General features: G+C 64.8%; 49 protein-coding genes, 3 tRNA genes, 3 rRNA genes and 1 pseudogene (1 of these 56 cut by a window edge). 30 read left to right on the top strand and 26 right to left on the bottom strand.

The genetic code is table 11. The annotated features are described in order from the left end of the window. The 5 genes from ppk1 to pstB form a co-directional block, all read left to right on the top strand. Positions 1 to 1,881, top strand: the 3' portion of a protein-coding gene (ppk1, locus tag AruCF_RS19180; RefSeq protein WP_049075370.1) for a polyphosphate kinase 1. The gene continues 195 nt to the left of window position 1, outside the view; the window shows 1,881 of its 2,076 coding nt (coding positions 196–2,076); its start codon lies off the left edge, out of view; its stop codon occupies positions 1,879 to 1,881. 414 nt (positions 1,882 to 2,295) lie between these two features. Then, positions 2,296 to 3,336: a phosphate ABC transporter substrate-binding protein PstS gene (pstS, locus tag AruCF_RS19175; protein ID WP_049075367.1), complete on the top strand. Its 1,041-nt coding sequence runs from the start codon at positions 2,296 to 2,298 to the stop codon at positions 3,334 to 3,336. A 140-nt stretch (positions 3,337 to 3,476) separates the two neighbouring features. Beyond that, complete coding sequence (gene pstC / locus AruCF_RS19170; RefSeq protein WP_049075365.1) at positions 3,477 to 4,493, top strand: phosphate ABC transporter permease subunit PstC; 1,017 nt, start codon at positions 3,477 to 3,479, stop codon at positions 4,491 to 4,493. 23 nt (positions 4,494 to 4,516) lie between these two features. Continuing rightward, a complete protein-coding gene (pstA, locus tag AruCF_RS19165; RefSeq protein WP_080977466.1) occupies positions 4,517 to 5,371 on the top strand; it encodes a phosphate ABC transporter permease PstA in 855 nt (284 codons plus the stop codon). 47 nt (positions 5,372 to 5,418) lie between these two features. Beyond that, positions 5,419 to 6,195: a phosphate ABC transporter ATP-binding protein PstB gene (gene pstB, locus AruCF_RS19160; RefSeq protein WP_006385463.1), complete on the top strand. Its 777-nt coding sequence runs from the start codon at positions 5,419 to 5,421 to the stop codon at positions 6,193 to 6,195. Positions 6,196 to 6,349: 154 nt separating this feature from the next. Here pstB and AruCF_RS19155 read toward each other — a convergent pair whose 3' ends face one another. Further along, complete coding sequence (locus AruCF_RS19155) at positions 6,350 to 7,705, bottom strand: MFS transporter (protein ID WP_049075363.1); 1,356 nt, start codon at positions 7,703 to 7,705, stop codon at positions 6,350 to 6,352. A 156-nt stretch (positions 7,706 to 7,861) separates the two neighbouring features. Between AruCF_RS19155 and AruCF_RS19150 the strand changes: the two genes are divergently transcribed. The 3 genes from AruCF_RS19150 (at position 7,862) to AruCF_RS19140 (ending at position 10,319) form a co-directional block, all read left to right on the top strand. Continuing rightward, positions 7,862 to 7,938: transfer RNA gene (locus tag AruCF_RS19150), tRNA-Pro, on the top strand. A gap of 280 nt (positions 7,939 to 8,218) precedes the next feature. After that, a complete protein-coding gene (proP, locus tag AruCF_RS19145; RefSeq protein WP_049075362.1) occupies positions 8,219 to 9,757 on the top strand; it encodes a glycine betaine/L-proline transporter ProP in 1,539 nt (512 codons plus the stop codon). Positions 9,758 to 9,851: 94 nt separating this feature from the next. Further along, positions 9,852 to 10,319: a carboxymuconolactone decarboxylase family protein gene (locus AruCF_RS19140; protein ID WP_049075361.1), complete on the top strand. Its 468-nt coding sequence runs from the start codon at positions 9,852 to 9,854 to the stop codon at positions 10,317 to 10,319. Between the two features lie 21 nt (positions 10,320 to 10,340). On the opposite strand, the gene AruCF_RS19135 is transcribed toward AruCF_RS19140, so the two are convergent. The 3 genes from AruCF_RS19135 to AruCF_RS19125 form a co-directional block, all read right to left on the bottom strand. Continuing rightward, complete coding sequence (locus tag AruCF_RS19135; protein WP_049075360.1) at positions 10,341 to 10,943, bottom strand: LysE/ArgO family amino acid transporter; 603 nt, start codon at positions 10,941 to 10,943, stop codon at positions 10,341 to 10,343. Between the two features lie 120 nt (positions 10,944 to 11,063). Next, positions 11,064 to 11,315, bottom strand: a complete 252-nt coding sequence (locus tag AruCF_RS19130) for a hypothetical protein (protein ID WP_049075359.1) — start codon at positions 11,313 to 11,315, stop codon at positions 11,064 to 11,066. A 254-nt stretch (positions 11,316 to 11,569) separates the two neighbouring features. Beyond that, complete coding sequence (locus tag AruCF_RS19125) at positions 11,570 to 11,794, bottom strand: HP1242/YdcH family protein (RefSeq protein WP_049075356.1); 225 nt, start codon at positions 11,792 to 11,794, stop codon at positions 11,570 to 11,572. A gap of 273 nt (positions 11,795 to 12,067) precedes the next feature. Here AruCF_RS19125 and AruCF_RS19120 point away from each other — a divergent pair, with 273 nt between their 5' ends. Beyond that, positions 12,068 to 13,213, top strand: a complete 1,146-nt coding sequence (locus tag AruCF_RS19120; RefSeq protein ID WP_049075355.1) for a sterol desaturase family protein — start codon at positions 12,068 to 12,070, stop codon at positions 13,211 to 13,213. A gap of 11 nt (positions 13,214 to 13,224) precedes the next feature. On the opposite strand, the gene AruCF_RS19115 is transcribed toward AruCF_RS19120, so the two are convergent. The 4 genes from AruCF_RS19115 to AruCF_RS19100 form a co-directional block, all read right to left on the bottom strand. Next, entirely contained in the window at positions 13,225 to 13,953 is a 729-nt protein-coding gene (locus tag AruCF_RS19115) for an anti-sigma factor (RefSeq protein ID WP_372364288.1), read from the bottom strand. Continuing rightward, entirely contained in the window at positions 13,950 to 14,519 is a 570-nt protein-coding gene (locus AruCF_RS19110) for a sigma-70 family RNA polymerase sigma factor (protein WP_049075353.1), read from the bottom strand. Before AruCF_RS19110 ends, AruCF_RS19115 begins: the two co-directional genes overlap by 4 nt. A 97-nt stretch (positions 14,520 to 14,616) precedes the next feature. Continuing rightward, positions 14,617 to 15,180, bottom strand: coding sequence for a DUF3455 domain-containing protein (locus tag AruCF_RS19105; RefSeq protein ID WP_049075351.1), 564 nt, complete (start codon positions 15,178 to 15,180; stop codon positions 14,617 to 14,619). Between the two features lie 255 nt (positions 15,181 to 15,435). Next, on the bottom strand, positions 15,436 to 16,383 hold the full coding sequence (locus AruCF_RS19100) for an AraC family transcriptional regulator (protein ID WP_054418669.1): 948 nt from the start codon (positions 16,381 to 16,383) through the stop codon (positions 15,436 to 15,438). A gap of 318 nt (positions 16,384 to 16,701) precedes the next feature. Between AruCF_RS19100 and AruCF_RS19095 the strand changes: the two genes are divergently transcribed. The 3 genes from AruCF_RS19095 (at position 16,702) to AruCF_RS19090 (ending at position 18,788) form a co-directional block, all read left to right on the top strand. Further along, a complete protein-coding gene (locus tag AruCF_RS19095; RefSeq protein WP_049075342.1) occupies positions 16,702 to 17,748 on the top strand; it encodes an aldo/keto reductase in 1,047 nt (348 codons plus the stop codon). Positions 17,749 to 17,867: 119 nt separating this feature from the next. After that, positions 17,868 to 18,020, top strand: coding sequence for a hypothetical protein (locus AruCF_RS29265; protein ID WP_157130048.1), 153 nt, complete (start codon positions 17,868 to 17,870; stop codon positions 18,018 to 18,020). Between the two features lie 9 nt (positions 18,021 to 18,029). Further along, positions 18,030 to 18,788 carry a YoaK family protein gene (locus AruCF_RS19090; RefSeq protein ID WP_049075341.1) on the top strand — a complete coding sequence of 253 codons (759 nt, stop codon included), beginning with the start codon at positions 18,030 to 18,032 and terminating at the stop codon, positions 18,786 to 18,788. A gap of 22 nt (positions 18,789 to 18,810) precedes the next feature. On the opposite strand, the gene AruCF_RS19085 is transcribed toward AruCF_RS19090, so the two are convergent. From AruCF_RS19085 to AruCF_RS19075, 3 genes are all read right to left on the bottom strand, one after another. Further along, complete coding sequence (locus AruCF_RS19085) at positions 18,811 to 19,620, bottom strand: hypothetical protein (protein ID WP_053086019.1); 810 nt, start codon at positions 19,618 to 19,620, stop codon at positions 18,811 to 18,813. A gap of 74 nt (positions 19,621 to 19,694) precedes the next feature. Beyond that, positions 19,695 to 20,498, bottom strand: coding sequence for a tetratricopeptide repeat protein (locus AruCF_RS19080; protein ID WP_235432686.1), 804 nt, complete (start codon positions 20,496 to 20,498; stop codon positions 19,695 to 19,697). A gap of 148 nt (positions 20,499 to 20,646) precedes the next feature. Continuing rightward, positions 20,647 to 21,192 carry a fasciclin domain-containing protein gene (locus tag AruCF_RS19075; protein ID WP_049075338.1) on the bottom strand — a complete coding sequence of 182 codons (546 nt, stop codon included), beginning with the start codon at positions 21,190 to 21,192 and terminating at the stop codon, positions 20,647 to 20,649. A gap of 344 nt (positions 21,193 to 21,536) precedes the next feature. Here AruCF_RS19075 and AruCF_RS19070 point away from each other — a divergent pair, with 344 nt between their 5' ends. Next, the gene (locus AruCF_RS19070) at positions 21,537 to 22,196 is read left to right on the top strand and encodes a thiopurine S-methyltransferase (RefSeq protein ID WP_049075336.1); all 660 of its coding nucleotides are present in this window, start codon (positions 21,537 to 21,539) and stop codon (positions 22,194 to 22,196) included. Positions 22,197 to 22,266: 70 nt separating this feature from the next. On the opposite strand, the gene AruCF_RS19065 is transcribed toward AruCF_RS19070, so the two are convergent. The 4 genes from AruCF_RS19065 to AruCF_RS19050 form a co-directional block, all read right to left on the bottom strand. After that, on the bottom strand, positions 22,267 to 22,866 hold the full coding sequence (locus tag AruCF_RS19065) for a transglycosylase SLT domain-containing protein (RefSeq protein WP_083036826.1): 600 nt from the start codon (positions 22,864 to 22,866) through the stop codon (positions 22,267 to 22,269). A 229-nt stretch (positions 22,867 to 23,095) separates the two neighbouring features. Further along, positions 23,096 to 25,687, bottom strand: coding sequence for a bifunctional aconitate hydratase 2/2-methylisocitrate dehydratase (gene acnB, locus AruCF_RS19060; RefSeq protein WP_049075327.1), 2,592 nt, complete (start codon positions 25,685 to 25,687; stop codon positions 23,096 to 23,098). Between the two features lie 329 nt (positions 25,688 to 26,016). Next, the gene (locus tag AruCF_RS19055; RefSeq protein ID WP_235432685.1) at positions 26,017 to 26,859 is read right to left on the bottom strand and encodes an FxLYD domain-containing protein; all 843 of its coding nucleotides are present in this window, start codon (positions 26,857 to 26,859) and stop codon (positions 26,017 to 26,019) included. A gap of 46 nt (positions 26,860 to 26,905) precedes the next feature. After that, positions 26,906 to 27,790 carry an FxLYD domain-containing protein gene (locus AruCF_RS19050; RefSeq protein WP_049075323.1) on the bottom strand — a complete coding sequence of 295 codons (885 nt, stop codon included), beginning with the start codon at positions 27,788 to 27,790 and terminating at the stop codon, positions 26,906 to 26,908. A gap of 290 nt (positions 27,791 to 28,080) precedes the next feature. Here AruCF_RS19050 and AruCF_RS19045 point away from each other — a divergent pair, with 290 nt between their 5' ends. Next, positions 28,081 to 28,845 (top strand): TSUP family transporter, encoded by a 765-nt coding sequence (locus AruCF_RS19045; RefSeq protein ID WP_049075322.1) that lies wholly within the window; start codon positions 28,081 to 28,083, stop codon positions 28,843 to 28,845. Positions 28,846 to 28,878: 33 nt separating this feature from the next. On the opposite strand, the gene AruCF_RS19040 is transcribed toward AruCF_RS19045, so the two are convergent. From AruCF_RS19040 to AruCF_RS19010, 7 genes are all read right to left on the bottom strand, one after another. After that, the gene (locus AruCF_RS19040; RefSeq protein ID WP_049075321.1) at positions 28,879 to 29,319 is read right to left on the bottom strand and encodes a CBS domain-containing protein; all 441 of its coding nucleotides are present in this window, start codon (positions 29,317 to 29,319) and stop codon (positions 28,879 to 28,881) included. After that, on the bottom strand, positions 29,303 to 29,776 hold the full coding sequence (locus AruCF_RS19035; RefSeq protein ID WP_080977465.1) for a type II toxin-antitoxin system RelE/ParE family toxin: 474 nt from the start codon (positions 29,774 to 29,776) through the stop codon (positions 29,303 to 29,305). The genes AruCF_RS19040 and AruCF_RS19035 overlap by 17 nt, the downstream gene beginning before the upstream one ends. A gap of 392 nt (positions 29,777 to 30,168) precedes the next feature. Continuing rightward, positions 30,169 to 31,182, bottom strand: coding sequence for a proline racemase family protein (locus AruCF_RS19030; protein WP_049075320.1), 1,014 nt, complete (start codon positions 31,180 to 31,182; stop codon positions 30,169 to 30,171). A gap of 39 nt (positions 31,183 to 31,221) precedes the next feature. Next, positions 31,222 to 32,013, bottom strand: a complete 792-nt coding sequence (locus tag AruCF_RS19025; protein ID WP_049075317.1) for an ABC transporter permease — start codon at positions 32,011 to 32,013, stop codon at positions 31,222 to 31,224. Further along, complete coding sequence (locus AruCF_RS19020) at positions 32,010 to 32,858, bottom strand: ABC transporter permease (RefSeq protein ID WP_049075315.1); 849 nt, start codon at positions 32,856 to 32,858, stop codon at positions 32,010 to 32,012. Before AruCF_RS19020 ends, AruCF_RS19025 begins: the two co-directional genes overlap by 4 nt. Beyond that, entirely contained in the window at positions 32,855 to 33,904 is a 1,050-nt protein-coding gene (locus AruCF_RS19015; protein ID WP_049075313.1) for an ABC transporter ATP-binding protein, read from the bottom strand. The genes AruCF_RS19020 and AruCF_RS19015 overlap by 4 nt, the downstream gene beginning before the upstream one ends. Before the next feature lie 16 nt (positions 33,905 to 33,920). Next, entirely contained in the window at positions 33,921 to 34,976 is a 1,056-nt protein-coding gene (locus tag AruCF_RS19010; protein WP_049075310.1) for an ABC transporter substrate-binding protein, read from the bottom strand. Between AruCF_RS19010 and AruCF_RS19005 the strand changes: the two genes are divergently transcribed. The 6 genes and pseudogenes from AruCF_RS19005 to AruCF_RS18980 all read left to right on the top strand — a co-directional run bounded on the left by AruCF_RS19005 (position 34,975) and on the right by AruCF_RS18980 (position 40,208). Further along, positions 34,975 to 36,183, top strand: coding sequence for a GlxA family transcriptional regulator (locus AruCF_RS19005; protein WP_367644005.1), 1,209 nt, complete (start codon positions 34,975 to 34,977; stop codon positions 36,181 to 36,183). The genes AruCF_RS19010 and AruCF_RS19005 overlap by 2 nt on opposite strands. Before the next feature lie 24 nt (positions 36,184 to 36,207). Next, the gene (locus AruCF_RS19000; protein ID WP_049075308.1) at positions 36,208 to 36,918 is read left to right on the top strand and encodes a glutathione S-transferase; all 711 of its coding nucleotides are present in this window, start codon (positions 36,208 to 36,210) and stop codon (positions 36,916 to 36,918) included. Positions 36,919 to 37,400: 482 nt separating this feature from the next. Then, entirely contained in the window at positions 37,401 to 38,867 is a 1,467-nt protein-coding gene (locus AruCF_RS18995; RefSeq protein WP_049075306.1) for a methyl-accepting chemotaxis protein, read from the top strand. Positions 38,868 to 38,977: 110 nt separating this feature from the next. Beyond that, positions 38,978 to 39,202 carry a DUF1653 domain-containing protein gene (locus tag AruCF_RS18990; RefSeq protein WP_049075305.1) on the top strand — a complete coding sequence of 75 codons (225 nt, stop codon included), beginning with the start codon at positions 38,978 to 38,980 and terminating at the stop codon, positions 39,200 to 39,202. A gap of 3 nt (positions 39,203 to 39,205) precedes the next feature. After that, positions 39,206 to 39,820, top strand: a pseudogene (locus AruCF_RS18985) (3'-5' exonuclease). 28 nt (positions 39,821 to 39,848) lie between these two features. After that, positions 39,849 to 40,208: a nucleotide pyrophosphohydrolase gene (locus AruCF_RS18980; RefSeq protein ID WP_049075304.1), complete on the top strand. Its 360-nt coding sequence runs from the start codon at positions 39,849 to 39,851 to the stop codon at positions 40,206 to 40,208. A gap of 3 nt (positions 40,209 to 40,211) precedes the next feature. Here AruCF_RS18980 and AruCF_RS18975 read toward each other — a convergent pair whose 3' ends face one another. Further along, the gene (locus tag AruCF_RS18975; protein WP_049075303.1) at positions 40,212 to 40,502 is read right to left on the bottom strand and encodes an antibiotic biosynthesis monooxygenase family protein; all 291 of its coding nucleotides are present in this window, start codon (positions 40,500 to 40,502) and stop codon (positions 40,212 to 40,214) included. Positions 40,503 to 40,575: 73 nt separating this feature from the next. Here AruCF_RS18975 and AruCF_RS18970 point away from each other — a divergent pair, with 73 nt between their 5' ends. The 3 genes from AruCF_RS18970 (at position 40,576) to AruCF_RS18960 (ending at position 42,620) form a co-directional block, all read left to right on the top strand. Beyond that, a complete protein-coding gene (locus AruCF_RS18970) occupies positions 40,576 to 40,989 on the top strand; it encodes a hypothetical protein (protein ID WP_049077995.1) in 414 nt (137 codons plus the stop codon). Between the two features lie 417 nt (positions 40,990 to 41,406). After that, positions 41,407 to 41,877 (top strand): hypothetical protein, encoded by a 471-nt coding sequence (locus tag AruCF_RS18965; protein ID WP_049075302.1) that lies wholly within the window; start codon positions 41,407 to 41,409, stop codon positions 41,875 to 41,877. Between the two features lie 47 nt (positions 41,878 to 41,924). Continuing rightward, positions 41,925 to 42,620: a hypothetical protein gene (locus AruCF_RS18960; protein ID WP_049075301.1), complete on the top strand. Its 696-nt coding sequence runs from the start codon at positions 41,925 to 41,927 to the stop codon at positions 42,618 to 42,620. 32 nt (positions 42,621 to 42,652) lie between these two features. On the opposite strand, the gene AruCF_RS18955 is transcribed toward AruCF_RS18960, so the two are convergent. Both AruCF_RS18955 and AruCF_RS18950 read right to left on the bottom strand, forming a co-directional pair. Further along, positions 42,653 to 45,079, bottom strand: coding sequence for a DUF3772 domain-containing protein (locus AruCF_RS18955; protein ID WP_049075300.1), 2,427 nt, complete (start codon positions 45,077 to 45,079; stop codon positions 42,653 to 42,655). Positions 45,080 to 45,288: 209 nt separating this feature from the next. After that, positions 45,289 to 46,212: a LysR family transcriptional regulator gene (locus AruCF_RS18950; RefSeq protein WP_049075299.1), complete on the bottom strand. Its 924-nt coding sequence runs from the start codon at positions 46,210 to 46,212 to the stop codon at positions 45,289 to 45,291. Between the two features lie 241 nt (positions 46,213 to 46,453). Here AruCF_RS18950 and scpC point away from each other — a divergent pair, with 241 nt between their 5' ends. After that, complete coding sequence (gene scpC, locus AruCF_RS18945; protein ID WP_049075298.1) at positions 46,454 to 47,971, top strand: succinyl-CoA:acetate CoA-transferase ScpC; 1,518 nt, start codon at positions 46,454 to 46,456, stop codon at positions 47,969 to 47,971. A gap of 44 nt (positions 47,972 to 48,015) precedes the next feature. Here the strand turns inward: scpC and AruCF_RS18940 are convergent, their stop codons facing one another. Beyond that, the gene (locus AruCF_RS18940; protein ID WP_049075296.1) at positions 48,016 to 48,963 is read right to left on the bottom strand and encodes a LysR substrate-binding domain-containing protein; all 948 of its coding nucleotides are present in this window, start codon (positions 48,961 to 48,963) and stop codon (positions 48,016 to 48,018) included. A gap of 183 nt (positions 48,964 to 49,146) precedes the next feature. Here AruCF_RS18940 and AruCF_RS29980 point away from each other — a divergent pair, with 183 nt between their 5' ends. The 6 genes from AruCF_RS29980 (at position 49,147) to rrf (ending at position 56,314) form a co-directional block, all read left to right on the top strand. After that, complete coding sequence (locus tag AruCF_RS29980) at positions 49,147 to 49,512, top strand: DUF1127 domain-containing protein (protein WP_254431140.1); 366 nt, start codon at positions 49,147 to 49,149, stop codon at positions 49,510 to 49,512. Positions 49,513 to 50,979: 1,467 nt separating this feature from the next. Next, a 16S ribosomal RNA gene (locus tag AruCF_RS18930) occupies positions 50,980 to 52,510 on the top strand. Between the two features lie 130 nt (positions 52,511 to 52,640). Next, positions 52,641 to 52,717 (top strand) — tRNA-Ile (locus tag AruCF_RS18925). Between the two features lie 30 nt (positions 52,718 to 52,747). Further along, positions 52,748 to 52,823 (top strand) — tRNA-Ala (locus tag AruCF_RS18920). A 296-nt stretch (positions 52,824 to 53,119) separates the two neighbouring features. Then, positions 53,120 to 56,000: ribosomal RNA gene (locus tag AruCF_RS18915) — 23S ribosomal RNA — on the top strand. 201 nt (positions 56,001 to 56,201) lie between these two features. After that, positions 56,202 to 56,314, top strand: a 5S ribosomal RNA gene (gene rrf / locus AruCF_RS18910). Together the 16S, 23S and 5S rRNA genes with 2 tRNA genes alongside form the textbook arrangement of a ribosomal RNA operon. Positions 56,315 to 56,365 lie beyond the last annotated feature (51 nt).

Raw genomic sequence — 56,365 nt, 5'->3', positions numbered from 1 at the left:
CGCCAGTCGCCCAACCTGGTGGGGCCGGACGGCATGACGCCCGACCAGGCGTTCGAGAACGTCCAGCAAGCGGTGCATGAGCTGGTGGGACGCCAGTACGCGCTGCTCAACGACGCCATCCTGCCGGCGCTGCAGGCGGAGGGTATCGCGCTGCACCATGCGTCGGAATGGAACGCCGAGCAGCAGGAGTGGGCGCGCGAGGTCTTCAACCGCGACGTGATGCCGCTGCTGACGCCGATCGGGCTGGACCCGGCGCACCCGTTTCCGCGGGTCTACAACAAGAGCCTGAACTTCATCGTGTCGCTGTCGGGCGCCGACGCCTTCGGCCGCCAGGCCTCGATCGCCGTGGTGCAGGCGCCGCGCGCGCTGCCGCGCCTGATCAAGATGCCGCCGGAGCTGTCCGGCCATCCGGAAGGCTATATCCTGCTGACCTCGCTGCTGCGCGCCTTCGTCGGCGAGCTGTTTCCGGGCCTGGAGATGCTGGGCTGCTACCAGTGGCGGGTGACGCGCAACAGCGACCTGTTCGTGGACGAGGAAGAAGTCACCAACCTGCGCCACGCCCTGCAGGGCGAGCTGTCGCAGCGCAACTTCGGCGCCGCCGTGCGCCTGGAGATCGACAAGCTGACGCCGGTCGAGCTGGAAACCTTCCTGCAGCGCGAGTTCTCGCTCAAGGCAGAGGACACCTACCGCGTGCCGGGCCCGGTGAACCTGTCGCGCCTGATGCAGTTGTGCAATTCGCCCAACCGGCCCGACCTGCTGTTCCCCGATTACCGCGCGCCGGTGCCGGCGCCGTTCGACCGCGTCGGCGACAAGCCGTCCGAGCTGTTCGAGGCCGTGGCCGAGCAGGACCGCCTGCTGCACCATCCGTACCAGTCGTTCCAGCCCGTCATCGACTTCCTGACCGCCGCCGCGCTGGATCCGGACGTGATGGCCATCAAGCAGACCATCTACCGCACCGGCGAGGATTCCGAGCTGATGAAGATCCTGCTGGCCGCGGCGCGCGCCGGCAAGGAAGTGACGGTGGTGGTGGAGCTGATGGCGCGCTTTGACGAGCAGACCAACATCAACTGGGCCTCCAAGCTGGAAGAGGTGGGGGCGCACGTGGTCTATGGCGTCGTGGCGCACAAGACCCACGCCAAGATGGCGGTGGTGCTGCGGCGCGAAAAGGGCCGCCTGCGCCGCTATGCCCACCTGGGCACCGGCAACTACCACCCCCGCACCGCGCGGCTGTACACCGATTTCGGCCTGCTGACCGCCGATCCCAAGCTGTGCGAGGACATGGACAAGGTGTTCGCGCAGTTGACCGGCCTGGGCGCGCGGCGCGCGCTCAAGTCGCTGATGCAGTCGCCTTTCACGATGCATGAAGGGATGGTGGCGCTGATCCGCGCCGAGGCTCGCGCCGCCAAGGCCGGCAAGCGCGCGCGCATCATGGCCAAGATGAACTCGCTGCTGGAAGAGCAGATCATCGAGGAACTCTACAAGGCCAGCCAGGCCGGCGTGAAAATCGACCTGATCGTGCGCGGCGTCTGCGCGCTGCGCGCCGGCGTGCCGGGACTGTCCGAGAACATCCGGGTGCGCTCCATCGTGGGCCGCTTCCTGGAGCATTCGCGCGTGTTCTATTTCTACGCCGAAGGCGCCGAGACGGTGTACCTGTCCTCGGCCGACTGGATGGACCGCAATTTCTTCCGCCGCGTGGAAATCGCCTTCCCGATCTACGACAAGACCCTCAAGAAGCGCGTCATCGACGAAGCCTTCACCTTCGCCCTGCGCGACAACCAGCTGGCCTGGCAGCAACAGGCCGACGGCGACTACACCCGCGTGCGCAGCCGCCGCGAGCCCTTCAACCTGCACCAGTACCTGATGCAGAAGCTGGGCGTATAGCCTCGCCCGTCCTTCCCCCAGGCCCCGCCCAGCGGGGCCTTTTCTATCCGTCCCCGACCCCCAACACCGGCAAAAAACCACCCCCCAAGGCACCGCGCTCCCAATCCAGGCCGCGCGGATCCGGCTCCGCCGGTCCGCCACCGGCGCCCCCGGGAGCCGGACTCCGTCCCCACATCCCTCACCAGCAAGCCACTCCCCCATGCCAACCGGCCCCTCCCAATCCAGGCCGCGCGGATCCGGCTCCGCCGGTCCGCCACCGGCGCCCCCCTGGGGGGGAAGCGCGCAGCGCTCCGGGGGGGGGTTTATGACTGTCACTATCCTGTCACGTTGGACTTCTAACATGCGAGGGTCGCTGAAAGACGGGCAGTAGAAAGCCTGCCAAAGACTCCTCCAACGAGCACAGAAGGAACCAAGATGTTCAAACGTGTCTTCAAACAAGTTTCCCTGGGCGTCGCGCTGAGCGCCGCTGTTTTCGCCGTGCAGGCCGCCGACGTGACCGGCGCCGGCGCTTCGTTCCCGTACCCGATCTACGCCAAGTGGGCGTCGGACTACAAGGCTGCCACCAACAATGCCGTGAACTACCAGTCGATCGGCTCGGGCGGCGGTCAGCAACAGATCATCGCCAAGACCGTCGATTTCGGCGCTTCGGACGATCCCATGAAGGCCGCTGACCTGGAAAAGAACGGTCTGCTGCAGTTCCCGGCCGTCATCGGCGGTACCGTGGCCGTGGTGAACATCGACGGCATCGAGCCGGGCAAGCTGAAGCTGTCGGGCAAGGTCCTGGGCGACATCTTCCTGGGCAAGATCAAGAAGTGGGACGACGCCGCCATCAAGGCGCTGAACCCCGACCTGAAGCTGCCGTCGGCCGACATCATCGTCGTGCACCGTTCGGACGGCTCGGGCACCACCTTCGGCTGGACCAACTACCTGTCCAAGGTGTCGCCGGAGTGGAAGGAACAAGTCGGCGAAGGCAAGGCCGTCAAGTGGCCCGTGGGTCAGGGTGGCAAGGGTAACGAAGGCGTCGCCGCTTACGTCGGCCAGCTGAAGAACTCGATCGGCTACGTCGAATACGCCTACGCCAAGCAGAACAAGCTGGCGTGGACGCAGCTGCAGAACAAGGACGGCAAGTTCGTCCAGCCGGAACAGAAGGCCTTCGCCGCCGCCGCCGCCAACGCCGACTGGAAGAGCGCGCCTGGCATGGGCGTGGTGCTGACGGACGAGCCGGGCGCCGATTCGTGGCCCGTCACCGCCGCCACCTTCATCCTGGTCCACAAGTCGCAAGACAAGCCGGTGCAGGGCAAGGCCGTCCTGGACTTCTTCGACTGGGCCTTCAAGAACGGCGCCAAGTCGGCTGAAGCCATGGACTACGTGCCGCTGCCGGAAGCCGTGACCAAGGAAATCCGCGCCGCCTGGGGCGAAGTCAAGTCCGCCGACGGCAAGCCGGTCTGGAAGTAAAAGCGGGTGCCTGGCGCGGCGGCCCGGCCGCGCGCCAGCATCGGCCAACTGCCCTGCTGTCCGGCTTGCCGGATGGCGGGGCGGGTCCCCCCGGGGCCCAATCGTAGTTTCCCCCAAGGTTTCCTAAGGAAAGTCCATCCATGAGCGCGGTAATGGATAATAGTGTGCCGCTTTCGCCCAGCGTGGCGGACTCCGTGACTACCGGCACGCCTTCGCCTATGAAGCAAAATAAAAACGCGCTGATGGATGCGCTGTTCAAGAACCTGACCCGCCTGTTCGCCTTCCTGGTGTTCATCCTGCTGGCGGCGATCCTGGTATCCCTGATCTACGGCAGCCGCGAATCGCTGGCCAAGTACGGCCTGTCGTTCCTGTGGCTGAACGACTGGGATCCGGTCAAGCAGAACTACGGCGCGGTGGTGCCGATCATCGGCACGCTGCTGACTTCGGCCATCGCCCTGATCATCGCGGTGCCGGTGTCGTTCGGCATCGCCATCTTCCTGACCGAACTGTCGCCGACCTGGCTGCGCCGCCCGCTGGGCACCGCGGTCGAGATGCTGGCGGCGATTCCGTCGATCATCTACGGCATGTGGGGCCTGTTCGTCTTCGTGCCGGTGTTCCAGCAGTACGTGCAGCCGTTCTTGATCGCCACGCTGGGCAGCGTGCCCATCATCGGCGGCATGTTCGCCGGGCCGCCCTTCGGCATCGGTATCTTCACCGCCGGCCTGATCCTGTCGATCATGATCATCCCGTTCATCGCCGCGGTGATGCGCGACGTGTTCGAACTGGTGCCGGCGATGCTGAAGGAATCGGCCTACGGCCTGGGCAGCACGACCTGGGAAGTGATGTGGCGCGTGGTGCTGCCCTTCACCAAGTCCGGCGTCATCGGCGGCATCATGCTGGGCCTGGGGCGCGCGCTGGGCGAGACCATGGCGGTGACCTTCGTGATCGGCAACGCCTTCAAGTGGTCCGGTTCGCTGTTCTCGCCGGGCAACTCGATCGCCTCGGCGCTGGCCAACGAATTCAATGAAGCCGGCGGCATCCAGAAGTCGGCGCTGCTGGAACTGGGCCTGATCCTGTTCCTGATCACCACGATCGTGCTGGCCCTGGCGAAAATGCTGCTGGTCCGCCTGTCGGCCGGTGAAGGCAAGAAATCCTGACCCCGGCCCACAAGGAAAAGATCATGGCTGTCTCCGTACTCAATATGCAGAACGGCGTGTATCGCCGGCGCCGGGTGGTCAACCGCATCATGCTGACCATCTCGCTGGCCACGCTGGTGTTCGGGCTGTTCTGGCTGTTCTGGATCATCCAGACCCTGCTGTTCAAGGGCGCGCCGGCGCTGTCGTACACGCTCTTCACCGAAATCACGCCGCCGCCGGGGCAGTCCGGCGGCCTGGTCAACGCCATCTTCGGCAGCGTGATGATGGCGGGCGTGGGCACGCTGATCGGCACGCCGGTGGGCATCCTAGCCGGCACCTACCTGGCCGAATACGGCCAGCGCGGCTGGCTGGCGCCGGCCACGCGCTTCCTGAACGACGTGCTGCTGTCGGCGCCGTCCATCATCATCGGCCTGTTCATCTATGCCGTGTACGTGGCGCAGGTCGGGCACTACTCGGGCTGGGCCGGCGCCATCGCGCTGTCGATCCTGGTGATCCCGGTGGTGGTGCGCACCACCGACAACATGCTGCTGCTGGTGCCCAACAGCCTGCGCGAAGCCGCGGCCGCGCTGGGCTGCCCCAAGTGGCGCATGATCACCCTGGTGTGCTATCGCGCCGCCAAGACCGGCATCATCACCGGCGTGCTGCTGGCGATTGCCCGTATCTCGGGCGAAACCGCGCCGCTGCTGTTCACCGCGCTGTCGAACCAGTTCATGTCGACCAACATGAACGGCCCGATGGCCAACCTGCCGGTTGTGATCTACCAATACGCCGCCAGCCCCTTCAAGGACTGGAACGACCTGGCGTGGGCCGGCGCCACCCTGATTACGCTGCTGGTGCTGGGCATCAACATCATTGCCCGCAACATGTTCCGCAAATAAAGATCGCTTTGCCGGCGCGCTTGCCGCGCCGGACCTAGGGAAACCAAATGGAAAACACCGCTACCGCCGTCAAGAACAAGATCGAGGTCAAGAACCTGAACTTCTACTACGGCAAGTTCCATGCGATCCGCAATGTGAACATGTCGATCCAGGAGAAGAAGGTCACCGCCTTCATCGGCCCGTCGGGCTGCGGCAAGTCGACGCTGCTGCGCACCTTCAACCGCATGTTCGAGCTGTATCCGGGCCAGCGCGCCGAGGGCGAGATCATCCTGGACGGCGAAAACCTGCTGACCGCCAAGACGGACATCTCGCTGATCCGCGCCAAGGTCGGCATGGTGTTCCAGAAGCCCACGCCGTTCCCCATGAGCATCTACGACAACATCGCCTTCGGCGTGCGCCTGTTCGAGCGCCTGTCCAAGGGCGAGATGGACGAGCGCGTGGAATGGGCGCTGAGCAAGGCCGCGCTGTGGAACGAAGTGAAGGACAAGCTGCACCAGAGCGGCAACAGCCTGTCGGGGGGGCAGCAACAGCGCCTGTGCATCGCGCGCGGCGTGGCCATCAAGCCGGAAGTGCTGCTGCTGGACGAGCCGTGTTCGGCGCTGGATCCGATCTCGACCGCCAAGATCGAGGAACTGATCGCCGAGCTGAAGAACGACTACACCGTCGTCATCGTGACCCACAACATGCAGCAGGCTGCCCGCTGTTCGGATTTCACCGCCTACATGTACCTGGGCGAGCTGATGGAATTCGGCCAGACCGACCAGATCTTCGTGAAGCCGTCGCGCAAGGAAACCGAGGACTACATCACCGGCCGTTTCGGCTGAGCGTCCATCGAAACGGTTGCCTGTCGGGCGACCGGCAGACTGCGCGATCCGCCTTGGATCCCGCATGAAACAACGGCGCACCTTCGGGTGCGCCGTTGTCGTTTCCGCCAGTCCGATTCCGCGGCGCGCGCCGCGGCGCCGGACACTGTGCGTGTCAGGACTGCTGCTGCCCCACGGGCCGCGTGCCGGCGGCCGGCCGCGACGACGCGCCGCCCGCGTAGCGGCCCGGGATCAGGATCACGAACACCGCCGCCAGCACCGCCGCGCACGAGAACGCGATGAAGTTCCAGGCCAGCGGCAACTTCAATCCCGCCAGATAGCCGCCGACTATGGGGCCGCTCATGGCGCCGATGCGGGCGAATGACAACGCCCAGCCGGTGGCGGCGCCGCGCGCGTGCGCCGGGTAGTAGCCGGCCAGGTAACCGGTCAGGATCAGCGACGACGAAATGCTGCCGATGCCGGCCAGCGCCACCCACAGGTAATTGACCGCCAGCGGATTGTTGTAGGTCAGGCAATAGATGCCGATCGCGCCCACCAGGTAGAACAGCGCCACGATCTTGCGCGGTTCGCTCTTGTCGGCGAACTGGCCCAGCACCAGGCCGCCGATGGCCGAGGCCAGGCTGAAGACCAGCAGGAACGAGATGCTCGAGCCCAGGTCGTAGCCGTTCTTGCGCATGATCTGCGGCAGCCAGGTGTTCAGGCCATACACCAGCATCATGCCCAGGAGCAGCGCGCCCCAGAAGCACAGCGTGGCGCGCAGGTGGCGCGGCGCGAATACCGCGGCCATGACGTCGCGCCACGTGGCTTTTTCGCCCGTCACTTCGCGCGGGCGGAACGGTTCCAGCGAGGCAATGCCCAGGCGCTGCGCCATGGCGCGGGCGCCGGCCTCGTCGCCCTTGGCCAGCAGGTATTCGAGCGATTCAGGCAGCAGGCGCGCCAGCACCGGCACCAGCAGCAGCGGCGCCGCGCCCACCAGGATCACCGCGCGCCAGCCCCAGTGCTGCAGCACCGCCATGGCCACCGCGGCGGAGCACAGGATGCCGAGCGAATAGCCGGAATACATCACGCCGTAGTTGAAGCCCCGTTTGGCGGGCGGGGAATACTCGATCGTCAGCGCCGCCGCCACCGGAATGACCCCGCCCAGTCCCAGGCCGCCGATGAAGCGGAAGGTGGCGAACCAGATCGGCGTCGGCGCCCAGGCCGCGCCGATCATGGTCAGCGAGAACAGCGTCACGCAGGCCAGCAGCATGCGCCGGCGGCCCAGCAGGTCGGACAGCGTGCCGACGGCGAACGAACCGACGAACATGCCCGCCAGCGCGTAGCTGCCCAGCATGCCGAGTTCGATCGGCGTCAGGTTCCAGCTCTTGTCGTCCGCCAGGGCGGGCAGCACCGCGCCCATGACGCCGACGTCGTAGCCTTCGAACAGGATCGCCAGCCAGCAGACGAACAGCACGGTGTAGGTGGTCCGCGTGGGCGTGGCCCAGGCGGACGCAGAGGAGGCATTTGCCATTGGATTCCCGATGAATGTCGTTATTTGATATGTCGAATTAATTTATGCTTCAACTATATAGGTGTCAATCAGGGGATCGCCGGGCATGGCCTGGAAACGCCGGGCGGCATCGGCATCGAACGGTGGGGCGCCGGTATCTGGTATAGTTGCGACCCTCGGGGCGTAGCGCAGCCTGGTAGCGCATCTGCTTTGGGAGCAGAGGGTCGCGAGTTCGAATCCCGCCGCCCCGACCATATTCAAGTGAAGCCAGCGGTCTCCGCATTCCCACCCGCAATGGGCGGGCCTGTGGAGGATTCACGGCAAAAAAACCCTCTCACGCGCCGCGTGGGAGGTTTTTTTTCGCCATTTCATATCGGATCCGGCGCGGTATCGTGGCGCCGCGCGGTGAGCGGCCGTATCAGCATGATGCGCGCGGCCATCCTCAAACCTGGATGCATAAGTCACATTTTGATGGGTGGATAGCGGTCGGGCGTCGGTAGAATTTCGGGGTCACATTGAATCCGCGGTGCTGCCATGGCTGAATCTTCGAACGCTTCCACGCAGGAAACCGTGCGCCCCTGGCGCAGCGGCGATGTCACCGTCATCGACAACACCAAGCTCAAGAAGGCGGTGACGGCCGCCGCGCTGGGCAATGCGATGGAGTGGTTCGATTTCGGCGTCTACGGTTTCGTTGCCTTCGCGCTGGGCAAGGTGTTCTTCCCGGATGCGTCGCCGGCCGTGCAGACCATCGCGGCGCTGGGCACGTTTTCCGTGCCGTTCCTGGTGCGGCCGCTGGGCGGCGTGTTCTTCGGCGTGATGGGCGACAAGTTCGGCCGGCAGAAGGTGCTGTCGCTGACCATCATCATCATGGCCATCAGCACGTTTTGCATCGGGCTGATTCCGTCCTACGACTCCATCGGCCTGTGGGCCCCGCTGTTGCTGTTGCTCTGCAAGCTGGCACAGGGCTTTTCGGTGGGCGGCGAATACACCGGCGCCGCGATTTTCGTCGCCGAGTATGCCCCCGATCGTCAACGGGGTTTCCTCGGCAGCTGGCTCGACTTCGGGTCGATCGCGGGCTTCGTGCTGGGCGCGGGCATGGTGCTGATGCTGCAGGCGGCGATGTCGGAAGCGGCCTTCCTGGATTGGGGCTGGCGCGCGCCCTTCTTCATTGCCGGTCCGCTGGGCTTGCTGGGCCTTTACCTGCGCCACGCCGCGGAAGAAACGCCGGCCTTCACGCAACAGCTCGAGAAGATGGAGCAGGACGACCGTGATGCGGTGCAGGAACGGCCGAAGGTCTCGGTGCGCGAGATCTTCGCCAAATACCGCAAGGCACTCCTGGTCTGCATCGGCATGGTGCTGACGACCAACATCACCTATTACATGTTGCTGACCTACATGCCGACCTATCTGTCGGGCAGCCTGCACTACCCGGAACAGCACGGCGTGCTGATCGTGGTGGTGGTGATGGTGGGCATGCTGTTCGTGCAGCCCGGGGTGGGGTTCGTCAGCGACAAGATCGGCCGCAAGCCATTCTTCATCAGCGGCTGCCTGGGGTTGATGGTGGTGGCCATTCCGTCCTTCCTGCTGCTGGGCAGCGACAACATCGGACTCATCTTCCTGGGCTTGCTGCTGATCGCGATCGTGCTGAACTGCATGATCGGCGTGATGGCGGCGACCCTGCCGGCCCTGTTTCCCACGCGTATCCGCTACAGCGCCCTGGCGGCGTCCTTCAACGTGGCCATCATCATTGCCGGCCTGACGCCGACCGTTGCCGCCTGGATCGTCGAGGAGTCCGGCAACCTGATGATGCCGGCGTACTACCTGATGGCCGCCGCCGTCGTGGGCCTGATCACGGCCGTATTCATGCCCGAGACGGCCAACCGGCCGCTGCGCGGCGATACCCCGAACGCCGCGAACAAGGGCGAGGTGAAAGCGCTGTTGCAGCAGGCCTACGATCAGATCGAGCAAAGCGTGCAGGACGTGGACGCCGAGATCGCGGAACTGGAAGAGAAGCTGGAGACGCTGAAGCAGAAGCGACAGCGGTTGGCGGACCGGCATCCGGACATCGACTGACATGGCCCAAGCCGGAACCTGATTCTTGGATCTACCGGAAAGCGCCGCGAGGGCGCAGCATGAGGCCTTCGATAGACAGCAATCAGGATCCATCATGAGCCATCGTCTCGACTACGCCCAAGCCGCCCCCGAGGGCTACAAAGCCTTTGGCGCCGTCTATGCCTATCTGCGCCAATGCGGCCTGCCCGAAGCGCTGGTCAACCTGGTGTACCTGCGGGTCTCGCAGATCAACGGCTGCGCCTATTGCATCGACATGCACAGCCGCGACCTGCTCAGGCAGGGCGTGGCGGTGGACAAACTGGTGCTGGTGTCGGTGTGGCGCGAGGCCGGCCCCTTGTTCAGCGGCCGCGAGCAGGCCGCGCTGGCCTGGGCCGAATGCGTGACGCGGGTCGCCGACACCGGCGTGCCGGACGCGGACTACCAGGCCGCGGCGGCCGAATTCAATGACAAGGAGCTGGCGGACCTGACCTATGCGATCGGGCTGATGAATGCCTTCAATCGCTTGGGCGTCACGTTCCGCAATATCCCGGCCGCCGTCAAAAAGGCCGGGCAGGGCGGATAGGCGGACGGGCCGCGATCAGGGTCAAGGCCACAGCAGCTTGAGCGCGATCGCCAGCATGGCCAGGCCGACGAGGACGTCCAGCACCCGCCAGGCGGTCTGGCTGGCGAAGACCGGGCGCAGCAGGCGGGCACCGAATCCCAGGGTGAAGAAGAACGCGAACGAGGCGGTCATGGCGCCCAAGGCGAAGGCGAGCTTGCGGCCTTCGTATTGACTGGAGATCGAGCCCAGCAACACGACCGTGTCCAGATAGACGTGCGGGTTGAGCCAGGTGAAAGCCAGGCAGGTGAGCAGGGTGGCGCCCAGTCCGGTGGCCTGGCGTGACGACGGCGTCAGGCTGCCGTGGTTGCGCAGCGCGGAGCGCAGGCTGCGCGCCGCATAGGCCAGCAGGAACAGCGCGCCGCCATAGCGCAGCACTGGTTCCAGCCAGGGCATGGCATCTGAGGCCAGGCCGAAGCCGGCCACGCCGGCGGAGATCAGCACCGCGTCCGACAGCGCGCACACCAGGCACACCGCGAAGACGTGCTCCTGCCGCAAGCCCTGGCGCAGGACAAAGGCGTTTTGCGCGCCGATCGCGAGGATCAGGCTGAGGCCGAGTAAAAATCCAGGGAAGTATGCGCTGCTCATGTCGTGCCTTGAATCAAGGGCGACAGACTAGCGGCTACGGGATAATTAGAGAATCTAAAGATACTAATCTATCTTTAGAGTTTCTGAATTTTCGGGCGTGATCGCGGCACGCCGCCTCGATCAATGGCGCGGTCCGGCGGCTACCGGTTGCAGCTTGTCGAGCTGGGCCTGCAGCGAATTCAACAATAGTTGCAGCTGTTCCGAGGTAACGGCATAGACGCGGCCGCGCCCGTTGCGCGCGGCCGCGGCGGGCGACGGATCGGTCAGGAAATCCAGCCGCAGCAGCAGGGAATCGTGTTCCACCAGGGGCATCATGGCCCAGCCGATCACCGGCGATACCGCCTCGCCCGGTTTGAAATCTCTGTCTTGCACCTTGATCCATCCTCTATGCGCGCCCGGCAAGTGACCGGCCTGCCTGATTTTATTTATTCAGCTTATAGTCAGCAAGCGGGGCGGAGCGTTCTCTCGATGCAAGATGGGGGGACGGCGATTTTCAGACCCGATAACTGGCTCGGCGGGCGCCGGTAAGCGACCGCGCCGGGGATCCGTTCCAAACCCTCCCGCCGACGGCAACAAAAAGGCGCCGCGAACGCGACGCCTCATGTGGGGAAAGCGGGGAGAAAGGTTCAGCCGGCGTTCTGGTCCGCCGCCCGCAGCAGGCTGTACAGCTTGTCCTTGAGCAGGAGCTTTTCCTTTTTCAGGACTTCGACGCTGGTGTCAGAGGCCGGTACGATGCCCGCCTCCATGTTCTTGATCTCCTGGTCCAGGTCGTTGTGACGCTGGAACAGTGCCGAGAAATGACCATTCTCGGCTTTCAGGCGGGTAATCAGTTGGCGGTACTCAGGAAACATGACGGCCTCTTGCGTGATCCGGTTGAAGGGGGGGCTGCGCGGGGCCGGCGAACCGGCCCGTTAATGAGCTGTCGGTTCCATGACAGCCCAATGGCCCGCCAAAGTCAACCCGCCGGGCAGCCCGCCCCGGGGCCGATTTGATGCCACGCAAAGGCATGGCAAGAGGGGCGCCATTGGTGGGAGTTGCTTGGTCTTATCTTTTCACGTTTATTTACATGGGCCGTTTGGGGCCGGGGATACACTCGCTTCCCCGTGGTCTGCCATAAAAGTGACATGAATCAGCGCGCGCCCATTTATCGCCGAGTCCTGGCGTTGTTCCAGCAGGACGGCCGGATCCACCCGGGCACCGGGATGATCACCGGCGTGATTGCGCTATTCCTCGCGATCCTGTCGGTGCTGGGGGTGCTGGCGTTTCACTTTCCGGCGTATCTGACGACGCCCGAATTGCGCACCTTCTACACCGTCGACGCGATGCGCACGTTGCTGTTCGCCGCCTTGCTGGCGTCCGGCACCATCGCCCTGACCAACATCGTGTTCGGCCGCCAGCGCTGGCTCAACATCGCCGCGTTCGTGCTGGTGTGTGGCGCGGTCGCCGCCGGCGGCAGCCAGGTGGTGGTGACGACGTCCAACACCGGCCATCATCCCTACCTGGGGCTGGACTGGTTCATCCTCGACCTGCTGGCCTCCAGCACCGTGTTCATCATCTTCGAAAAGCTGTTTCCGCTGTATCCGGGCCAGCCGGTGTTCCGCGGCGAATGGCAGGTGGACATGAAGCACTTCCTCTTCAACCACCTGTCGGTGGGCGCGGTGCTGCTGTGCATCAACTTCTTCGTGCACCGCCTGTTCTCTTGGGCCGCGTACGAACCGCTGCAGCAGGCGATCCAGTCGCTGCCTTACCTGGTGGAGTTGTTCGTGGCGGTGCTGGTGGCGGACCTGGTGCAGTACGCCGCGCATCGGGCGTATCACGAGGTGCCGTTCCTGTGGCGCATCCACGCGGTGCACCACAGCACCCGCACGCTCGACTGGCTGGCCGGTTCGCGCCTGCACATCGTCGAACTGCTGATCACGCGGGTGGCGGTGCTGGGCGTGCTGTTCGCGCTGGGCTTTTCCAAGCCGGTGCTGGATGCCTACATCATCATCGTCGGTTTCCAGGCGGTGCTGATCCATTCCAACGTCAAGCTGCCGTGGGGCTGGCTGCGCTACATCATCGTGACGCCGGACTTCCACCACTGGCATCACTCGTCCGACACCGAGGCGATCGACAAGAACTATGCGGCGCACCTGTCGTTCATCGACTACCTGTTCGGCACGGCGGTGCGCGGCACGGGCAAGCGCCTGCCGGAGAACTACGGCATTCTCGATAACGACATGCCCGGCACGTTCCTGGCGCAGCAGGCCTACCCCTTCCGCAAGAAGTAGGCCGTCCGGCGCTACATCATCTTGACCGCGCGGCCGATGAACTGGATCGGTCCGGTGGGCCTGCCGATGGGAGACCCGGTGGCAGGCTCCAGCGTCAGTTCGAACAGCTGATTGGGCTCCAGCGGCGGCAAGGCATCCAGCGGGATTCGCACCGGTTCGCCGGGCTTGACCAGGCCCAGGGACACGGGCGCGGACCAACCGTCCGCCTTGGTCCAGAATTCCAGGGCGCGGTCCGGCGGCACCTGTACCGCGGCAATCGGGACGAGCTGCACGTCGTGCCTGCCGGCCTGGGCCTGTATCACCCAGCCCGGCGCCTGCGACTGCGGCGCCACCAGCACCACCATGTATTGCGTGGCCGCGGGCGTCGAGACCGGACGCAGCGACAGGGCGACCGCCAGGGTCAGCGCCGCGGCCAGGCCGCAGACGGCCGCGCCGCGCCAGAACGGCAGGCTATCCCAGAGCGCGGCGCGCTTTCGTCGGGGCTCGCGAGCGGGCACAGCCTGGCCCGCGTCCAGCGTGGCCGCGATGCGCGGCCAGAGACCGGGGGAGGGGTCGATCGGGGTGGCCAGGTCGGCCAGCGGCAGCAGCCGCGCTTCCCAGCGGTCGACCGCGGCGCGCAGCGCGGCGTCGTGCTCCAGGCGGGCCTCGACTTCGCGCCGGCGGGCGCTGGGCAAGGTGCCCAGCACGTATTCCCCCGCCAGTTCGTCCAGGCCTTCGGGTGTCGTGGGCAGGGCGCTCATGCCAGACATTCCTTCAGCGCTTTCAGGCTGCGCTTGATCCAGGCTTTGACGGTGCCCAGGGGGGCGCCGATACGTTGCGCGATCTCGCTTTGCGACAGGCCCTCGACGTAGGCGTGCAGCAGGCAGTTGCGACGCACCGGCTCCAATTGTTCGAGGCAGGGGCCGATGCGGCCGGCGCTGTCACGCCATTCGAAGGCGTCGTGGGTGTCATGCCACGCCTGCATCGAGTCACGGATATCCAGGGCCGCCGCGGTGTCGTCGTCCATGCCGGTTTCGTGGCGGCTGTCACGCACGGCGTTCAGGGCGAGGTTGCGGGCGATGCGGTAGAGCCAGCCGCGCGCCGAGCCCCGCGTGGCATCGAAGCCAGCGGCCTGCTTCCAGATATTGACGAAGGCGTCGTGCACGATGTCTTCGGCGCGGGCACGGTCGCGCAGGATGCGCTGGGCCACGCCCAGCAGGCGCGGCCCTTCTTGCCGATACAGGGCCTCGAGCGCCGCGCGGCGGCCCGCGGCGCACTCCTTGAGAGCCGCTTCGTAATCGAAATCCGGGGCGGGGCGTTGCGGCATGTGCGCGGGCCTGGCGACGGTGGGTACGGACCCGGGCCTGGCCCGGGCGGGTGACAGCATATTACCGGAGTCTGCCCGCCCGCCAAGCCCCGCCGTGTCAGTCCGCCTTCCAGAAAATGTAGTCGGCCTGGTAGGCGACCTGGCTGCGCTGGCCCAGGGTCGCGGTCGTGCACGGCGTCTGCGGCGCCACGCCGCCCTTGAGTGCCGTGCGCTGGATATAGGCCACGCCCGTCAAGGCGCCCGCGCCCATGGCGGGATTGGCCTTGACCAATTGATAGGGCAGGTTGCCCGCGCCGGCGGGCGCCACGGCGACCTGGGTGCCGGTCAGCTTGGAGCCGTCCGCCGCTTCCCAGGTGGCGGGAGGGCCGTAGTACGTGCCGACCTGCTTGCCCTGGCGGTCGTTCAGGACGGCCTTGGGACCGGCGAAGACCCATTCAGCCTGGTCTTTCGCGTCGGCCTTGGCGCGGCACTCGTAGGTGATTTCACCCTTGCCCACGGTTTCCCAGGCTACTTTGTGGCCATTGGGTACACGGACTTCGGCGGGCAGCGCGTCCTGCGAGTACGCCATGGCCTGGAAGGCGCCAAGCGTGCCGCACGCGGCCAGGATGGCGGTGGCGAACAGGCCGGCGCCAGGGCGGCGGAGGGGGAGGCGAGTATTCATGAGCGGTCTCCTGCGGGTAGAGGGGATCTGTCTGCAACGACACGCGGAATGCGCGCCGTTGCAGGTACTACACGCGAGAGACCGATTCGGATGCAGGCCGGTCGGATTTTTTTTGAGGGGCTGCCATCTGTGCTGTGCTGATGTTCGCATCGCGGACGGCGTGACGCGGCGGCCTTTGCGGAGGGGGCTCCAATTTATCGCCGATGGCGGCCCGCCCGGTCGTCGCCATGCGATGGCGGCGGCCCCGCCGAAGAATCAAGCGGCGGCCAGCGCTTCGTCCTTCCAGCGCTGTTTGTCGCGCAGGGGCGGGAAGCCGAACAGGCGGCTGTACTCGCGGCTGAATTGCGACGAGCTTTCATAGCCCACCGCGTGCGCGGCCAGCGCCACGCCCGCGTCATCGGTCAGCATCAGGCGGCGCGCTTCCTGCAGCCGCAGGTGCTTCTGGTACTGCAGCGGGCTCATGGCGGTAGCCTGCTTGAAATGATGATGCAGCGACGACACGCTCATGTGCACGTCGCGGGCGATCTCCTCGACCCGCAGCGGCAGCGCGTAGTTGTCGCGCAGGATGCGGATCGCCTTGGCCACGCGGTTTAGCTGGCTATCCTGCAGCACGGTCTGGCGCAGCACCATGCCCTGGCCGTTCATCAGCAGGCGATACAGCAGCTCGCGCTTGACCATGGGCGCCAGGATGGGGATGTCACGCGGCGTCTCGAGCAGCCGCAGCAGGCGCAGCATCACGTCCAGCAGCGTGCCGCCCAGTGGATTGACGCACATGGCGCGCGAGGCTTCGGCCGGCAGCAGCGGCGGCAGGTTTTCATCGCTGATAAGCGCGGTGATTTCCTCCGGGTTCAGATCCAGCCGCAAGCCCAGGTAAGGCAGGGAGGGGCTGGCGACCGAGACCTTGGCCACCACCGGCAGATCGACGGACGAGATCAGGTAGTGGAACGGATCGTACTCATAGGCTTCGTCGCCGATCAGCACGCGCTTGGATCCTTGCGCGATGACCGCCAGCGCCGCCTTCTGCAGGGCCGGCTTGGGGCCGGTCGGCTGGGAGATGCGGTGCAGGTACAGGCCCTCGATGGGGGTGTCGAGTGAACCCTCGAGCGAGCCGGTCATGCGTTCGAGCAGGCACAGCAATTCGTGCCGGGCGGGCTCGAAAGCGGCCGTTGACGGGGCGGAGATATGGGTGGGGGCGGAAGGCATGTGCGGGGCTCCGGGCAAGGCGCCTGCGCACGCGCGGGGCGGGCGGGACGCCGGAGGATCAGGCGATGTCGAGTGTAGACCCAACTAGTGGTATGCGTTCGGTCTCGAAGCCGGGCGCGGAGAAATGGGCAAAAAATATGGAGGATCGGGCGCATGTCCCGCCGGGCGCGGGCGGCCCGGAGAATCAGGCAAAAAAAGGGCAGGATCGAGCATCGCCCGCGGCCGCCCCGGCACCGCATACTGTTTCCACCCCGGACGTGCGCCGGTGCCGTCCCATCCCGGGCCGGCGGCGCGCCGTGCCCTGGAAGGAGTGCAATCATGCGGTACAAGAAATTCGGCAACACCGGCCTGTTCGTTTCAGAACTGTGCCTGGGCACGATGACCTTCGGCGGCGAAGGCGAGCTGTGGAGCAAGATCGGCGCCCTGCAGCAGGAGGACGCCAACCGGCTGGTGGGCCGCGCGCTGGAGGCCGGCGTCAACTTCATCGACACGGCCGACGTGTATTCAGAGGGTCGTTCCGAGATCATTACGGGGCAGGCGTTGCGCGACCTGAAGGTCGCGCGCGACGACGTGGTCATCGCCACCAAGGTGTTCGGCCAGACCGGCCCGGGCGTGAACGCACGCGGCAATTCGCGTTTCCATATTATGGAGAGCGTCAAGAAAAGCCTGGCCCGCCTGCAACTGGACCATATCGACCTCTACCAGATTCACGGTTTCGATCCGGCCACGCCCATCGAGGAGACCGTACGGGCGCTCGACAACCTGGTGCAGCATGGCCACGTGCGCTACGTCGGCGTGTCCAACTGGGCGGCCTGGCAGATCATGAAGGCGTTGGGCATTGCCGAGCGTCTGGGCCTGGCCCGCTTCGAATCCCTGCAGGCCTACTACACTGTCGCCGGCCGCGACCTGGAGCGCGAGATCGTGCCCATGCTGCAAAGCGAGGGGGTCGGCCTGATGGTGTGGAGCCCGTTGGCGGGCGGCCTGCTCAGTGGCAAGTACAGCCGCGATGGCCAGGCGGCCGCTGGCGATCGCCGCGCGCAGTTTGACTTTCCGCCCGTCGACCGCGAGCGCGCCTTCGACAGCATCGACGTCTTGCGCCAGGTGGCCGAGGCGCGCGGCGTATCGGTGGCGCAAGTGGCGCTGGCATGGCTGCTGCACCAGCGGGCGGTCACCAGCGTCATCATCGGCGCCAAGCGGGTCGAGCAGCTCGATGACAATCTGGCGGCCACGGATATTCGACTGACGGCGCAAGAGCTGGCGGCGTTGGATCGGGTGAGCGCCTTGCCGCCCGAGTATCCGGGATGGATGTTCACGCGCCAGGGCGAGTTCCGCCGGCAGCAGTTGCGGGAGTCGAACGCCGCGTGAGCGGAGTTGGACCGGGAAAGGGCGGTAGCGCCATGTTCCGCCGGCGGGGCGAGTAGAATCCAGGAACCGGGCGCGGCCCGTTCGCCGGCCGCGCCGCTCTTTTCCCGGGAGTCCCCGTTATGAAGCGCCATGCGCGCGCCGCCGGCCGGGCGGTGATTATGAGGGTCGCGTTGGCCGACACGGCCACGCCGTCGTTCGATGGCGGCGGCGCCAGGCGCGGCGTCGAGAAAGGGAGTGGTTCCATGGACGACGCCCCTTTCCGCGTGCATTGACGCGTCGCCGTGGCCATCCCCTTCCTGCGCCAACTCACTGCGGTCAGCCGTACGCCCCAGGCCAACCGGCGGCTGGCGTATTTCCTGACTTTCATCGCCGGCGCCGTCAACGCGGGCGGCTTCCTGGCCGTGCAGCAGTACACCTCGCACATGTCGGGCATCGTGTCGATGATCGCCGATCACATGGTGCTGGGCGGCCTGGCCGTGGTGGTGCAAGGAATGGCCGCGCTGCTGTCGTTCGTGGCGGGGGCGGCCACCTCGGCCTCGCTGATCAATTTCGGCCGGCGCACGCACCTGGCCAGCGAGTTCGCCCTGCCGCTGATGCTCGAGGCGGTGCTGCTGCTGGCCTTCGGCCTGCTGGGGGCGAACCTCGAGAACCTGCGCTGGTTCTACGTGCCCGGCACCGTGATGCTGCTGTGCTACATCATGGGCCTGCAGAACGCGATGATCACCAAGGTGTCCAAGTCCGAGATCCGCACGACCCACGTGACCGGCATGGTCACCGACATCGGCATCGAACTGGGCAAGCTGTTCTACTGGAACCTGGCGCACGAGGACAAGGCCGGCGCGGCCCCGGTGCGGGCCGACCGCGGCAAGCTGATCGTGCTGAGCACGATGGTCACGCTGTTTTTCGCTGGCGGCGTGACGGGCGCCTATTCCTTCTTCCACTACGGCTTCGGTTCGACCGTGCCGCTGGCGTTGTTCCTGATGGTGCTGGCGGCGGTGCCGGTGGCCGACGACATCCGCCATTTCTTCGCGCGTCCCTAGCGCACGCCGGCGACCGCGCGGCTCAGGTCTTGGCGTTGGCCAGCAAGACCTGCAGCGCCGCCGCCGTCTGCCAATGTAGCTTTTCCAGGCGCGCATCCTTGGCGGGATCGGTGATGGCACGGCCATCGGCGCCCTTCGGATAGGGGGCGCCAAGCAGCCGGGCCATGTCGATTTGGTAGTGGCTGCTGTCCCCATACGGGCGCTTGCCGTCGATGAAGGGCATCGGCCAGAAGGCGTCGCCCTCGCGCAGCACCGCGTCCAGCTCGCCCGGACCGGCCTCGCGCCAGTTCGCCGCGCGCAGCAGCGTCAGGTGCTCGCGCCGCAGTTCGAAGCGGCCCTGCGCATCGACGCCACTGTCGGGGAAGTCGAAGGCTTCGCGCCGTTGCGGCGGCAGCGTATAGCGGCCGGGGGGCAGGCGGCTGATGTCGCGCACATAGGCCGGCACCAGCCGGCACACTTGCGCCAGGCGCCGCGTCGCCAGGCTTCGATCGGACGTGCCCAGCAATGCCATCGCCGCGGCGATCGTGTCCTTGTCGCTCAACGGCCGTTCGAACTCGATGCCGGGCGCGCCGGACTCCACGGGAATCCAGATCACGCCCAGTCCGCGCATCAGCCTGGCGTGGTCCGCGCCGTAGCGAAGGCTCGCCGGATCCGCCCGGAAGACCTGGCGAATGATGGCATCGCGCTCATTCGGCGCGGCAGGGCCCGCCGCTGACGCGATGCGCAGCGGCGCGCAGGCCAATGCCGCCATTGCCAGCGTCAGCGCGCGCCGGGGCGGGGAGACGAGAACAGGCTGCGCGGAGCGCGGCAGGGCGGGCGGTGTGCGAGACATGGGGGGACTCCTTTGGCGGCGGATGGCTTGCGCGTCACGGCAAGGCGGAGCGAGAAACGTCGAAAGAAGCGGCGCTAGCGCGGAAGCGATGCCAGCTCGGCGGCCGCGCGGGAATAGCCGGGTTGCAGCCGCAGCGCCGCCTCGTAGCTGGCGCGCGCGTCCGCCTGGCGGCCCAGCCGCCGCTGCAGCATGCCCTGGTTGGTCAGTATCTGGGCGCTGGGCGGCGCCGCTGCCACGGCCCGCTCGTATGTCTTGAGGGCGTCGGCCGTGCGGCCCAGGCCGTCCAGCAAGGCGGCTTCCAGGTTCAGGCCGATGCTCCATTGCGGATAGCGCTGCGTCAGGCTCCGCGCCGTGGCCAGCGCGCTGGGCAGGTCCCGCAGCTCGGCCTGGACGCCGGCCTTGTTCACGTAGAACCAGCGGTTGTCCGGGTCCAGCCTGATCGCTTCGTCGAACCGTTCCAGCGCCGCGGCGGGTTGGCCGTTGACCGTTTGCAGCTTGCCCAGAAAGTTCCTGACGTCGGCATTGCCGGGATCGCGTTGCGACAGGGCTTCGGCGATGCGCTGCGCCTGCGCCGGGTCGTTGCCGCGCAGCGCGGCGGAGATCTGCTGGTTCATTTCCCGCAGCGGCGCGGGCCATTGCTGGATGCGGGCGCGCAAGGCGGCGCTCTCGGCGGCCAATTCGGCCTGGTAGGCGTTGTCGAATTCCAGCGGCGGCTGCGCTTGCGCGCGGGCGGCGGCGTGGCCCGCCAGCAGCGGGGCGGCCAGCAGGCAGCCGATCAGGGCGCGTAAGCACCTGCCGGGGCGCGCGGCCGCCCACCATGCCGCGGCGTGCCGCCAGCCTGGCGACAATCGAAAAGGACGATGCGGCGTTGCGATCATGAGGGACGGGAAAATGGGGCCTGGGCCCCTTACGATATCCCGAAATCGCGCCGGCGTTCGCCACCACGGGACGGCCCGGCGATGAGGCCGGGCCGTCCCGTGGCTCCCTTCGTGGCCGCACCTCGCGGCAGCGGAGGGGGAGATAGGCTCATTTGGGCATGAGCACGTTGTCGATCACGTGAATCACGCCGTTGGACTGGTAGACGTCGTAGGTGCTGATGTTGGCGACGCCGCCTTTCTCGTCCTTGACGATGAGGTTGTGCTTGCCGTTCATCATCACCCAAAGCTTGCCGCCGCTGGCGGTGGTCAGCTCGGTGACGCCGCCCTTTCTGGCCTTGGCGGCCAGCGCGTCGAAGTCCAGCTTGCCCGGCACGACGTGGTAGGTCAGGATCTTGGTCAGGGTGGCCTTGTTCTCGGGCTTGACCAGGGTGTCGACCGTGCCGGCCGGCAGCTTGGCGAAGGCGGCGTTGGTGGGGGCGAACACCGTGAACGGACCCTTGCCCTGCAGCGTGTCCACCAGGCCGGCGGCCTTGACGGCGGCCACCAGGGTGGTGTGGTCGGCGGAGTTGACCGCGTTTGCGACGATGGTCTTGGCGGGCATCATCGGTTGGCCCCCGACCATCACGTCGGCCGCATAGGTGGGCGCCAGGGTCAAGGCGGAGCTGGCGATGGCAATCGAAGCTAGCAATTTCATGACGATCTCCTTTTTGGTTGGCCGTCGCCTGCACATACGGGGCAGCCCTCTGGCTGGATGCGCTCGGCGACCTGGAGCAAACCCTAGGTAGGCGCGATCGCCCGGCGCTGGCAGGCGCGGGCCCGCTGCCGAAATTGCCAGGATCACTACAATGAGAAAACCGGCGCCCGACCGGGGCGCTGCCGCCGCCGGGCAGCGGTAAGCACGCCTTTCTGGCGCTTGTTCGCAGGGTGGTTCCGGTCGCGGACAGGTAGCATCAAAGAGGTGATTGCCAGGCCGCGCACCGGCGCGCGGCGCTGCCGCGAATCACGCGATTCGCTATTTTCCGGAGGATAAGAACAAACATGGACGCGGAATTCTGGTTGGAACGCTGGCGCGACGGGCGCACGCATTTTCATCAAACACGAGTGACGCCGCTGCTGCAGAAATACTGGCCGACACTCTCGGTGCCCGCGGGCGGCAAGGTGCTTGTGCCCTTGTGTGGCAAGTCGCTGGACATGGTCTGGCTGGCGGCGCAAGGCTTCCAGGTGCTGGGCGTGGAACTGTCGCAACTGGCGGTCGAGCAGTTCTTCGTCGAGAACGAACTCAAGCCCTTGATTCACGAAAGTGCCTACGGCAGCCACTATGTGGCGGGCAATATCGAAATCATCCGCGGCGACATCTTCAAGCTCGATGCGCCGCTGCTGTCGCATTGCGTCGGCGCCTACGACCGCGCGGCGCTGGTCGCGCTGCCCAGGGAGATGCGGGGCGAGTACGTACGCCACGTCTACGGGCAACTTGCCCCTGGTTATCGCGGCCTGCTGATCACCCTCGATTATCCGCAGGAAGAGATGGACGGGCCGCCCTTCGCGGTATTGGACAGTGAAATGCGGACGCTGTTCAGCGGCGTCGCGCCCGCGGTGATCATCGATCGCCGCGACATCCTGGCCAAGGAACCCAAGTTCGCCGAACGCGGCGTGAGCCGGTTGGATACGGTCGTCTATCGGCTGGGCGTGCAGGCCTGAGGCGCGGCCCGGCGGCGCCACCGCTGGGGCAGGGCGGCCTGCCGCCTTGCCTCGCGCCCGGCCCGGCGGTTCAGAAGAACCAGCCGCCTCGCGTCAGGTCCTTCTCGCAGCTCTTGTACTGGCTGGCGAATTTGTCGGCGCGCGCCTGCACTTTCCTTGACACCGTCTTCAGCCATGCCTTGCGGTCGTAGCTCCGATTGCGGTATCCGGTCCAGCCTTCATGGTAGTTCAGGTACTGGCCATAGGCGTCGGACTTGGAGATGCCGTTCAGGCGCTGGGTCTTGTTCATGTACCAGCCCATGAAATCCAGTGCGTCAGCGAAATTGTCACGGCTGGAGCCCCAGCCGCCGGCATCCTTCTTGTATTCGTCCCAGGTCTCGTCCTTGGCCTGGGCGTAGCCATAGGCGGAACTGACGCGGCCCCACGGGATGATGCCCAGGAAGTAGTAGCGCGGCGGCACCGCGTCCTGCTTGAAGCTGGACTCCTGGTACATCATCGCCATCGGCACCGGCACCGGCGCGCCCCATTTCTTCTGCACCTTGAGCGCGGCGTCGTGCCAGTCCGGCTTCTCGCGGAAGATGGCGCAGATGTTCTCCGGATTCGACGGCGGGGCGGTGGCGCAGCCGGCAAGCGCGGCCAGCAGCGGCAGCGGCATCAAGAGCCGTGTCATTGGTGGTCTTCTCCAGGCGCCGGCGGGCGGCGGTTACGTTTTGCGTGTCACGATTTGCAGTGATTGTATGAAAACGTATCGGTGGGAAAGTTCCGCCCCCGATTTTTTTTATTCACATCGCGCCGCTCAGGCCTGAGATCTCTCGGGCGGTTTGCCGCTTTGGCGCCCCAAATGAAAACGGCCCCGGATCGCTCCGGGGCCGTGTCACAGGGGGGCCTGCGTGGCGAGGTTACACCTCGATCACGTCTGCCACGTCCTTGTAGTCGGCGATCTTGTCGAAGTTCAGGTACTGGTAGATCTGGTCGCCGCTCTTGTTGATGACGCCCATGTCGGCCATGTACTCGTCCTTGGTCGGGATACGGCCCAGCTTCGAGCAGATCGCGGCCAGTTCGGCCGAACCCAGGTACACGTTGGTGTTCTTGCCCAGGCGGTTCGGGAAGTTGCGGGTGCTGGTGGACATCACCGTCGCGCCTTCGCGGACCTGCGCCTGGTTGCCCATGCACAGCGAGCAGCCCGGCATTTCGGTGCGGGCGCCGGCCGTGCCGAACACGCCGTAGTGGCCTTCCTCGGTCAGTTGCGTGGCATCCATCTTGGTGGGCGGGGCCACCCACAGCTTGACCGGGATGTCGCGCTTGCCTTCGAGCAGCTTGGACGCCGCGCGGAAGTGGCCGATGTTGGTCATGCAGCTGCCGATGAACACTTCGTCGATCTTGGCGCCGGCGACTTCCGACAGCGTCTTGACGTCGTCGGGGTCGTTCGGGCAGGCCACGATGGGCTCGTGCACGTCGGCCAGGTCGATCTCGATGACGGCGGCGTATTCGGCGTCGGCGTCCGGTTCCAGCAACTGCGGATTGGCCAGCCACGCTTCCATCGCCTTGATGCGGCGGCCCAGCGTGCGCTCGTCTTCGTAGCCGTTGGCGATCATCCATTTGAGCATCACGATGTTGCTGTTGATGTACTCGATGATCGGTTCCTTGTTCAGGCGCACCGAGCAGCCGGCGGCCGAACGCTCTGCCGAGGCGTCCGACAGTTCGAAGGCTTGCTCGACCTTCAGGTCGGGCAGGCCTTCGATTTCCAGGATGCGGCCGGAGAAGATGTTCTTCTTGCCTTGCTTGGCGACCGTCAGCAGGCCCTGCTTGATGGCGTACAGCGGAATGGCGTTGACCAGGTCACGCAGGGTGACGCCGGGCTGCAGCTTGCCCTTGAAGCGGACCAGCACCGATTCCGGCATGTCCAGCGGCATCACGCCGGTGGCGGCGGCGAAGGCGACCAGGCCCGAGCCGGCCGGGAACGAAATGCCGATGGGGAAGCGGGTGTGCGAGTCGCCGCCGGTGCCGACGGTGTCGGGCAACAGCATGCGGTTCAGCCACGAGTGGATCACGCCGTCGCCCGGACGCAGCGAGACGCCGCCGCGGGTGCTGATGAACTCGGGCAGCGTGTGGTGCGTCTTGACGTCCACGGGCTTGGGGTAGGCGGCGGTGTGGCAGAACGACTGCATCACCAGGTCGGCCGAGAAGCCCAGGCAGGCCAGGTCCTTGAGCTCGTCGCGGGTCATGGGGCCGGTGGTGTCCTGGCTGCCGACCGAGGTCATCTTCGGTTCGCAGTAGGTGCCCGGGCGGATGCCGCGGCCTTCCGGCAGGCCGCAGGCGCGACCGACCATCTTCTGGGCCAGCGAGAAGCCCTTGCCGGTATCGGCCGGGTCCTTGGGCAGGCGGAACAGCGTCGACGGCGGCAGGCCCAGCGCTTCGCGCGCCTTGGCGGTCAGGCCGCGGCCGATGATCAGCGGAATGCGGCCGCCGGCGCGCACTTCGTCGAACAGCACGTCGGATTTGACTTCGAATTCGGCGATGACTTCGCCGTTCTTGATCGCCTTGCCTTCATAGGGGCGCAATTCGACCACGTCGCCCATTTCCATCTTGGAAACGTCGAGTTCGATCGGCAGGGCGCCGGCGTCTTCCATGGTGTTGTAGAAGATCGGGGCGATCTTGTTGCCCAGGCACACGCCGCCGAAACGCTTGTTCGGCACGAAGGGGATGTCTTCGCCGGTGAACCACAGCACCGAGTTGGTGGCCGACTTGCGCGAGGAGCCGGTGCCGACCACGTCGCCGACGTAGGCGACCAGGTGACCCTTGTCCTTGAGCGACTCGATGAACTTGACCGGGCCGCGCTTGCCGTCTTCTTCCGGTTCGAACGCGGCGCCGTCGCGCTTGTTCTTGAGCATCGCCAGGGCGTGCATCGGGATGTCGGGGCGGGTGGTGGCGTCCGGGGCCGGCGACAGGTCGTCGGTGTTGGTTTCGCCGGGCACCTTGAAGACCGTGATAGTCAGGCTTTCGGGCAGTTCCGGACGGCTGGTGAACCATTCGGCGTCGGCCCAGCTCTGCAGCACGGACTTGGCGTTGGCGTTGCCCTTGTCGGCCTTTTCCTTCACGTCATGGAAGGCGTCGAACATCAGCAGGGTCTTTTTCAGGGCGTCGGCGGCGATGGTGCCGATTTCCTTGTCGTCGAGCAGTTGGACCAGCGGGCCAATGTTGTAGCCGCCCAGCATGGTGCCGAGCAGTTCGGTCGCCTTGGCGCGGCTGATCAGGGCACAAGCTTCGGTGCCCAGGGCCACGGCGGCCAGGTACGAGGCCTTGACCTTGGCGGCATCGTCCACGCCGGCCGGAACACGGTGGGTCAGCAGATCGACCAGGTTCTGCTCTTCGCCCGCGGGCGGGTTCTTCAGCAGTTCGATCAGTTCAGCGGTTTGTTTTGCCGTCAGGGGCAGCGGGGGAATCCCCAGGGCCGCGCGTTCGGCAACGTGTTGGCGGTAAGTATCCAGCATGTGAGGCCTGCTCAAAGTCGGGTTGGAAGAAGGGTTGTCGCCGGAATTGTAGAGGGAAGAGGGGGGCGCAAGCAAATGTCTTATATCTTATATAAGACTTGGGTTGATAGCCGTTGCCTGCGGGCCACGCCGGGCGAGGGGCGATGTGGAGCGGGACGGTCCATCAGGGGTAAAAACGGGGTCGATTCAGGTCTCGGCACGCCGGTGCGAGACTGCGGCAGGGCAGTCGCGGGCGGGGCTGCCAGCCCCGCATCCGCGCTCGCGCTTGGGTGAAGCAAGCCTGCGCTGATAAATGAGAAGGCTCTGGCGGCGGACCGCCGGGCGCGCGATCAGTTGGCCTTGGCGTCGTACACCACGCCCACCCGGGCGAAGTTGGCGCCGTACTGCTTGACGTCCAACTGGAACGGGGCGCTTTCACCCGGCTTGAGCTTGGGCAGGCGCAGCTCCGAATAGCGCGCGCCGGTCAGCTTGTCCTGGGCGTCGTAGAGGCTGACCCAGACCTTGACGTTGTCGATTTCGGCGCTGTCGTTGTTGCGCACCCGGCCATGCACCGTGACGTACTTGTAGCGGTAGCGGTAGGTGAAGTTCAGGGTGCCGGTGCCGATGCCGGCCTCGGTGTTCTCGACGCTGATGTCCAACGCCGGGCGCGAGCCGGGCAGGGCCGCGCGCTTGGCCGGCTTCCAGTGGGTCTTGACCTCGGAATAGCGCTCGAAATTCTCGCCGTTCAACAGTACCGGAATGCGCTCGCCGGGATAGAGCATGGCCGGCGGCGACCATTCCTGGCGCAGACGCAGGGGGCGCGATCCGTCGAACACCGAGATCTCCATACCCGGCGACAACGCTACGTACTTGTCGCTGCGGTTGACCACCTCGGCCAGCAGCAGCGGGCGCTCGATCTCGTCGAGCAGGCGGCGCGGCGGGGATAAGGTCAGCGCCGCCGGATCGAAGAGGGCGAAGTCCGGATCGAGCAGTTCGGCCGTGGTCAATCGCACGTCGTCGATGATGCGGGGATTGGCGGGGCTGACACGCACGATGCGGCTGGCGGGGTCTGGGGAAACCGGCGCCGAGGCGGCGGGCGCCGGCGCGGCCTGGACGGTCTTGGGCGCGTCCCAGGGCAGCAGGCCGTTGTACTTGGCCAGGGCGTAGCCGCCAGCGGCGACGATAATCAGCACCAGCCCGACCCGGGCAGGCCGCGACAGGGGCCGCGCGGGGGAACGGTCAGCCTTCACTTTGCACCATGTAATCGTAGGATCCGACCTTGCCTTCGGCCAGCATGTCGCAGCGCACATCGAACGAGGTCAGCGCGCCGGGGGCGAGCGGACTGGCCGAACCGTAGCCATTGCCGGTGCCGATCAGCTTGCCGTCCTCGTCGTACAGCATCACCGTCACCTGGGTGCTGCTGGCGGCGACACTGCCCTTGTTGCGCAGCAGGCCCACCAGACGGTAGGCGCCATCGTTGCGCACCAACTGCACCTTGTCGGCGGCGACCTCGCGGGCGCTGCTGTGCGCCAGCGACGGCGTGGCCGGCTTTAGGGTGTAGCGGCTGTAGGCGGTATCGGGCAGGGAAATCGTCACCGGCGTGTATTCACCAGGCAGCAGGGTGCGCGCCATCGGCGAACCCGAGGAAGAGGACAGGGTCAGCTCGCCCTGGTAGAACGTGGCGGTGACGCGCGGCGCGTCGATCTTCTTGCCGGTCTCGTTGCGCATCAGCATCACCAGCTGGTTGCGGCCGCGTGCGCGAACTTCCTGCACATCCGTCAGCTTGACCAGCGCGGCATCGATGGGCGGGGGCGCCGCGCGCGAAGGCGAGCGGGTCGAGGAGCCAGTGTTGAACAAGGAAGTCGCGAGCGGCACCAGGATCGCGGCGAGCACCGCCAGCACGATCGCGGCCACCGCGGCCGGTTGCAGCCTGGCGGCGGGCGCCGGTTGCTGCATTCCGCGCAGGATCTTCTCCAGGCGCTGGGCGACGTTGTCTTCAACCAGGGTGACCGCGTGGCAATGGCTGCACTGGTACTCGTTGGTGTCGAGCTTGGTGAACTGGGCGCTGCCGCAAGTCGAGCAGGTCAGCGTCACCGTGTTGATCGTGGTCTGTTTGGGCGTCATGCGTGGAGACAGGCGGACCGCGTCCGGGGCGGCGCCGGGATGGCGCGGCCGAGCCGGGCGCGGCGGGCTTACTGGGCCGCAAGGATAGCGGCCGGGCGCGGGCGGCGGGGTGCATGAGCGCATCTGATTATTACAAAATGTAGGCGAAATGCCCGGACGGCCCCTGGCCCGGTGCTATCATCGCCGGCGTCGAATGCCCCTCTTGAATACGCCGTTCCCCAGTCGTTCCGCTTCAGGCCGCGATCTTTCGCGGCGGGGCCGAGCCGAGGCAGGTCAGGCTCCGTCCCAGCATGAGCATCCTCCAACACGTGTTGTTCCTCGCCTGCGTGGCGCTGGCGACCTACGCCCAGACCATGACGGGCTTTGCCTTCGGCCTGGTGCTGTTGGGGCTGTCCGGCGTGTTCCAGCTGGCATCCGTATCCGAGGTCGCCAACGTGGTCAGCGTCCTGTCGCTGGTGAATGCGGTGGTCACGCTGGCGCGAGCCAAGCCGCAGGTCAACTGGCCGTTGATGGCGCCGGCGCTGCTCAGCAGCCTGGCGGGCGTGGCGGTGGGCGTGGCCGCGCTCGCCTGGATCAGCGGGGCCATGGCGGTGTTGCTGCAATTGCTGCTGGGAGTCACCATCATGGCCTGCGCCGTGTTGCTGGTGGCGCGTACCCAGCCCCTGGCGCGTCTCTCGTCGCGCGCGTCTTTCCTGTTCTTCGGCGGGGTCTCGGGCGTGCTGGGCGGCCTGTTTTCGAGCGCCGGGCCGCCCATGGTCTATCACCTGTACCGCCAGCCGCTGCCGCTGGCTTCCATCCGCAACAGCCTGTTGGTGCTGTTTTCGCTGAACGCGGTGGTCCGCCTGGCGCTGGTGACGGGGCAAGGCGCCTTCATGGCGAGCTCGTTCTGGCTGAGCCTGCAAGCCCTGCCCGTGGTGATCGGGGTGACGTGGGTGGCGCGCCGCTATGCCACCGCCGGGTCGATGAAGACCGTCAAGCGGATGGTGTTCGTGCTGCTGCTGGCGGCCGGGCTGGGCCTGGTGGTGCCGGCGTCGCGGCTCCTCGCGGCGGGTTAACCGCGAGGAATCCGCCGCCGCTGGCGCGGGCGCTCAGCCGTGTTCGCCCGAGATGTAGCGCTCGAGCTCGGTGATGATGAACTTCTGTTCGCTCATGACGTCCTTGACCAGGTCGCCGATGGACACCAGACCCACCAGTTTCTTGTCCTGGATGACGGGAAGGTGGCGGAAGTGGCGCTCGGTCATCAGCGCCATGCAGTGTTCACGTGTGTCTTCCGGGCGCACGTAGAAGACCGAGTCGGTCATGATCTCGCGAACCTTGGTGGTGCGCGACGAGCGATCCTGCAGCACGATCTTGCGGGCGTAGTCGCGCTCGGTGAGCATGCCCAGCACCTCGTCGCCCTCCGCCACCACCACGGCGCCGATGCTGCGTTCGGCCATGGTCTTGATGGCGTCATACACGGACGAGTCCGGCGAGACGGTCACGACCGGCGGGTTGGCCTTTTCCCTCAGAATCTCAGCAACTTTCTTCACGATGTGCTCCCGAATCGCTGGCAAGGTTCAAGCGCCGGCTAGAGCCCGCGCCGGATGCCTTGCGCCGGCGCATGGTCTGGCCGTAGCTCCATCCTAAGCCCGGCGACGGGATTGCCGCAAGTTTCCGGTGGGTTCTCAGGCGGTATGGCCTGGCAGGTTCGTGGAGCAGGTGGCTATAGTCGCGGCCGCCATAGAACACGCCCATAATGGTCACGGACCCGTCATCGTTCACGGAGTAGGCGATGGTGCATCGCTTCTGATGATGCAGGAAGCGAAGATTGGGGTTGGCGGCATGGCGCCGCGCTCCGCGTCTTGGAAAATGGGCCAGGTCCAGGCAGGCCTGGATCACGCCGTCGACATAGCCGTCCGCTGTTGCGGAAGTCCCGGCCGGGCTGAAATACCGTTGCATGTTGACGATGTCGCGGAGCGCGTCCGGCGTGAACACGACGCGGAACATGTCAGCGGCCTGAAGGTCGTCTGGCGCGCTCCGCGGCGAGCGCAGCCAGAACCTCGCCAGGGGTGAGCAGGCGGGATGGATCCGCCTTGCTGGCCCGGCTTATCGCTTCGAGCCGCTTGAGCCAGGCGTTTTCGTCCCGCTGATCGACGCTGGGTAGATAGGGAGGCGGCAGCTCTGGGGGCGGATCCGATTGGCAGTGTTCCCGTATGGCGGGCTGTTGGGATGGCGTTGGACGGCGTGGCATGTAGAGAATTCCAAAGGCGTGGGCGACCTGGATAGCCTATGTGCGGCACGACGACGCGACAAGTCCTTTAGACCATTCCTCTCGTCCTATCTTTCGCCAAGCGCTCGGCGGCGGTGGGCGGCCAGCCCACGCCGGCCGCCGCACCTTCTCAGCGGATCAGGAACCCGGCGCCCACCGGATCATTCTTGTCGATGACCCAGCGCGCCGTGCCCAGGATGCTGGCCGTGCCCTTCACCGTCGGCCGCACCGCGCGGGTGCCGTTCAGGTCGACCTCGCCCAGCAGGCAGCCCTCGAAGGTGCCACTGCCCAGCAGGCCTTCGGACTTGATCGGCTGGTTCAGGCCCATCTTGCCGCGCGCTTCGAACATGGCCATCATCGCGCTGGTGCCGGTGCCGCCGGGCGAGCGGTCGAGCTGGCCGGCGCTGAACACGTGCACGTTCTTGTAGAACGCGCCCTCGATCGTGGGCTGGTGCCAGAACGTAATGAAGTTCAGGTTGTTGATGTGCGCTTCGGTCGGATGCTGGATGCGCTGGCGGGCATTGAGCTGGTCGCGCACGATCAGGCCCATGCGAGACAGCTCGGTGCCGTTGTCCGGCGAGATGCGCAGGTCGCAGTTCGACAGGTCGACGATGCCGAAGTAGTTGCCGCCCCAGACGATGTCGGCCGACAGCTTGCCGTAGCCCGGCAGTTCCACCGGAATGTCCTGCGCGGCGACGTAGGCCGGCACGTTCTCGAAGCGCGTCCACAGCACGTTGTCGCCTTCCGAGGCCACTTCCGACACCACCAGGCCGGCGGTGGTCTCGAAGCGGATGCGGGTGATGCCGTCCTGGCCGCGCGGCACCAGGCCGTTGGCCACCATGGCCATGCTGACCGCGATGGTGCCGTGGCCGCACATGTGCGAATACTCGGTGCCGTCGATGTAGATCAGGCCGGCGTCGTACTCGGGGCTGGACGGCGGCGTGAGGAACACGCCGAACATGTCCTTGTGGCCGCGCGGCTCGCGCATCAGTGCCTTGCGCAGCCAGTCGTAGTGCTGCTCCAGGAACGCGCGCTTTTCCAGGATGGTGGAACCGGCAGGGTACGGAATGCCGCTGTGGACGATACACAGGGGCTCGCCTTCCGTATGGGTATAGATGACATCGAACGCGTCTTGCTTGCGCATGACAGTGACTCCAGGCGGTAGATAGGGGGAAGAGGAAAGTTATTTGCCGCGTTCGGACAGCATGTCCAGCCCGACGGTCAAATCCAGGATCACGATGGCGACGACCGCAGCCACGATCGTGGCGCCCGATACGGCTGCGATGGTCGGATCAATCGTGTATTGCACGTAGTTGAAAAGCTTCACGGGGATGGTGTTCAGGTCCGCCGTGGTGTTGAAAATCGACAGCTCCACATTGATCCATGACGAGATGAAGGCGAAGATCGAACCGGTCACGATGCCCGAACGGATCTGCGGCAGCACCACCAGGAAGAATGTGGTCCAGGGGTTGGCGCCCAGGTCGGCCGAGGCTTCCTCCAGCGCGCGCTGTTCCGGCGTGAGCAGCGTCAGGGTGGAGCGCAGCACGAACGGCGCGATGATCACGACGTGGCCGATCAGGAGCGACAGGAAGCTGCGGGTCAGGCCGAAGTACGCGCCGAACTGCAGCAGCGCGGCGCCCAGCACGATGTGCGGCAGCACCAGCGGCGACATCAGCACCGAGGTCAGCGCGGCCTTGCCCGGAAACGCGTAGCGCGCCAGCGCCAGCGCCGCCGGCACCGTCAGCAGCACCGCCGCCACCGTGGCGGACAGCGCCAGCACCGTGCTGGTGGTGAACGCGGCCACATAGCCGGCCTCGACCAGCAAGGTGCGGTACCACTCCAGCGTCCAGCCTTGCGGCGGGAACGCCAGGTAAGGCGTGGCGGTGAACGACGCGCCCAGGATCACCACGAGCGGCAGCGCCAGGTAGGCCAGCACGGCCAGCGCGGTCAGGCGGATCAGGTGGCGGGCGATCATCGCGCGGCTCCCGGCAAGGTGGCGGCGCGATTGGCCAGCGCCACCAGGATCAGGGTGAAGACCAGCAGCACCATGCTCAGCGCGCCGCCGTAGTGGAAATCGAACACCGTGCTGTATTGCTGGAAGATCAGCATCGACAGCACCGTGACGCGGCCGCCCGACAGCAGCGCCGGCGTCACGTAGGCGCTGACCGCCAGCGTGAAGACGATGATGGCGCCCGACACCACGCCGGGCAGCGTCAGCGGCCAGGTCACGTGCAGGAAGGTCGCCGCCGGGCTCGCGCCCAGGTCGGCCGAGGCCTGCTCGCAGGCCGGATCGACCCGCGCCAGCGCATTGCCCACCGCCAGCACCACGAACGGCAGCAGCACGTAAACCATGCCGATCAGGATGCCGAGTTCGGTGCCGATGAAGCGCATCGGCCGGTCCACCGCGCCGGTGGCCATCAAGCCCTGGTTGACCAGGCCGTTGCGGCCCAGCAGCACCATCCAGCCGAAGGCGCGCACGATGTTGCTGGTGAACAGCGGCACCACCAGCAGGATCACGCAGGCGCGGCGCCAGGCCTGCCAGCGCACCACGCGCACCAGGTACCAGGCCAGCGGATAGCCCAGCACCAGGCAAGCGAGGGTGGTGAACAGGGCCAGCCGGAATGTCACCAGGATCACGTCCCAGTGGTACTGGTCGGCCAGCACCTTGGTGTACTGCGCGAGCGTCGGCGTCAGGCCGTCCGGCCCGCCGGTGGCGCTGGCCAGCGCCACCACCGCCAGCGGCGCCAGGAAGAAGGCCGCGAAGAACAGCACCGGGGCCGCCAGCAGCAGGCCGGGGGAGAGCCAGGCGCGCCGCGTCATGGCTGGCCGCCGATCAGGTGCAGGTGTGCGGGCGCGAACGCCAGCGTCACCTCGCCGCCGGCATGCAGGCCGCCGGGCGCGAGGCCGCCGTGGCGCGCCACCAGGGTCTGGCCGCCGATGTCGACGTGGATCATGCTGTGGCTGCCCACATTGATCACGTCGCTCACGGTGCCGGTCAGCATGGCGTCGGCGCGCTCGCACAGCTTCAGGTCCTCGGGCCGCAGCACGGCCAGGCCGCGCGCCGTCGCCGGACGTTGGGCGAGCGGCACGCGCAGGCCCTGGGCATCCAGCATCAGGGCGCCGTCATCGGCCACCGTATAGGCGATGAAGTTGGCATCGCCGATGAACTCGGCGACGAAGCGCGTGGCCGGCTGGCGGTAGATGTCGGTGCCGGCGCCGACCTGCTCGATGCGGCCGGCGTGCATGACCACGACGCGGTCCGCCATGGTCATCGCTTCTTCCTGGTCATGCGTCACGAAGATGAAGGCGATGCCGAGGCGGGCCTGCAGATGCTTGAGTTCGAGCTGCATGCGCTTGCGCAGCTTCAGGTCCAGCGCCGACAGCGGCTCGTCCAGCAACAGCAGCTTGGGCTGGTTGACGATGGCGCGCGCCAGCGCCACGCGCTGCTGCTGGCCGCCGGACATTTCGCGGGGATAGCGCGGGCCGAAGTCGGCCAGGCCGACCATGTCCAGCGCATCCCGGGCGCGTTCCGCCGCCTGCGCCTTCGAGGCGCCCTGGCGCCGCGGACCATAGGCGACGTTCTCCAGCACCGTCATGTGCGGGAACAGCGCATAGTTCTGGAACACGGTATTGAGCGGGCGGCGATGCGCCGGCAGGCGGCTGACGTCCTGGCCGTCGATCAGGATGCGGCCCGATTCCGGCTGCAGGAAACCGGCGATCGACTTGAGCAGCGTGGTCTTGCCGCAGCCGCTGGGGCCCAGCAGCGCCACGAACTCTCCCTGCTGGATCGCCAGGTCGATGCGATCCAGCGCCTGGTAGGCGCCGAAGCGCATCGACACGCCTTCGATGGTGAGCAAAGCGGACATGGGGAACGGACCTTGCTCAGCGCTTGCGGGCGACCTGCCGGTTCCACGCGTCGGTGACCTCGGCGCGGCGGGCGTTGATGATGTTCCAGTCGAACAGGCTCAGGTTCTTGACCGAGCCTTCCGCGCCCCAGGGCAGCTTGCGGGCGACGTCCTTGGAGACCTGCACGTCCTTGACCGCCGGGCCCAGGTACAGCCTGGTCGCCAGGCAGGCGGCCGCGTCCGGCGTCAGCGCGGTGTCGATGAACTTCTGCGCTGCGGCCTTGTTGGGCGCGCCCTTGACCAGGTGCAGGCGGGCGTCGGTGGCCCAAACGCCTTCCTTGGGCACGGTGAAGCCGATCGGCAGGCCCTTGTCGATCAGGTCCCAGGCGCCGACGTTGAAGTGCGCGCCGATCACCGCTTCGCCGCTCTGGAAGGCGTTGGTGGCCGCGCCCGAGCTGTCGAAGAACAGCGCGGTGTCCAGCGAGGCCAGCTTGGCATAGAGCGGCGCCAGGTTCGACGGGTCGATCGCCCACACCCGCGCCAGGAAGAAGATGAACGGCACGCCCGACGAGTTGGCGGGCGAGGGCACCGCCACCGCGCCGGCATACTCGGGCTTCCACAGGTCCTTCCAGCTGGTCGGCGGCTGTGTCACTTCCTTGGTGCTGTAGGTGATGCCGAGCGAGTAATAGCCGGTGCTGACCGCGAAGGCGGCATTGCCGTCGCGGTACACGCCCTGCTCGATGACGTTCTTCAGGTTGGGAATGGCGCCGGCGTCCAGCGCGTCCAGCACGCCGGCCTGCTGCGCCAGCTCGCTGATGCCGCCGTCCATCCAGGCCACGTCGATGGTCGGCGCGCCCTTCTGCTGCTGCAGCTTGGCCAGCGTGGTGGTGGAGGTGCCGACTTCCGGCACCACGGTGACGCCGGTGGCTTTGGTGAAGGGCTCGGCCACGCAGGCGCGGAACGCCTCGCCCCAGTTGCCGCCGTACCAGGCGACGGTGATTTTCTGCTGCTGCGCCAGCGCCGCGTGCGAAGCCAGGAGCAGCCCCGCGCCGAGCGCCGCCGCGCCCAGCGCGCTGCGGGTGTTTGTTGCCATGTCGGATTCCCCTTGTAGATTTGTCGATCCGCGATTCATTGACTCAAGTACCACAGGCGCATCTTGGGCGATGCTCGGGAAAACGAGCTTGAAGGCGCGGGACATAAATTTGAATAATTGCGTCATGTCCGTCGCCGCGCCACCCCCGTCCTTGCCGCTCTCCTATGAAGACGGCGAAGCACACCTGCCTCAGGGAAAACCCGCCCTGACCATCGGCATCGTGCTGCTGGACCAGTTCACGCTGGCGGCGTTCGCCGGTTTCGTCGACGTGTTGCGGCTGGCCGGCGACCATGGCGGCCGCAGCCGCCAGATCCACACCGCGTGGCGGGTGATGAGCTGGGATGGCAAGCCGCGCTGCTCCAGCGCCGGCCTGACTATCGAGGTGGAGGCCGGCCTGCCCGACGACCCGGCGCAGTTCAACTACATCGCCATCTGCGGCGGCAACGACTATTCCAGCGGGCGCATGCCCGGACCGCTGCGCGATTGGTTGCGGCGGGCGGCGGCGCTGCGGGTGCGGCTGCTGGGCATCTGCACCGGCACCTTCGCGCTGGCGCAGGCCGACGTGATCGGGCCGCGCACGGTGTGCGTGCACTGGAATGTGCTGGAAACCTTCCGCGAGCGCTTTCCCGCGACCCGCGCGGTGGTCGACCGCCTGTTCGTCGATGAAGGCGACCTGATTTCCTGCGCCGGCTCCACCGCCGCCATCGACCTGGGCCTGTATCTGGTGGCGCGCCACTGCGGCCGCGACAAGGCCCAGCAGGCCATGCGTCACATGATGCTGCAGGGCGCGCGGCCGGGCCGCGTGCCGCAGGCGCATTTCCGCACCGACCTGTCCGGCATCCAGGATCTGCGGGTGCGCCAGGCGGCGCATTTCATCGAGCAGCGCATCGACAATCCGCCGCCGCTGGACGCCATTGCGCGGTATGTCGGCGTGGGCCGGCGCCAATTGGAACGGGCCTTCCGCCAGGCCACCGGGATGTCGCCAATGGCATTCCAGCGGCAACTGCGACTGGAATATGGCAGCTGGTTGTTGCTTAATAATGCCTGCAGCATCACGCAAATCGCGCTGGATTGCGGATTTGCCGACGGCGCGCATTTTTCACGCGATTTCCGCGCGCATTTCGGGCAATCCCCACGCCAGTTTCAACAAAGCCACGGGCGGCAGGCCGCGCGGCACGAAGGCGAGATCAGCGTCTTTCCCGCGTAGCCTTGCGCCCGCAAGGAGAGCGGCATGACATACGACCTTTGGTATTGGGACGGCATACCCGGACGTGGGGAATTCGTGCGCCTGGCGCTGGAGGCCGGGGGGATTCCCTATCGCGAACGCGCGCGCGAGCCGGGCATGGACGAAGACGCGCTGGTCAAGGACATGCTGTCCGACCGCAAGCATCCGCCGTTTGCGCCGCCTTATCTGGTGGCCGGGAAAATGACCCTGGCGCAAACCGCCAATATCCTGCTGTTTCTCGGTGAAAAGCACGGCCTGGCGCCGGCCAGTGTCGAAGGACGCCTGTGGGTGAATCAATTGCAGCTGACCATCGCCGATATGGTGGCCGAGGCGCACGATACCCATCATCCGATCTCGTCGAGTGACTATTACGAAGACCAGAAAGAAGAGGCGGCGCGGCGCGCCCGCGATTTTCGCGAAGCACGCATTCCGAAGTACCTGGGCTACTTTGAGCGGGTGCTGGCCGGGCAGGACGCCTGGCTCGCCGGTGGCAAGCGCTGGAGTTATGCCGACCTGTCGCTGTTCCATCTGGTCGACGGCCTGCTTTATGCCTTCCCGCGCCGCATGGGAACGCAGGCGGCCAGATTCCCCAAGGTCATGGCCTTGCATCGGCGCGTCGCCGAACTGCCGGCCCTGCAGGCGTATTTCAGCAGTGGCCGGCGCCTGCCGTTCGGCGAAGGCATATTCCGCCATTATCGAGAGCTGGACGCGGAATAACTGACGATTCCGATTCTCCATCGAATCCGCGGAGCCTGCGTGTGCGCCAGCTTTCGTCTGGCTTGGATGGGCCGTCGTCAAGGTTGGCCCCATTATTGGCGGGTACCGATTCTGAAATTCATCTGAAAATACGGGGGCGGATTCGTATTAACCCTGATTAATACCGCGATGGCGGCTCGGGTTAATCGTGAAACCCTGTGCAATAGCGGTCGTCGGGTTTTTTTGACAAGTCGCTGATGAATATATTGAGAACGCCTCATTTTTAGGATTAAATATTTTCGACTGGATACATTCTTCCTTTTTTTGTAATCACCGACCTGCCGTCGCTACGTTGGCGACGGACTCGCAGGCAAGCGCGTGCACGCGGCGCGGCGTGCACGGCCTGATTCCCGGGACGCGCCAGCAGTCTGCTTCAGATAAGCCAACTGGTTCCTTTATCGGTTTTCAGCAAACTCGTCCCATTTCCTGCGGGAGACGTCAACATGCAATGGCTTACCCTCAAACGGCTGCTGCGTGCCGAGCGCGGCATGCAGAAAGCGGATCTATACGGGCAGATAGCGGCCATCCACAAGGCACAGGCGGTGATCGAATTCGATCTCGAAGGCCACGTGCTGATGGCCAACCAGAATTTTCTCGACACCATGGGCTATGAGCTGGACGAAGTCCTGGGGCAGCATCACCGTATGTTCGTGGTGCCCGACGAACGGGAATCCGCCGAGTACCTGGCTTTCTGGGACAGGCTGGGCCAGGGCGCGCACGACGCCGGGCGTTATCGCCGCATCCGCAGGGACGGCGGCGATGTCTGGCTGCAGGCCAGCTATAACCCGATTTTCGACAAGCACGGCCGCCCTTTCAAAGTGGTCAAGTACGCCACCGACATTACCGAGCAGCAGCAGCGTCAGGCGGATACCGAGGGCCAGCTCGAAGCTATTTCCAAAGTTCAGGCGATTATCGAATTCGAGTTGGACGGCACCATCATCCGCGCCAACGATCTCTTTCTGAACGCGGTCGGATATCGCGCGGAGGAAATCCTCGGCCGCCACCACAGCATGTTCGTGCTGCCAGAAGAGGCGCGCAGCGCGGCCTATGCGGAATTCTGGCGCAAACTGCGCAGTGGCCGGCACGATACCGGTCAATACCTGCGGATCGGCAAGAATGGCCGCCATGTGTGGATTGAGGCCAGCTACAACCCGATTTTCGATGCCGAGGGCAGGCCATTCAAAGTGGTGAAATTCGCCACTGACATCACCAAGCGTTTTACCGCCGCGCAGACGCTGCGGGTGGCGGTGCAGGGATTGACCGAAAACGCGGAGCGCGCCGGCCAGGCCAATACCCTGGCGCTGGATGCCTGCCGCGTCGCGGAGCAGGGCGGCAAGACCGTGGCCGGGGTGGTGCGGACCATGGGCGCGATTACCGACAGCTCCAAGCGTATTTCCGAAATCATCGGCGTGATGGACGGCATCGCGTTCCAGACCAATATCCTGGCCTTGAATGCCGCGGTCGAGGCCGCGCGCGCCGGGGCGCATGGCAAGGGGTTCGCGGTGGTGGCGGCGGAAGTGCGCAGCCTGGCGCAGAACAGCGCGGCCGCGGCCAAGGAAATCAAAGGCCTGATCACCACCTCGGTCGAGCAGATCGAGAGCGGCGCGGGCCAGGTTCAGTCCGCCGGCGCCACGATGGAGGACATCGTGGCTTCTTCGCGCCGGGTCACCGAGATCATGGGCGAAGTGGTGCAGGTGTCACTGGCGCAATCCGCCAAACTGGCCGAGGTCACCGAAGACATCACCCAGATGACGGCCGAAGCCGCTGCCGCGTTGCAGTCCGCCCATGAGTTGCATGGCGGGGCGGTGCTGCGGCCAGCGGTCAAGCCGGTGACCCCGTCGGTGCGCGCGCGCCCGGCGGCCAATACGCCGATGCCGCCCAAGCCGGTGCTGGAGTACGTGCGCTATTGAAGGGCCGGGCGGCTGCGGCCCGGGTGCGCTATAAATACGGTCTTGTCCGAACCCGTCGGCCCGGGCGGGAGCTTTCCCACCCGGGCCGTGTTTTTCCGCGGTACTTCCTCATGACCGAATCCGAAGCCCTGGCGCTTGCCACCCACCGTCATTACAAGGGCGGCCTTTATCGCTATATCGATACGGCCCGCCATTCCGAGACCGAGGAATCCATGGTGGTGTACGAGCACCTGTGGCCGCACACGCGCGGTTTGTGGGTACGTCCCGCCGATCTCTTCTTTGGCCAATTGGCCGACGGTTCGCCGCGCTTCGCGCCGCTCCGGCCGACGGTGTAGTCCATGGCCTTTTATTACCGCAGGACCCGTCCGGCCGGTGCCGGGGCGGGCGCGGGCGGCGCGGCCAAACCATCCGCGGCGCTGTCGGCGGCCCTGGACGCCTTGCGCGGCCCGTTCGTCGTGGCCGACCTGGAAACCACCGGGTTGTCCACTGCCTCCTGCGAAATCCTGGAATTCGCGGCGGTGCGGGTCGAGCCGGGTGACGCGGCGCGGCGCGAGTAAACCCAGGTGGTGCGCACGCGCGCCGTGGTGCCGCCCTTCATCACCCGCCTGACCGGCATCACCCAGGCCGAGGTCGATCGCCGGGGCGTGCCCGTGGCGCAGGCGTTCGCGGCTTTCCTGGATTTTGTCGAAGACCTGCCGGTGTTCTTCCACAACGCTTCGTTCGACCGCCGTTTCCTCGGCGCCGCCGCGCTCGAGACCGGCATGCCCTTTGCCAACGCCACGCACTGCACGCTGGCGCTGGCGCGGCGGGCCTGGCCGGAACTGCCGTCGCACAAGCTGGACGTGCTGGCGCGGCATGTTGGCGCGTCGGAACCCACTCACCGGGCCCTTGCCGACGTGCGCACCACGGTCGCCGTGGCGCTGGCGGCGGGTTCAAGGCTGGCGCCCGCCTGAGGCCGCGCCGGCACGCAACGGAGCAATCATGTCCGACCTGGAACAGATCCGGCTGGCGCTGCGGGCATTCACCGCCGAGCGCGACTGGCAACGGTTTCATTCACCCAAGAACCTGGCGATGGCGCTGTCGGGCGAAGCGGGCGAGCTGCTGGCGCTGTTCCAGTGGCTGACCGAAGAGGAATCGCGCCAGCCGCCGGCCACACTGCGGGCGCACGTGGCCGACGAGATCGCGGACGTGCAGATGTACCTGGTGGCGCTGGCGGACCAGCTAGGCGTGGACATTGCCGCCGCGGTCCAGGCCAAGATGGCCAGGAACGCGTTGAAGTATCCCGCGGACCGTTTTCGCGGCAGCGCGCGCAAATACGACGATCCGCCGGACGTGGCCTGAGCCTCAGATCACCTTTTGTTCGTGATGCACCTGGGGCGGTTCGACGAAGAATCCCGCCACCAGTTTGCGCCACTCCTGAAAATCGGCGGATTCCCGGAAATCCACCATATGGTTTTCGACGGTTTCCCAGTCCACCACCAGCGTGTAGCGTTGCGGCTGTTCGATGCTGCGATACAGCTCCATGCCGTGGCAGCCGCGGGCGCGCAGGAACAGCGGCCTGGCCTGGGCCACGCCGGCTTCGAACAGGGCCTCCTGTCCTTCGCGCACGTGGATGCTGGCAATCTCCTGGATCATGATGGTGTCTCCGGATAAAAGGGCCGGGCAGGAGCCGGCCGGGCGAAGTAGTATGGCGCAAAATCCCGCGCCCATGAACCGATCCGTCCTCACCCTGCCGCGTTTTATCGCCGCCCGCCTGCTCTGGTACGCGGGCGTGGCGACGCTGGCCGCCATGGCCCTGGCGTCGCAAACCCTGTTCAGCGTGGCGGCGGTGCTGTCGGCCATTGCGGTCTACATTCCGGTGTCCATGCTGGCCCTGCCGCTCATGGCGTGGCTGGTCCTGCGCCGGGCGCCGGCCGAGCCGCCGGCGGCGCTGGCGCCGGCCTGGCCTTGCTGGCTGGCCGCGGTGGCGGGCATCGCGCTACTCGCCGGCTACCACCTTTCCGCGTGGCTCGAACTGGCCGAAGGTGGCGTGCTGCTGCTGCTCATCGCGGTGGACCTGGCGCTGGCGCGACGCGAATCCGCCCGCCTGCTCGACCACCTGGCGGCCCGTCGTCCACGTTGAGCGCGGCGGTCTCGCGCTCATCCTGACAGTAAGCCTAAAGAATATTCTCGTCGCGACCGTCGCCGTGCGCGCTAGGGAAATCGTGCGAGTACGTCCCGCGACTTCCCATCCAATGAGCTGAGATGCGCCGCAGCATCCAGGCCGTCCGGACGCCACGTATCCGCCATATGCATGGCCCGCGCGGCGGTGCTCGCAGATTCCACGCCATCTTTTACGTCTTCTTCCTCAGTCTCATGGGACCGGTCGCCCGTTTAACCGATACCGACGTCCTTAGGACGGCGCAATCATTCCGTACCAATACAAAAGTCCCAAGCGCGGCGTTGCCATATAGGCGTACTGCGCCCGGGGGGTAAAGGTCCGCGCCGGTCGGCCACCGGCACCTGTCCATCCGCCTGGGGCGGATCAGGAGGAGCTCAAATGAAAAAGCTCGCAGCAGTCGCAACGTTGTCCCTCGTCGCGGTCTCGGCCGCTTATGCGAGCGGACCGGGCCAGCCCAGCATTTCCGCGTCTGGCCATGTCGGCACCATCACGGGCACGGTGTCGTCGGTCTCCACGGGCACTTCCGTGGTCTCGACCCAGATCAACGGCTATGGCTCGTCGAGCCAGACGTCGTTCGGTGAAACCGGAGGCGTTGCCACCGCCGGCGGATCCTTCAGCCCGGATGGAACCACCGCGGTCACCAGCACGCGGCAGTACGCCACCAGCGAGACCTACGGCCACATCCAAGGCAATGCCCCGATCATGGTCGGCGACAGCATTGCCAACGGTGGCGCCACGTTCGGCAGCACCACCACCAACGCGACGGCGACGGGGACGTTCAATGCCGGCGCGATCGGGGCGACCGCATCGATCCACGGCGTCGGTCCGGTGGGTGGTTTTGGTCACTGAGCAGCACGCAATCCGGACGGCTTCGGCCGTCCGGTCGAGAGGACATCATGAAAACCCTTGCGCTTGCCTTATCCCTGTCGCTGGTGGCCTTTTCCGCCGGGGCCCAGACCAGCACTTCTTCCTCGACCACCTCGGCGTCATCGGGCTCGACCAACGCCGGCAACAACCAGGGCGTCACGTTCAATTCCAACAACAGCGGTTCGAGCACCCTGCGCACCGCGCCGCCGATCGGCGCGCAGAGCTTCTATGGTTCGTTCTCCTCCGACAGCTGCATGGTGTCGGCCGGCGGCGGGGGATCGGTGGTCGGGTTCGGCATGAACGTGGCTTTCCCGGTCGAGGATCAGAAGTGCAGCCTGCGCCGCAACTTCGAGCGCACCATGCAGGCGGCGGCCTCCACCAAGGACCCGGATCGCTCGCGTCGGCTGGAGACGGCGGCGGTCGATATCCTGTGCCAGACCGATGACCGCACCAAGGCCGCGTTGACCGCCCAGGGCCTTTGCACCAATCCCTCGCTGACGACGGCGGACCACCGCTTCGAGAATCCCACGCCCAACGTCGCCCAGGCCGCGCCCGCGCCCGCGCCGACCCAGGCGCTGTACGCGCCGGCGCCGTCCGCGGGCCCCGGCCCCGTCGCGCAGACCTATCCGGTCATGTCGGTGCAGAACACCATGGCGAACTCCCCGCCGTTGCGCAATCCGCGCATGGACCGGCAGGGGTTGATGGACTTCTATTCTCCGGGCTGACGATCGTGCGCGACGATCGCGGTTTCCGGCAGTCAGGGCGTGGCGGCGGGCCGGGCCGCGGCGCCCGGCTCCTCGGCGGCATCGGGACGCGGCAGGGGGGCGGTCTGCGGAGCCGATGCCAGCAGCATCGTGGGCGGCGACGAGACTTCCAGGCCGGCCTCGTGCAACCGCTGCAGCAACGTGAACAGCAGCGCGCTGCGCACGCCATAGGCCGCGCGCGGCGACGAAACATAGCCTTTGGCGTTGAACATCAGGTTGCCGCCTTCGATGCCATCCAAAAACACGTTGGGCGCCGGCGTGTCCAGCACGTCTTCATGATCGGTGAAGGCCTGCAGGATCAGTTCGCGCACCCGCTGCGCATCGGTTGACAGCGGCAACGGCAGTTTGATCTGCACCAGCCCCAGCGGATTCGAGCGCGTGACGTTGCGTACCGTCTTGGTCACGAATTCCGAGTTCGGCACGATCACCGTCGAGCGGTCTCCCATCTGGATCTCCGTGGCCCGCACGTTGATGCGCAGGATGTCGCCTTCGACGCCTCCCAGCGATACCCAGTCGCCCACCTTGACCGGACGTTCGGCCAGCAGGATCAGGCCCGATACGAAGTTCTGCACCACCGCCTGCAGGCCGAAACCGATACCCACGGACAGCGCGCTGGCGATCCACGCGACCCGTTCCAGGCCGATGCCCGCGGCCGACAGCGACAGCGCCACCGCCAACACGAAGCCGGCGTAGCCGAACAGCGTCGCCGCCGACAGTTGCATGCCCGGATCCAGTTCGGTGGTGGGCAGGTAACGGTTCGACAGCCAGCGCTTGAGCATCTTCACGCCCAGCAGCGACAGTCCCAGCACCAGCAGCGCCTGCAGCACGGCGCCAGGCCGGATCTGGGCCTCGCCGATGGCCAGGCCCTTGCGCAGTTGGTCGAAGCGCTGCAACAGATCCATCGGCCCTTCGCCGAAGGGCGCCAGCAGCAGGATCAGGGCCAGCAGGCCCACCGCCACGCGGCCCACGCCGGACAGCAGCACCGCGGCCTGGTCGCGCAGGCTGGGGCCGTCGCTGTCTTCCCGGTGCGAGGTGCCCAGCAGGGTGCTGAAGCCGTCTTCGATCAGCACGGATAGCAGGTAGGCCGACGCCAGGATGATCACGACCCACAGCACCTGCTTGGTCAGGAAACTGCCGAACGCCACATACCCTGCCAGCAGGCTGGCCAGGCTGATCACCAGCACCGTGCCGGTCGCGGTCAGCAGCAGCGATGTCCAGAAGGGTGGGGGCGGGCCATCTTCCCGCAGCGCCTTGCGCCGCAGCCGGCGGCCGATCGACAGCGCCACCGCCATCGTCACCATCACGAACACCGCCACGATGCCGGTCAGCGTGATGGTGGTGGTCAGGCTGGCGTTCAGCAGCACGGGCAGTCGCTCGGCCAGCCAGATCAGCACGACGATCACGCCCAGGACGCCGGGCAGCCAGCGCAGGCGATACGCGACCTTGTCGGAGATCGGGGGCAGGCGCCAAGACGGCCGCTTGGCCGACAGCAGCGCGTATCCCAGGCCCGACACATAGCCGCCAAAACAGACCGTCGCGACCAGATTGGCCAGCAGCGCGCTGGTGCTTTCCGATAGCTGTGAATTCCAGTCCAGGCCGACGTGGATCAGCAGCGCAATGATTCCCGGCGTGGCGACGGCCAGGGTCAGGAACGCCACCGCCAGGAACGAGCGGCGCAGGCGTCCCGGCGGCACGCGCGTGGCCGTCAGCCGTAGCAGCATCCGGCCGATCCAGACGCGCAGGGCGATCGCCAGCGCCGCCGCCGCGGCCAGCAGTAGCCAGCCCCATTTGGGCGTCTGTCCGACTGCGGTGGCCAGGTCGTCGCGCAACGCCACCAGCCGTTCGAGATCGCCAGGAAACTCCTCGCGGAATTCGGCCCAGAACTGGCTCGACAGGAAAGAGTCGCGCCGCTCGCCCAGCCGGGCCTGGAATTGCGTGCGGCGCAGGCCGGAAATCTGCTCAGCCGTCTGGCCGGCGTCGACCGACAGCAGTCGCGCCAGCTTGATCTGGGCGTCCAGCGCGCGGCTGCTCTTTTCCAGCTGCATGCGTTGCGCGGCCACGTCGGCGGCTTCCTTGACGCCTTCCGGCGGGGTGCCCAGCTCGCTCAGGCGCGCCGTGACGCTGGCCAGTTGCGGCGCGAGCGCGTCGGCGGTGGCATCCGCCTTGGACTGGATATCGAGCACGTCGCCGCGTTGCTTGAGCAGGTCGGCGTCGTCGGTTTCGTCCGGCACGCGCTTGCGGATGTCGTCGAGCTGCTTGCGCGCGCCGGCCAGCATGGTGTCGATCTCGGCGGCCGAGGTGGGGGCGGCGGCGAACGCCGGCGCCAGGCACAGCGCCAGCAGCAGGGCGGCGATCAGCGTCGCCAAAGAGCGGGTGCGCGGCAGGGCGCGCAAAAGCGGGTGTTGCGGATTCGGGATCATGTTTCTTGGGGGCGACAGACTCGCATCGAGGCGGCAGCATAACAAGCCGTTGACGGGTCCGTTGCAACAAAAACTCCGCTGCGTCCCCCTTAGAAGCGGGGCGGGAGGCGATCGATCCGACGGCCGTTGGTTTCCAGGAAAACGGGGCCGGATTCGTGCCGGTCTTTCTCCGTCCGGCGGCGCGCCTGGAGGCCGGGCGGACGGGCGTTTCAGGGGCGTCCGGCGCGCTTGCGGGCGGCGGCCGATCGTGGGCCTCCCAATACCTCATCGCACACCTCGAGCCAGGCGCGGGCGGCGTACGACAAGTAACCCGATTGCTGCCAGATGTGCCCGACTTCCCATTGCAGGCCGGACTTGGCCAGTTTCGCGGTGCTCAGGCCGCGGGTCTTCATGCGCCGCATCAGCGGTTCGGGCAGCAACGCCGCGCCCAGGCCTGCCGATGCCATCGCCACCAGGAAATCCCAGTGCGCGCTCTGGGCTGCGATGCCGGGCTGCAGGCCGGCGTCGGCAAAGGCCTGGCGTAGCCGCCGCGTCATGGCGAAATCGTCCGTGGGGATCAGCAGGCGGGTATCGCGCAGCGCGCTTAGCGGCAGCGAGGTCTTGCCGGCCCAGGCCGCGTCCGGCGGCCCGATCACCCAGATCGGATAGCTGCCAAACGCCTGCGCCGCCAGGCCGCTGTCGGCGGCGAGCGGCAGGATAGTGGCGCCCACTTCCAGTTCGCCGCCGGCGACCAGGTCCTCCACCGTGCGACCGGTGCCTTCGCGCAACGTCAGGTGGATGCCCGGATGCTGTTCTCGAAAGCGCTTGACCACAGGCGTAAACAGCAGGTTGATCATGGGCGGAATGCCGACTTCCAGCGAGCCGCGCTGCAACTCGGCGGTCTGGCGCAGTTCCTCGCTCAGCTGGCGCATGGTCTCCAATACCTGCAGGCCACGCTGGTACATCACGCGGCCGGTGTCGGTGGGCCGCGCCGTATGGCCGTCGCGCACCAGCAGCGGCGTGCCCGCCTCCTCTTCCAGCTGGCGGATCATCTTGCTGACCGTGGACTGGGTCACGAACAAAGCCTTGGCCGCCTGCGTGAAGCTGGCATGCCGGACTGTTTCGACGAAATACCGCAAGGCGCGCACATCCACGACTCATCTCCTGCGCAAAGCGCGGAACCTCCAATCAATGAAAAAAACGACTGGATTGGATGATTTTAAGTCATTACGAGATTTGGCTGCCGCTTCCTATACTGCGGAAAATTCGTCCGAAAGCCGACCCGTCGGGGGCTTCGGGCGTCAGGAAACGCCGCGCTAGACGGTGCCTGGATGCGAACGGACTGGTCGTCGCATCCGGCCGCGAGCCGTCGGCTTTTTAGAATCTGGAGACACCATGCATACCGACCGTATCCGCCATCCCGGGCTGCGCGCCAAGATCACGACCGCCGATCAGGCGGCCTTGCTGGTGCGGGACGGCATGACCGTCGGCATGAGCGGCTTCACCCGCGCCGGCGACTGCAAATCGGTGCCCGCCGCGCTGGCCGCGCGCGCCGAGCGCGAACCGTTGTCCATTACATTGATCACCGGCGCCTCGCTCGGGCACGACACCGACAAGATGCTGGCGCAGGCCAACGTCCTGGCGCGCCGCCTGCCATTCCAGGTCGATACCACTCTGCGCCGCAAGATCAATCAGGGCGAGATCGCCTTCATTGACCAGCATCTGTCGGAAACCGCCGAGCAACTGCGCGCCGGCCACATCGGCCCGGTCGACGTGGCCATCATCGAAGCCGCCGCCATCACCGAGAGCGGCGCGATCGTGCCCACCATGTCGGTGGGCAATTCCGCCTCGTTCGCGCAGCAGGCGCAACGCGTCATCATCGAACTGAACTTGAGCGTGCCTGCCGCCATCGAAGGGCTCCACGACATCTACGTGCCCACCGACCGCCCGCGGCGCCAGCCCATGGCGCTGATGTCGGCCGACCAGCGCATCGGCCAGCCGTTCATCCAGGTCGACCCGGACAGGATCGCCGCCATCGTCATTACGCAGGAGCCGGACAGCCCGTCCAATGCGCTGCCGCCGGATGCCGAGACCAACGCCATCGCGGCGCACATCAATACCTTCCTGCGCGCGGAGGTCGACGCCGGCCGCCTGACCAACTCGCTGCTGCCGCTGCAGGCCGGCATCGGCACCATTGCCAACGCCGTGCTGCACGGCTTCGAGGCCTCGGATTTCGACGCCTTGACCATGTACTCGGAGGTACTGCAGGACAGCGCGATCGAACTGCTCGACCAGGGCAAGCTGGCCTTTGCCTCGGCCTCATCCATCACGGTTTCCAAGCCCGTGTATGAAAAGATCCTGGCCAACATCGAGCACTATCGCGAACGCATCGTGCTGCGTCCGCAAGAGATCAGCAACGCGCCCGAAATCGTGCGCCGCCTGGGCATCATCGCCATCAATACCGCGCTGGAGTTCGACATCTACGGCAACGTCAACTCGACCCATGTCGGCGGCACCCATATGATGAACGGCATTGGCGGTTCCGGCGACTTCGCCCGCAATGCCCATCTGGCGATCTTCGTGTCCAAGTCCATGGCCAAGAATGGCGATATTTCCAGCGTCGTTCCGATGGTCTCGCATGTCGACCATACCGAGCACGATGTCGACGTGCTGGTCACCGAATGCGGCCTGGCCGACCTGCGTGGCTTGGCGCCGCGCGAGCGCGCCCGCGCCATCATCCGGCATTGCGTGCATCCGTCGTACCGCGACGCGCTGCAGGATTACTTTGACCGCGCCTGCGAGCGGGGCGGCCAGACGCCGCACCTGTTGGAAGAAGCCTTCTCCTGGCACCAGCGCTTTAACGAGACCGACAGCATGCGAGCGGCCTCGCCCGTCGCTCGCAAGGTCGCCTGACGATATTGTGCCCATGCCGGCCTCGCGGGGCCGGCGCCGCCCCGTCAAGCGTTCGCTTCGGGTGTAGGGCGGACATGGGCATGGTGCTCGGCGGTCACCAGTCCCTTGCTCGATCGTTCCAGTTCGTCGCGCAACCACTGCTTCAGGGCGACCAGCGGCGCCCACTCGCGCAAGCTGGGCCGATAGACCAGGTGATAGGTCTGGGCCTGCTCATAGTGCACGGTCACGGGCGAAACCTGCACCAGCCGGCCCGCGCGGATCGCGTCCGCCGCCAGCAGTTCCCGCCCCAGCGTGATTCCCAATCCCTGTTCCGCCGCCTGCAGCATCATGCCGGCATCATTGAACGTCGCCACCGGGGTGATCGGCACGCTCAGGCCCGCCGCATTGAACCAATGCTGCCACATGTCGCGTTCGCCCAGCAGCGGCTGCCGCGCCAGCGTCTCGGGGGTGTGGTCGGGCAGCGCCGTGGCGGTTTCCGGCGAGGCCAGCGCGATCAGCGGCAAGGGCATATCGAACAGCGGTTCCGACTCCACGCCGGGCCAGGGGCCACGGCCGAACCGCAAGGCCGCATGAAAGCCGTCCCGCAGCAAGTCCACCACTTGTTGCGAGGTCTCGATTTCCAGCGAGAGTTCTGGGTGGCGTTTGTGCCAGCGGGCCATGCGTGGCAGCAGCCAGCGCTGTGCGAACGATGGCAGCACCGACACGCGCAGCCGCTGCGCGCTGCCGCGGGCGGCGGCCGAGGCAGCCATGAGGCCCTCGTCCAGCAGCGCCATGGCGCTCTGTACGCTGCACAACAGCGCCGCCCCGGCCGGGTTGAGCACGATGCCGCGCCCGCTGCGTTCGAACAGCGGGAAACCCAACTGTTCTTCCAATCCCTTGATCTGCTGGCTGACCGCGCTATGAGTCAAGTGCAGGCGTTCGGCCGCCGCGCGCAGGTTCTGCAATTCGGCGACGGCGCGGAAGGCGGGCAGGGTGTTCAGGGGCAGGCGCATGGGTCGGTGAAAGGCAAGGGCTGTAAGAACGCGATTCGTCGCGGTATCGCCGACGATATGGCTGCCGGGACGATCGGCTTATTTGGTTAGATTAACTGACCATGATGGGTAAAACAATTCGATTTTCAGCGGTTATTTGGGCGACTACGCTTACCAAAACGGAGCAAATCCAGGAGTCCATCCATGTCCGCCCAAACCCGTATCCAGACAGCCCCCCCGTGCGGTAGCGCCAGCCCGGCCCCGACGCGGGCCCATGGGCTCGACGTTTCGCAGCCGGTTTTCCCGGCAATCCGCGCGGCCGCGCCTATGGGGGCGGCTCCCCAGTTGTCCGCCACCGCCGATCGCCCGACCCGGCCCTCGGGCGGTTTCATCGGCCGTCTGTGGCGCGCCTATCGCACTTGGCGCGCCGACAGAATCCTGCGTAACCTGGCGGACGAGATGGACGCCCATATGCTCAAGGACGTGGGCGCGCCGGAATGGGTAGTGAGTCGGGCCACCCTCGAGCAGTCGCTCAAGCGCATCTCCCGTATCGACACCCTGCGCTGGTGAGGGCAGGCCAAGAAGTGCCGTCCGCGATGACGGGCCTGGCCGCTTATGCTGTGCCTATATAGAGATAGAGAGGGGCGCTGCCGGGGATCGACTTCCTATAGATATAGAGATGGGCGCTGCCGGGGGGGGGCTTCATTGAAAGAACAGAGTCACTCTCCAATTCTCCGCGGCTGTACGACGCAGCTGACTCGAAAGCATGACCACGGGTGCAAGCGCTTTCACTCTTGTGCATAGGGCTGGCGGAGCGAAGGGGCCGGCCTTCCAGAGGTAGAGGAGGCGCGGACTTTGCTGCCTCCGTATATATATAGAGAGGCGCGGCGTTCGGATGGCGAGGATTGCCGGGCCCGCATGGTGATGCACCTTCATGGCTTCCTGGCTTCCCGATCTCCCTGCCCATCATGGCTCCCATCCCGTAGTCCGTCGCCCCTCGTTCACTCGGTCCCGCACCGAACCTGACTTGGCACGGGGTCCTTGCCGCGGCGACCCTTGCTGCGCCGTGGGGGCAAACATCATCTTTCTGCAAAGCGAGTGTCATCCCGGCGTGACAAGCCAAAAATCTGTGCTATAGTCTCGCTCCTTCGCAGTTCACGCAGTTTTGTGAGCCGCGAAGCCAGGCAAGTGCAACGGATTTGGCGCTACGGCGACGAATCTGCCGCAGGGCAGCAAGGCGGTGGGTCAGCGATGATTCTCTCGAACCGGCGGTCAGCGAATTTTGCGTAAGTCGGTGCAAATCAGGCAGAAGCCAGTTGCACGATCTGCAAAAATTGTGCTATAGTCTTGGGCTTGGCTGGTGACGGCGAATCAGGGTTTACCCGATAGGGTGGTCTGAGTGGCGTTGCAAGCCGACTGGGCGGTAACCAACCTCTGGAGCGATCCGGGGCTGCTGCGAAGTGAAGCGATTCGCGAAGCGGTGGGGTTGCAAGATAGGATGCAAATTAGGCAAAAGCCGGTTGCATAATCTGCAAAAGTTGTGTTATAGTCTCGGGCTTGGCAGTTACCGAAAACTTAGGGTTAACCCTGATATTTCGATAGCTGCTAAAGAGGAGAAAGCCGGGTGCGAGCCTGGTGAGACCTGAAGAGGTCGTAGGCAAGGCAGCGAAGTGAAGCAAACAACGCTGACTTGACAAACGATAAAAACTTCTTCATAATCTCGTTTCTCTGCTGCTGACACAGCGATCGACGCGAAAGCGAAATCGCCGAAGAAAGCAGAAAATGCAGTAAGTAGTTTGGTAGTACAGAATTTAGCAGTACCGCTCTTTAACAATTAAACAACCGATAAGTGTGGGCGCTTGATGCGAGTGCGCAGTGGCTGGTTTTTAAAACCCGTCACAAGCACAATGAAATCAAGTGCTCACTAGAAGTGAAGTACCTTAGATGTCAAGTCTAAGCACATACCTCACTTCCTTTGAGTAGCGACGTATGACTCGGTTCTTCGGAACTAAGAAATACGAAACAAATACAGAGATTAAACTGAAGAGTTTGATCCTGGCTCAGATTGAACGCTAGCGGGATGCCTTACACATGCAAGTCGAACGGCAGCACGGACTTCGGTCTGGTGGCGAGTGGCGAACGGGTGAGTAATGTATCGGAACGTGCCCAGTAGCGGGGGATAACTACGCGAAAGCGTAGCTAATACCGCATACGCCCTACGGGGGAAAGCAGGGGATCGCAAGACCTTGCACTATTGGAGCGGCCGATATCGGATTAGCTAGTTGGTGGGGTAACGGCTCACCAAGGCGACGATCCGTAGCTGGTTTGAGAGGACGACCAGCCACACTGGGACTGAGACACGGCCCAGACTCCTACGGGAGGCAGCAGTGGGGAATTTTGGACAATGGGGGAAACCCTGATCCAGCCATCCCGCGTGTGCGATGAAGGCCTTCGGGTTGTAAAGCACTTTTGGCAGGAAAGAAACGTCATGGGCTAATACCCCGTGAAACTGACGGTACCTGCAGAATAAGCACCGGCTAACTACGTGCCAGCAGCCGCGGTAATACGTAGGGTGCAAGCGTTAATCGGAATTACTGGGCGTAAAGCGTGCGCAGGCGGTTCGGAAAGAAAGATGTGAAATCCCAGAGCTTAACTTTGGAACTGCATTTTTAACTACCGGGCTAGAGTGTGTCAGAGGGAGGTGGAATTCCGCGTGTAGCAGTGAAATGCGTAGATATGCGGAGGAACACCGATGGCGAAGGCAGCCTCCTGGGATAACACTGACGCTCATGCACGAAAGCGTGGGGAGCAAACAGGATTAGATACCCTGGTAGTCCACGCCCTAAACGATGTCAACTAGCTGTTGGGGCCTTCGGGCCTTGGTAGCGCAGCTAACGCGTGAAGTTGACCGCCTGGGGAGTACGGTCGCAAGATTAAAACTCAAAGGAATTGACGGGGACCCGCACAAGCGGTGGATGATGTGGATTAATTCGATGCAACGCGAAAAACCTTACCTACCCTTGACATGTCTGGAATGCCGAAGAGATTTGGCAGTGCTCGCAAGAGAACCGGAACACAGGTGCTGCATGGCTGTCGTCAGCTCGTGTCGTGAGATGTTGGGTTAAGTCCCGCAACGAGCGCAACCCTTGTCATTAGTTGCTACGAAAGGGCACTCTAATGAGACTGCCGGTGACAAACCGGAGGAAGGTGGGGATGACGTCAAGTCCTCATGGCCCTTATGGGTAGGGCTTCACACGTCATACAATGGTCGGGACAGAGGGTCGCCAACCCGCGAGGGGGAGCCAATCCCAGAAACCCGATCGTAGTCCGGATCGCAGTCTGCAACTCGACTGCGTGAAGTCGGAATCGCTAGTAATCGCGGATCAGCATGTCGCGGTGAATACGTTCCCGGGTCTTGTACACACCGCCCGTCACACCATGGGAGTGGGTTTTACCAGAAGTAGTTAGCCTAACCGCAAGGGGGGCGATTACCACGGTAGGATTCATGACTGGGGTGAAGTCGTAACAAGGTAGCCGTATCGGAAGGTGCGGCTGGATCACCTCCTTTCAGAGCTTAGTGCTCGTGTTAAGCGTCCACTCTTATCGGTTGTTTGATATAGCTGGGATCGGTTGTGGGCTTGGGTAGAGGGACTCCTCCCTGTGTCCATGACTTCTGACTACTGATCCGGGAAGGTTTTGGGTCTGTAGCTCAGTCGGTTAGAGCACCGTCTTGATAAGGCGGGGGTCGTTGGTTCGAATCCAACCAGACCCACCAAGTATTCGCAGGTAGAGATGCCGTGAATATGGGGGTGTAGCTCAGCTGGGAGAGCGCCTGCTTTGCAAGCAGGATGTCATCGGTTCGATCCCGTTCACCTCCACCAAGACCTGTGCCTGGTGGGATGTAGAGGCTAACTCATAGCGTCGTGCGGATAATGTCTGCCCGGTCTTATGAGTTAGGTTTTACCTGACAGCTATATTCGTTCTTTAACAATCTGGAAGAAGCACAACGAAATGTGCTCATCGAGTAATCAGCTTGCTGATGAAGATGGGTACGGGTTGTGATTGCATTAATTTTGTTCCAAGTTCTCAAGACTGGGGTGAATAACCTCAGACTGCTTTGAAACTTATGAACGGCACAAACGCTAATACTCAGGTCCTATAGCCTACAGCGTTATAGGATCAAGCGACTAAGTGCATATGGTGGATGCCTTGGCGATCACAGGCGATGAAGGACGTAGTAGCCTGCGAAAAGCTGCGGGGAGCTGGCAAACAAGCTTTGATCCGCAGATGTCCGAATGGGGAAACCCACTGCGCAAGCAGTATCCCTGACTGAATACATAGGTCAGTGGAAGCGAACCGGGTGAACTGAAACATCTCAGTAGCTCGAGGAAAAGAAATCAACCGAGATTCCGAAAGTAGTGGCGAGCGAAATCGGAAGAGCCTTCACGTTTTAGCATGCAAGATAGTCGAACGGAATGGAAAGTCCGGCCGTAGCAGGTGATAGCCCTGTAGACGAAATTTTGTGTGTGGAACTAAGCGTGAGAAAAGTAGGGCGGGACACGTGAAATCCTGTTTGAAGATGGGGGGACCATCCTCCAAGGCTAAATACTCGTGATCGACCGATAGTGAACCAGTACCGTGAGGGAAAGGCGAAAAGAACCCCGGAAGGGGAGTGAAATAGATCCTGAAACCGTATGCATACAAACAGTAGGAGCCTCCTTGTGGGGTGACTGCGTACCTTTTGTATAATGGGTCAGCGACTTACATTCAGTGGCAAGGTTAACCGAATAGGGAAGCCGTAGCGAAAGCGAGTCCGAATAGGGCGATTCAGTCGCTGGGTGTAGACCCGAAACCAGATGATCTATCCATGGCCAGGTTGAAGGCACGGTAACACGTGCTGGAGGACCGAACCCACTAATGTTGAAAAATTAGGGGATGAGCTGTGGATAGGGGTGAAAGGCTAAACAAATCTGGAAATAGCTGGTTCTCTCCGAAAACTATTTAGGTAGTGCCTCAAGTATTACTGCGGGGGGTAGAGCACTGTTATAGCTAGGGGGTCATGGCGACTTACCAAACTATGGCAAACTCCGAATACCCGCAAGTACAGCTTGGGAGACAGAGCACCGGGTGCTAACGTCCGGACTCAAGAGGGAAACAACCCAGACCGCCAGCTAAGGTCCCAAATTATCGCTAAGTGGGAAACGAAGTGGGAAGGCATAGACAGTCAGGAGGTTGGCTTAGAAGCAGCCATCCTTTAAAGAAAGCGTAATAGCTCACTGATCGAGTCGTCCTGCGCGGAAGATGTAACGGGGCTAAGCGATAAACCGAAGCTGCGGGTGTGTACTTTGTACACGCGGTAGGAGAGCGTTCTGTAAGCCTGCGAAGGTGGCTTGTAAAGGCTGCTGGAGGTATCAGAAGTGCGAATGCTGACATGAGTAGCGATAAAGGGGGTGAAAAGCCCCCTCGCCGTAAGTCCAAGGTTTCCTGCGCAACGTTCATCGGCGCAGGGTGAGTCGGCCCCTAAGGCGAGGCAGAGATGCGTAGCTGATGGGAAGCTGGTTAATATTCCAGCACCGTCGTACAGTGCGATGGGGGGACGGATCGCGGAAGATCATCAGGGTGTTGGATGTCCCTGTTGACGTATCGAAGATGGCGCTTAGGCAAATCCGGGCGCGTAAATCAAGGGTACGGCACGAGCGAGCATTGCTTGCGAAGTGATTGGAAGTGGTTCCAAGAAAAGCCTCTAAGCTTCAGCTGTACGAGACCGTACCGCAAACCGACACAGGTGGACGGGATGAATATTCCAAGGCGCTTGAGAGAACTCAGGAGAAGGAACTCGGCAAATTGATACCGTAACTTCGGGAGAAGGTATACCCCGGTAGTGTGAAGCGCCTGCGCGCTTAGCATGATGGGGTCGCAGAGAATCGGTGGCTGCGACTGTTTATTAAAAACACAGCACTCTGCAAAGACGAAAGTCGACGTATAGGGTGTGACGCCTGCCCGGTGCCGGAAGGTTAAGTGATGGGGTGCAAGCTCTTGATCGAAGCCCCGGTAAACGGCGGCCGTAACTATAACGGTCCTAAGGTAGCGAAATTCCTTGTCGGGTAAGTTCCGACCTGCACGAATGGCGTAACGATGGCCACACTGTCTCCTCCTGAGACTCAGCGAAGTTGAAGTGTTTGTGATGATGCAATCTACCCGCGGCTAGACGGCAAGACCCCATGAACCTTTACTGTAGCTTTGCATTGGACTGTGAACCGGCCTGTGTAGGATAGGTGGGAGGCTTTGAAGCGTGGTCGCTAGATCACGTGGAGCCATCCTTGAAATACCACCCTGGTTTGTTTGCGGTTCTAACCTTGGTCCGTTATCCGGATCGGGGACAGTGCATGGTGGGCAGTTTGACTGGGGCGGTCTCCTCCCAAAGTGTAACGGAGGAGTTCGAAGGTACGCTAGGTACGGTCGGAAATCGTGCTGATAGTGCAATGGCATAAGCGTGCTTGACTGTGAGACTGACAAGTCGAACAGGTGCGAAAGCAGGACATAGTGATCCGGTGGTTCTGAATGGAAGGGCCATCGCTCAACGGATAAAAGGTACTCTGGGGATAACAGGCTGATACCGCCCAAGAGTTCATATCGACGGCGGTGTTTGGCACCTCGATGTCGGCTCATCTCATCCTGGGGCTGTAGCCGGTCCCAAGGGTATGGCTGTTCGCCATTTAAAGAGGTACGTGAGCTGGGTTTAAAACGTCGTGAGACAGTTTGGTCCCTATCTGCCGTGGGCGTTGGATACTTGACGGAGCCTGCTCCTAGTACGAGAGGACCGGAGTGGACGTACCTCTGGTGTACCGGTTGTCATGCCAATGGCATTGCCGGGTAGCTAAGTACGGAAGAGATAACCGCTGAAGGCATCTAAGCGGGAAACTCGTCTGAAGATTAGGTATCCCGGGGACTTGATCCCCCTAAAGAGTCGTTCGAGACCAGGACGTTGATAGGTCGGGTGTGGAAGCGCAGTAATGCGTTAAGCTAACCGATACTAATTGCTCGTGAGGCTTGATCCTATAACACTGATGGTTATGACCTGGTGATATAGCGTTCCAAGTGTCGTTCAATACAAAATCTGGCTGCCCCGTCAGCAGCCAGCCAACACCAATTACACCCACTGTGCGGGATCATCGAGCTAGTCTCTGATCCCCCACACGTTGCGCTTCTTCCAAGATTGGAGCGGTTGTCCCTCAAAGACAATCTCTCAACCAGTTACGCCTGACGACCATAGCAAGGTGGTACCACTCCTTCCCATCCCGAACAGGACAGTGAAACGCCTTTGCGCCGATGATAGTGGACGGACGTCTGTGAAAGTAGGTCATCGTCAGGCTTTTATTGCTCAAAACCCCATAGGCTCGCGCCTGTGGGGTTTTGTCTTTGG

This window comes from Achromobacter ruhlandii, from assembly GCF_002082135.1.
Classification (GTDB): Bacteria; Pseudomonadota; Gammaproteobacteria; order Burkholderiales; family Burkholderiaceae_B; genus Achromobacter; species Achromobacter ruhlandii.
The sequence above is the reverse complement of the archived record's forward strand: the minus strand, read 5'-3'. Positions and strand labels throughout refer to the sequence as shown.

Coding starts and splice junctions, on each gene's coding strand:
- pstS (WP_049075367.1), top strand. CDS start 2,296: ATGTTCAAACGTGTCTTCAAACAAGTTTCCCTGGGCGTCGCGCTGAGC.
- pstC (WP_049075365.1), top strand. CDS start 3,477: ATGAGCGCGGTAATGGATAATAGTGTGCCGCTTTCGCCCAGCGTGGCG.
- pstA (WP_080977466.1), top strand. CDS start 4,517: ATGGCTGTCTCCGTACTCAATATGCAGAACGGCGTGTATCGCCGGCGC.
- pstB (WP_006385463.1), top strand. CDS start 5,419: ATGGAAAACACCGCTACCGCCGTCAAGAACAAGATCGAGGTCAAGAAC.
- AruCF_RS19155 (WP_049075363.1), bottom strand. CDS start 7,705: ATGGCAAATGCCTCCTCTGCGTCCGCCTGGGCCACGCCCACGCGGACC.
- proP (WP_049075362.1), top strand. CDS start 8,219: ATGGCTGAATCTTCGAACGCTTCCACGCAGGAAACCGTGCGCCCCTGG.
- AruCF_RS19140 (WP_049075361.1), top strand. CDS start 9,852: ATGAGCCATCGTCTCGACTACGCCCAAGCCGCCCCCGAGGGCTACAAA.
- AruCF_RS19135 (WP_049075360.1), bottom strand. CDS start 10,943: ATGAGCAGCGCATACTTCCCTGGATTTTTACTCGGCCTCAGCCTGATC.
- AruCF_RS19125 (WP_049075356.1), bottom strand. CDS start 11,794: ATGTTTCCTGAGTACCGCCAACTGATTACCCGCCTGAAAGCCGAGAAT.
- AruCF_RS19120 (WP_049075355.1), top strand. CDS start 12,068: ATGAATCAGCGCGCGCCCATTTATCGCCGAGTCCTGGCGTTGTTCCAG.
- AruCF_RS19115 (WP_372364288.1), bottom strand. CDS start 13,953: ATGAGCGCCCTGCCCACGACACCCGAAGGCCTGGACGAACTGGCGGGG.
- AruCF_RS19110 (WP_049075353.1), bottom strand. CDS start 14,519: ATGCCGCAACGCCCCGCCCCGGATTTCGATTACGAAGCGGCTCTCAAG.
- AruCF_RS19105 (WP_049075351.1), bottom strand. CDS start 15,180: ATGAATACTCGCCTCCCCCTCCGCCGCCCTGGCGCCGGCCTGTTCGCC.
- AruCF_RS19100 (WP_054418669.1), bottom strand. CDS start 16,383: ATGCCTTCCGCCCCCACCCATATCTCCGCCCCGTCAACGGCCGCTTTC.
- AruCF_RS19095 (WP_049075342.1), top strand. CDS start 16,702: ATGCGGTACAAGAAATTCGGCAACACCGGCCTGTTCGTTTCAGAACTG.
- AruCF_RS29265 (WP_157130048.1), top strand. CDS start 17,868: ATGAAGCGCCATGCGCGCGCCGCCGGCCGGGCGGTGATTATGAGGGTC.
- AruCF_RS19085 (WP_053086019.1), bottom strand. CDS start 19,620: ATGTCTCGCACACCGCCCGCCCTGCCGCGCTCCGCGCAGCCTGTTCTC.
- AruCF_RS19080 (WP_235432686.1), bottom strand. CDS start 20,498: ATGATCGCAACGCCGCATCGTCCTTTTCGATTGTCGCCAGGCTGGCGG.
- AruCF_RS19075 (WP_049075338.1), bottom strand. CDS start 21,192: ATGAAATTGCTAGCTTCGATTGCCATCGCCAGCTCCGCCTTGACCCTG.
- AruCF_RS19070 (WP_049075336.1), top strand. CDS start 21,537: ATGGACGCGGAATTCTGGTTGGAACGCTGGCGCGACGGGCGCACGCAT.
- AruCF_RS19065 (WP_083036826.1), bottom strand. CDS start 22,866: ATGACACGGCTCTTGATGCCGCTGCCGCTGCTGGCCGCGCTTGCCGGC.
- acnB (WP_049075327.1), bottom strand. CDS start 25,687: ATGCTGGATACTTACCGCCAACACGTTGCCGAACGCGCGGCCCTGGGG.
- AruCF_RS19050 (WP_049075323.1), bottom strand. CDS start 27,790: ATGACGCCCAAACAGACCACGATCAACACGGTGACGCTGACCTGCTCG.
- AruCF_RS19045 (WP_049075322.1), top strand. CDS start 28,081: ATGAGCATCCTCCAACACGTGTTGTTCCTCGCCTGCGTGGCGCTGGCG.
- AruCF_RS19035 (WP_080977465.1), bottom strand. CDS start 29,776: ATGTTCCGCGTCGTGTTCACGCCGGACGCGCTCCGCGACATCGTCAAC.
- AruCF_RS19030 (WP_049075320.1), bottom strand. CDS start 31,182: ATGCGCAAGCAAGACGCGTTCGATGTCATCTATACCCATACGGAAGGC.
- AruCF_RS19025 (WP_049075317.1), bottom strand. CDS start 32,013: ATGATCGCCCGCCACCTGATCCGCCTGACCGCGCTGGCCGTGCTGGCC.
- AruCF_RS19020 (WP_049075315.1), bottom strand. CDS start 32,858: ATGACGCGGCGCGCCTGGCTCTCCCCCGGCCTGCTGCTGGCGGCCCCG.
- AruCF_RS19015 (WP_049075313.1), bottom strand. CDS start 33,904: ATGTCCGCTTTGCTCACCATCGAAGGCGTGTCGATGCGCTTCGGCGCC.
- AruCF_RS19005 (WP_367644005.1), top strand. CDS start 34,975: ATGTCGGATTCCCCTTGTAGATTTGTCGATCCGCGATTCATTGACTCA.
- AruCF_RS19010 (WP_049075310.1), bottom strand. CDS start 34,976: ATGGCAACAAACACCCGCAGCGCGCTGGGCGCGGCGGCGCTCGGCGCG.
- AruCF_RS19000 (WP_049075308.1), top strand. CDS start 36,208: ATGACATACGACCTTTGGTATTGGGACGGCATACCCGGACGTGGGGAA.
- AruCF_RS18995 (WP_049075306.1), top strand. CDS start 37,401: ATGCAATGGCTTACCCTCAAACGGCTGCTGCGTGCCGAGCGCGGCATG.
- AruCF_RS18990 (WP_049075305.1), top strand. CDS start 38,978: ATGACCGAATCCGAAGCCCTGGCGCTTGCCACCCACCGTCATTACAAG.
- AruCF_RS18980 (WP_049075304.1), top strand. CDS start 39,849: ATGTCCGACCTGGAACAGATCCGGCTGGCGCTGCGGGCATTCACCGCC.
- AruCF_RS18975 (WP_049075303.1), bottom strand. CDS start 40,502: ATGATCCAGGAGATTGCCAGCATCCACGTGCGCGAAGGACAGGAGGCC.
- AruCF_RS18970 (WP_049077995.1), top strand. CDS start 40,576: ATGAACCGATCCGTCCTCACCCTGCCGCGTTTTATCGCCGCCCGCCTG.
- AruCF_RS18965 (WP_049075302.1), top strand. CDS start 41,407: ATGAAAAAGCTCGCAGCAGTCGCAACGTTGTCCCTCGTCGCGGTCTCG.
- AruCF_RS18960 (WP_049075301.1), top strand. CDS start 41,925: ATGAAAACCCTTGCGCTTGCCTTATCCCTGTCGCTGGTGGCCTTTTCC.
- AruCF_RS18955 (WP_049075300.1), bottom strand. CDS start 45,079: ATGATCCCGAATCCGCAACACCCGCTTTTGCGCGCCCTGCCGCGCACC.
- scpC (WP_049075298.1), top strand. CDS start 46,454: ATGCATACCGACCGTATCCGCCATCCCGGGCTGCGCGCCAAGATCACG.
- AruCF_RS18940 (WP_049075296.1), bottom strand. CDS start 48,963: ATGCGCCTGCCCCTGAACACCCTGCCCGCCTTCCGCGCCGTCGCCGAA.
- AruCF_RS29980 (WP_254431140.1), top strand. CDS start 49,147: ATGTCCGCCCAAACCCGTATCCAGACAGCCCCCCCGTGCGGTAGCGCC.